The following is a 57,671-nucleotide window of genomic DNA, read 5'->3' on the forward strand; positions in this document are numbered from 1 at the left end:
AATCGCGTCCGCCTATTATGGTGGGTTGCTGCTGCCAACGTGCAAGTGGGGCGGTGGGGCGCTGATGAAACTCATCGCGATTACCTGCCAAGCGTAGCGGTATATCAGCGCCTGGCGACCAAGAAAAGGTGATCAAACACATAGGTGACTCGCTGGTGGTGGCTTAGTGCCTGGGAGGCAAAATGTCGGCTGCTAGCAGCGTGGAATGACAGCGTGGCATGACAGCATGGCAGCGTAGACGTACACTTCACTTTAATATAATCATGCACGGCCATACCATGGCTGCCTACTTATCGAGGCGAAACGAAACACCCATAGCCACCTTGGAAGGCGCAAACTATGCAACGCTATCGGCGAGAGCACTTCTGGAATGCCATTGTCTGGCCCATTTTGTGGCCTTTGTTACTTGTCCAGGCGGCATTGGTGCTGCTATGTGTGCTAGTTGGGCTTGTTATTTGGGGGCTATCCCCGAGTCAAACCTCATGGAGCACAACGCTCTGGCTAACCTTGGCGCTACTCTTAGGTAGTTGTTTAAACGTCGGTGTCTTTCTGATGCTGGTGAAGAGTCGAGCGAAGCAAAAAGATGCGTCATTCATGCAGGAGCTCGCCGAGCTAGAGCGCCATGCTGTTAGTCTTGAAAAAGTGAGTCTCGAAAAAAATAGCCTTGAACATGCGAAATTGATAGACCACAAGCGCTTGGACATGAAGCGCACAAAAATTAAGCCCAGCCTGACAAATGAGGCGCCGATAGAGAACGATGAGGCATCATTACCGTTGGAGCGTTTAGCTAACGTCAACCAGCGTTTGGTAGAGCTAATAAGCTTGGAAGAAGAGACGCAGCGTATGCAGGTAACGGCTGAGCCCGCCAAGCCCGACCAGGCGTTAATCGACGACCTTCACCACCAGCAAAAACAGCTAAAACATCTTCTGGCAGGCCGTGATCGTGCGCGCGAAGAGTCGCGGTTAAAGTCGGGTTATTTAACTGTGCTGCAGCGTGAGGCCGATACCCTTTTTGACTATCTGGGGAATATGTTGCACGCAGGTGATAGTGACTCAGAGGTGACTTATCAAGATATCACTTACGTTCGTGATCGACTGGCCGATATACAAGCGCTACTTACCAATTTTGTACAGCAAAGTGCCAATGAAACGGATGCTTATGAGTACACAATGCCAACCGTCCAGCGCCAGCTTCGCATACTGGTCGTTGATGATGGCCCTGTTAATTTAATGCTGGCGCGTCAAATGCTTGAGACTCAAGGGCTGCGAGTCGAAGGTGTGAGCAGTGGCGAGCAGGCCCTAGAACGCCAGCAGTCCACGTTTTATGACCTCGTGTTTATGGATATATTTATGCCGACCTTAGATGGGCTTGAAACCGCGCGGCGTTGGCGATCCTACGAACGCCTCAGTGGTAAGACGCGCAGTGTATTGATAGCCCTAACCGCTAATGTCGATAGCAGCGGTCAAGACATCTATCAGGCGGCAGGCATGGATGACATGCTACCAAAGCCTTACAGTCCCGAAACGTTAGTCAACATGATTACCAAGTGGGTGCCAGCGGCAAAAGGTGAGGCGAACAGTCAATGACGGCACTAAGCATCTTGGTGGGATATTTAGCACTGGGCGCGGCAGCAGGCACAATGGCAGGGTTATTTGGGGTTGGGGGCGGTTTGATTATCGTCCCTGTGCTTGTTTTCGCCTTCGGCCTACAAGGTGTTGCCCCTGAAATTACCATGCATCTTGCAGTGGGCACGTCGTTAGCCACTATTGTGATAACGGGAGCCTCTTCAGCGTTGGGACACTTCCGCAAAGGGAGTATTCATCGCCCATGGTTTATGGCGCTGTTACCTGGGTTAATGTTGGGGGCTATTGGTGGTGGCCTGATTGCAGACAACCTTTCCGGCACCGTGCTAGGCACGCTATTTGGTATTTTTGTGCTGTTGCTGGCGACGAAAATGGTGCTTGGCCTCACGCCTAAGCCGGGCAGCCTTGCGCCAGGTACTATCGCCATGACCACCGCTGGGGGCGTCGTTGGTGCTATCTCGGCGCTTTTTGGTATAGGTGGCGGTGCGATGACGGTGCCCTGGCTGTCTCGGTGCGGCGCATCGATGACACAAGCAGTGGGAACCTCAGCCGCTTGTGGCTTACCAATAGCAGCGGTGGGTGCGATAACATTCATCGTGGTCGGTTGGGGCAACCCGCTTCTACCGCCATGGGCGACAGGCTTTGTGATGTGGCCAGCCTTTATCGGGATTGTTCTGACCAGTGTGCCATTTGCACGCATTGGCGTGAGGCTGGCGCATGTAATGCCCGCCCATATACTGCGTTACTCTTTTGCAGCGCTGCTGGCCATCGTAGGTTTGCGCTTCATATTGACGTAATTCCATGCTACCAAGCGGCCGCTTTTTTCCTATTCGCCTAGAGACATAGAGACCCTTAATGATTAATTATCCGACGATAGACCCTGTGGCGATCTCGCTTGGTCCGTTACAGGTGCATTGGTATGGCTTGATGTATGTGGTGGGGTTTGTAGCAGCGTGGTGGTTAGGCTGTAGACGAGCACCGCGCATCGGGCTGACAAAAGACGATATTGGCGATTTGCTGTTCTACTGTGCCATCGGTGTTGTGGCGGGCGGACGTCTCGGTTACGCACTATTTTACGGCCTGGGGCAGTGGGCTTCAGATCCGCTGTGGATCTTCCGTGTGTGGGACGGCGGCATGAGTTTTCACGGTGGTTTGCTAGGTGTATTACTTGCCGCATGGCTGTTTGCCCGCCGCAAGAAGTTGGCATTTTTTACCCTGACAGACTTTATCGCGCCATTAGTGCCCATTGGTTTAGGGGCAGGGCGCATTGGCAACTTTATTAATCATGAACTGCCAGGGCGGGTAACGTCGCTGCCTTGGGGAATGCCATTTCCTGGCATGGGGCCAGAGCCTCGCCATCCTTCGGCGCTCTATGAAGCATTTCTTGAAGGTATCGTGCTGTTTGTCATTCTGTGGTGGGTATCCGCCAAGCCTCAAGCGCGTGGCTTTGTGTCAGGGTTATTCCTGCTAGGTTACGGCGTCTTCCGCTTTATGGTTGAGTTTGTGCGAATGCCGGATGCTCACATTGGTTATCTTGCGTTTGGTTGGTTCACCATGGGCATGTTGCTGACGCTGCCGATGATCGTTTTAGGGTTGCTATTCATGGCATGGTCGCGGAATCAACCCATCGATGCCAAGGTTTGATAAAAGGTATGTGATCATCGAGCGTTAAGGGTTTGGTAGCGCGGCGAAAGTGTCAGCGCATCCGCAGGTGGGATAGGCAGTAGAGCCTGGGTAGACCACAAACCTGTAGCAGCCTAGAATACATCTCCACACCGCCTGTTAATTTGGAATTTATGTGACTGTAACAACGCCTACGTCAACGATAACCACGCCGAAAGAAGCGCTGGAACAGCCGTATTTAGACCTAATGCGCACCGTGCTGGAGCAGGGCGTTGATCGACACGATCGCACTGGTGTTGGCACGCGCTCGATATTTGGTCATCAAATGCGCTTCGACCTTTCTCAAGGTTTTCCGTTGCTCACCACTAAAAAGCTGCACCTGCGCTCTATCATCCATGAGCTGCTGTGGTTTTTAAAAGGTGATACCAATATTGGGTATCTGAAAGAGAACGGCGTACGAATTTGGGACGAATGGGCAGATGAAAACGGCGATTTAGGCCCTGTTTACGGCTATCAATGGCGTAGCTGGCCAAACCCGAATGGCGAAAGTGTCGATCAAATCGCCAACGTATTAGAGCAGTTGCGTACGACGCCGCAATCGCGTCGGCTCATCGTGTCAGCCTGGAATCCTGCGCAGGTAGACGAAATGAAGCTGCCGCCTTGCCACTGCCTGTTCCAGTTTTATGTCGCTAATGGGCGTTTATCATGCCAGCTGTACCAGCGCAGCGCGGATATTTTTCTAGGGGTTCCCTTTAACATTGCAAGCTATGCACTGTTGCTCAGCATGGTGGCCCAGGTCACTGGCCTGAAGCCTGGCGAATTTATTCATACGCTAGGCGACGCCCACCTCTACAGTAATCATCTAGAGCAGGCGCAAGAGCAACTGGCTCGCACGCCCAAGGCGCCACCCCGCTTAGTGCTTAACTCCCAAGTAAGCAGCCTGTTTGACTTCACGTTTGATGATATTTCTATCGAAGACTATGAAGCGCACCCCCATATTAAGGCGGAGGTAGCGGTATGAGTCAGCAGGTCGATGCTTACGATTGCTTAGTCCCAGTAGCAATGATTGTTGCTATGGCGAAAAACCGCGTGATAGGTGTAAACGGCAAGCTACCATGGTATTTGCCGGAAGATTTAAAGTTCTTCAAGCGGATGACCCAAGCTAAGCCGCTGGTGATGGGGCGTAAAACCTACACCTCAATAGGTAAGCCATTGCCCAACCGGCTTAATATTGTTGTCACCCGCGATGAAAGCTTTACAGTGGAAGGTGTGCGTGTATGTCACGAGCTGCCAGCGGCGTTAGCCTTAGCAGATCAACAGGCCACCATTGAAGCCGCTGAAGAGATTATGGTGATGGGAGGGGGCGAGATTTATCATCAGGCGCTCCCTTATGCTCAGCGTCTCTATATTACTGAGGTAGATGTTGAGGTAGAAGGCGATGCCTTTTTCCCCGAATTCTCTATGGAAGAGTGGCAAGAAGTTCAGCGTGTAGCGGGCAAGCCAGCAGAAGGGCAGCCCCAATACGACTTTGTTGTCTACGAGCGGGTCGGCGACTGATCAGCGCAAAGGAGGGGACGATGGCCGCAAGTATACTGCAGTTAATAGAAACACTAGAAGCGCACCTGGAGCAGAAAAACGCTGAACTAAAAGCGTTGCGCGAAGAGAATAAAGCGCTCAAGCAGCAGCTTGCTGACCAATCTCGGCATCCTCAATTACCTGCGCAGTCAGTGGAGCCACATTTAGCCCAGCCAACGCCACTCAGTTCCGCAAAGGAAGAAACTGAAAAAAGGCGCGTTGATGGGGCGTCTGTTGGTGAGAAGATCATCGATGAAGTACCCGTTGATGAGGTGCCCGTTGATAAGAAGGAAGCGGATGACGCGACAGTGACGCAAGAGTCTCCTCTGCCGCCATCTCCCCAAGCGCTTCTCAATCAGTGGTACCAGCGCTATCCTAAGGCGTTTTTTACTGGGCATACGAAACCGCTAAAAGTGGGGATTCATCAAGACCTTGCGCAGCGAGAGCCCTGGTCAGGTAAGTTGATCCGCCGCGCGCTGGCCAACTATGTAAACCTGCCTCGTTATGTGAAATCCATGCGCGAGGGAGCAGAGCGGATCGATTTAGAGGGCCATCCAGCTGGAAAAGTCGATAAAGAAGCGGCTCGGCATGCCAATGAACGACGCAAAGATAAGTCCGTTAATGAAGCGTCAAAAGGCCATGTCTCGAAAGACCATGTCTCGAAAGCTCATGTCTCGAAAGCTCATGTCTCTAAAAACCAGGCAGCCAAACAGCCCCAGCGAATGGCCAATAAAAATCCGCCAATAGCGCAGGCAAATGATAGTGAGGTGCCCGCGGCAGGGGGAGCTCAACATGGCAGTAGCGACGTGCCTAGAAAAAACGAACGAATAGCGCCGCTTAGCCTAGAAGATAAATTAAAGGGGCTGCAGGAAAAATTTTCTGGCCGCTGAGACCGATTAGTAGCCATTGGGTTCCTCAAAAAAGCACAAATCGTAAAAAAACACTGTTTTTTTCTATTGCGTTCCCTTGGTTCACAGTATAGAGTTTGACCTGCGAGCATTGGACTATAACAAGGCTTCGTTGAGGACATGTCGCATACCACCGGGAAAAACCGGAGGATGGAAAAAAGAGCATGGCCCGCAAGCCAACTGTCAGCTTCAAAAAAGTCTGGCAGCAACGATCGAAACAGTAAGCTAGTTAAGGAACCTACATCATGAAAAAGACACTTTTAGCGACTGCTATCATTGGCGCCCTAGGTGCCTCTGCTGCCGCTCAAGCAGCTACCGTATATGACCAGGACGGCACCCGTCTTGATATCTACGGCCGTATTGCCATGGGTATCGAAGGTGGCGGTTCAGATCGTAACGATGACGGCGAAAAAATCGACAACAGCGCTGAGTTTGTTGACGTTTTCTCTCGTCTTGGCCTGCGCATGAGCCACGAAGTTAACTCTGACCTGTCTGCTTTCGGTCGTTTAGAGTGGCGCTTCAAGGGTGATGAGCGCGACACCGAGTCTGGCTTCCGCGAAATTCGTCAGAGCTACATCGGTCTGCAAAGCAACCAATACGGTACTGTGCAAGCTGGTAACTTCGACAGCTTCTACAACCAGTTTGTTTCTCTGCCGTTCGATGTTTACATCAATCGTGGTCTGGAATTCGCTGGTCACCCGAAACAGTCTCGTGGCGACTCCATCGGTTACTACACGCCGAACCTGGAAGGCTGGACTGCATTCTTGCAGCTCAAGCACTACAGCGAGCGTGGCGAACTTGAGCCGGTTCGTGATGAAGGCAACGTTGTTGCTGCACAGGGTGGTGTTCAGTACGAGCAAGGCCCGATCACTGTTGGTCTAGGTTTTGTTGACGACGTCGTACGTGGCGGCGGTAACGGCAAACTGATGGGCGGTCTGATCGGTTCTTACCAGATCAATGATCAGTTCTCTGCTCGTTTGGGCTACGAAGGTCGTAAGCACAGTGAAACATATGCTGGCCCGGGTACTAACGGTTACGACAAATGGGGTCTAGGTGCCACTTACACCACTGGTCCTTGGGCATTCAATGCTGACATCTACGACATCAGCGAAGATGGCGATGGCCCGAACCGCACTGCTTGGGCGCTGGGCTCTTACTACAAAGTTTCCAGCAACTTTGATGTTTTCGCAGAAGTTAATCAGCGTGACCAGCAGTCGTTTAGCATTGACGTGTTTGACGATGGTCGCCCAGTTCGTGTAGACCGTTCTGAAAGTGAAGACGTATACTGGCTGACAGGCGCTCGTTACCACTTCTAAGCTTGGCTTATATGCCTCGCTTGAAGGGTAAAGACTCTGCAAGTAAGTAATAAATAGAACCGGCCCCAAGGGGCCGGTTTTTTTATTGGTAGAAAAAAGTCGTAGCTACGTTGAGTTACATAGAGGGGAGTAAAAGGGTATTATGTCTTTCAAAATCATGCCTAATGGACGTTGTTACGTACCTTTGGTGCCCTGAAAGCAGTATCATTAGTGCGTTCAGTTGCTATTTACCCAAAGCTATGTTGCCAAAGCTATGCAAGTTGGTTGCGTAGAGGCGGGTTGTTAACAACTGCATATTTTTATCATTATCTCTAAAATGAAAGTAAGTAGTTGTGTTATAAAGTGCGGTTGTACACGGATTTAAGCTCAATGAGGGGCTGGTTGAAATATGCAGAATAATAAAACTTCTACAGTAGAAGACATAACGCTTGTTGAGTTTGTTGTGCTGTTGATTAAACAGTGGAAAGTGATGCTTGGTTGTATGTTGCTAATGATTTCCATTGCTTTATTGATTGCTTTTTTGAAGCCGGTGAAGTACGACTTTACTACTATGTACAGTGTGGCGTCATATGAAACGGGGGAAGGGGTTAAGCGAGGGTTGGAAACGCCTGAAGAAGTGATCGCCAAGATCAATAATGTTTTTTTAGAGCGGCAGCGGCGTAGCTTGTTATCAGATAATGTTGCAGAGCTGCCATTTGAAGTTAATGTCACCAACCCACGTAATACGTTGTTGTTGAGAGTGACTAGTACGACAGAAGATAAAAATTTACCGCTTGTCGAGCGCTTCCATACAGGCTTGGTTCAGGCGATAGAAGAAGATCAGAGCAACGTAGTGGAGGCGCTGAAAAGGAGCCTTGAATCTCAGTATAACGCATACTCAGAGGCGCTCGCGGCGGCACGAAGCAGTAACAGTGAAAGGGCGAGTGAGTTAGAAGCAGTTTATTTAGAAAAAGTATTTTTAATAGAGCGAAGAATTTCAAGTATTAACGAAGGTGAGGCCTCTCAGTTGTCAGTGAGAAGCATAGAGCCAGTCGGGCTAGGAAAAAGTTTTATAATTGCCGTAGGCTTGATTTTGGCAATTTTATTCGCGCCTATTGCTGCAATTTTACGTATTTTCATGAAGAAAGTGACCATCGCTTATCGGCAAAAACACTAATCGAGAGCAATGTTAAAACGTTAATGCCCGCTGGAGGCATAGATGGATGTAAAGTTAAAGACATGCCTCGATATCATGCTATTGATATTTTTGATTCTGTGGCCTGTAGTAGATACACTTAATGGTTACCTGCATTATCAGCAAATAGGTATATCAAGTGTGTCTGCTCCTTATAAAGCATTAGGCTTTATAGGGGTTGTTCTAATGTTGCTAGTCTATCATCCTAAGTATTTTTTTCAGCTACTAGCTATAATTTCATTAGCTGCTATCTGTGTTGCATATCATTATTTTATTTATAATGGGTCAGCTGAGAGTGTTGTTTGGTTAGTGAGGGCGCTGTTAACACTTGCATTAATTTTTTACCTGGTAAGCGAGAGCTCAAGAGGGAGCTTTTGGAGTAGAAGAAAGTTGGCTGGATTAATGCTTCTTTATTTTGTCGTTATGTCGGCGAATGTAGTTTTGGGTATGTTTGGGATAGGTGAGACACAATACGCGGGTGGGATTGGCGGAAAAGGGTTCATTATTGCTGGTAATGAAATGAGCTACTTAATGCTTGCTTCGGCGAGCATCGTGTTAATTTACCTCGCAGAACATAAGAGTTTCTTGATATTGACAAGTGCATTCTTAGTATTGCTGTTTTTCTTCCTGATGAAAGCCACTAAAGTAGCTATGCTAGGAATTTGCCTAGCTTATCTATACGCCTTGGTATTTGGTGGGTATTTCACGGTAAGGCGTATCCCAGTCATTTATATATGTAGCCTCTTTGGAGCAGTGGCTGCGCTTATGCTTGGATACCAGTTTGTTCAAGCGACAGGTTTGCTCGACCGGATGTTATTTCTCTATCAGCTTCATGGCGGTTTTTGGGGAGCGCTGCTGAGTGGGCGAGTGACTTTCGTACAGGACGCATTTAATCAACTGGTCATCGATTTTGGTTTCTTGGATGTGTTCTTTGGTGTAGGGGTAGGGCAATTGCTTACGATTAGAGGATCGTTGGTAGAAATTGACTTGGTTGATGTGTTTATTGCCTTCGGCATTGTGGGCCCCTTCGTTTTTTATTTTCCTTGGATGCTATTGGTCAAGTGGTCTATGGCATTGATGGCTCACAGTCCTAAAGAGGGACTCAGCTTTATGCTGCTTGCCATTACCTTAATTGGCGTTAGCTTAACTGCTGGGCATGTGGTTAATTCGGGAATCGCATCTAGTGTAACTGCTTTTTTAGTTAGTTATATGTATATGACTAAAGAGATTAGGTCGTCGCGACAGGGAGACGTGGTATGAAGATTCTTATGGTAGCTTCATTTGGCGGCCATTTTATTCAGCTGAAGCGACTTTATGAGCAGCTGAAAAGTGAAGCAGGGAGCAGTCCAGCGACGTTTGAATTCGCAGTAACTGAAAAAAATATTAATGTTGATGGAAAAAAGGCGCTTTATTTTGCGAATGTCCACCGGGAAAGTGGTATTCGGAAAATGTTAAGTACGCTTCTTAAGGTATTTAGATTGCTTCAAGAAACCAGGCCCGATGTGGTGATATCAACAGGAGCCCTGCCTGGCCTTATCGTATGCTTTGCTGCCAAACTTAAAGGCAAAAAAGTCATTTGGCTTGACAGTATGGCCAACTATCAAAAAATGTCATTTTCTGGAAATATTGCAAAATTTTTCTGTGATGTATGTTTAACGCAATGGGAGCACCTGGCGGCTAATGACAACCGCGTTAGCTATTGGGGGAAGGTGTTATGATTTTTATAACGGTAGGGACTCAACTGCCTTTTGATCGGTTACTCGAATACTTTGATGAGTGGCGCAATCAAGTGGGGTACGCAGGAAAGGTGGTTGCTCAAGTTGGTGAAGGTAGCCAATTCAGTAGCCCTACCATAGAGATGTTTGAAACTCTCTCAAGCGAAGAGTACTACCAATGGTTCTGTCAGGCGGACGGTGTTGTTTCTCACGCGGGTATGGGGAGTATTTTATCGTGCCTGGACCATAGAAAACGAGGTGTTTTCTTACCACGTCAGCATGCACTCGGCGAGCATAGGAACGACCACCAGCGAGATACCGCCGAGGCATTTGAGGGTAAGTACCCATCGTTAGTCTTTTGTACTGAAAAAGAAGCCTTCTTCAACGCCCTAACTAGCCTTGTGGATGCTAGTCAGTCACCCGTTGATTCAACCAGCGTCGAAACGAATAACGAGCTGGGTAGCAATATTGCGACATACCTCGGGTTGAAGGGAGCATTATTGTGAGCCGTGTTTTGCTCTGGACAAATATGTACCCTACTGAGTCTGCTCCCTATTACGGTACTTTCGTGCGCGCTACAGAGCAGGCATGGCGAAAGGAATTAGGCGATGAAAATGTAGAATTAGTCGCGATTAAAGAGAAGCCTGCGAGTGCGCTGAGTAAAATCAAGCTGTACGCTAACCTATTAGCTAGGTGCTTTTTTTCACTGTTCAGGCAGCGCTCTGGCACGATATTGGAAGTGCATTACCCAGTCTATTTCTTGCCACTACTGTATTTAGCTGGTTTTTTTAAAGCCAAGCGCTTTTATATTGTGCTTCGGTTTCATGGCACCGACTTAGATCAAATCACACGGTCGAAAATTTTTCGAACGCTCTTCCAGTGTGTACAGAAAAGGGTGGATTTATGCGTCGCCCCCTCGGAGTATTTTCGTTACAAGTTAAGCCAAGAATTGAACTTCCCCATCGAGCATGTGGTGAAGGTTTATCCCGATAGTGTTGGGAAAGATTTTGTGAATAACGAGGCAAAACGTATCACTGACGATGACACGTTTACGATTGGCTGTGTATCACGGCTAGAGCCTAATAAAAATTGCCAAGAACTACTTCATGCGTTTGCACAGTTATCTATACCCAACAAGCGCTTGATCTTTATTGGTGATGGTAGTCAGCGTGCTACCCTAAAAACGCTGGCGAAGCGTTTGAATATTGAGTCGCTGGTCTCATTTAAAGGCGCTGTTCCTCGGCCAGAGCTTCCTGGTGAATTTGCCCAGTTTTCTGTATTTGTATTCCCTTCGCTCAAAGAGAGCTTTGGGCTAGTCGCTGTAGAAGCACTGGCTTGTGGTGTGCCGGTTATCGCAAATGCCAAGCTGCATGCGGCAAACGAGTATCTTGAAGAAGCAAGGAACGGCTACTTTTACCATAATGGAGCAGAAGGGTTGAAAGACGTTATTGAAGCGTTTCATGCATTACCGCAGGGGCAGCGATTGGCACTATCTCAGCAAGCCACATTGGTAAGTGAAAAATTTAATTATGAGCAGGTCTTCAGTCATGGGGTGACTGAAATTATGAGCAGGAAGCTGGCTGGCAAAGCTGAACATGAACGTACAAGTAGCAAAGGATAACAAGAATGGGTAAGCCAAAAACAATGACGTTTTCGGAGCGTTACCCACCGCAGGTGGTCTTTCCGTTTTTTGATGTGTTCGCTATTTTTGCTGGTGGCTGGGCAGCTCACTATTTGCGCTTTGGCTCGCTTCAGCTTCATGAGCGCTATGTGCTGGCGTTACTTTGCCTTGCGTTATTGGTATTAGTCATCAACAGCATGTCGGACAGCTATAAGCGTTGGCGTATCACTCCGGTCTACCAAATGTTAGCCAAGTTAATGTTGGTCTGGCTTGCTGTCGGTATTACTGCAGCCTCGCTTATTTATTTTGCTCATGCCGCAGAGCGCTATTCACGGCTTTGGATCGGGTTCACTCTAGTTCTTTCGTTTTTAATGGCGGGTGGGGCTCGTTTGCTTGTGCAGCTAGGATTGCGGCACGTGCGCTTGCGAGGAGGTGCTCGTCGGCCTGTCTTCCTAGTAGGGCCCAGTCAAAACGTATTGGACGTGGCTCAGGGTATACGTAATGCTGCCTGGGAAGGTCATACTATCGCTGGGGTTGAGCGAATTAAACCACTGCTTAATGATAAATGTATCGAACGTATTGCTCGTCGCATCACAAAATCAAAGGCGCGTGAAGTGTGGATCTGTGTTCCATTGGAGATGGGGGATACAGTGCGAAAGCTTTTTTTCGCACTGAGGAACCATACGGCGGAAGTGCGATTTATCCCAGCGTTTCAAGACATGCACCTACTCAATCATCGCATGAGTGAAGTGGCAGGGCACTGTGCTATTGATCTGAGCGTTTCTCCGATGAGTGGTATGGCGCGGTTTATAAAGCGCTCAGAGGATATCGTCATTGGGTCGCTGATATCGCTGTTAATACTTCCGGTATGCTTAGCCATAGCCTTGGTGATCAAGCTAACTTCGCCAGGGCCAGTGCTTTTTAAGCAGTACCGGGAAGGCTCCAATGGTCGCCACTTTAAAGTCTATAAGTTTCGCTCTATGCATGTGCATGACGAACGCAATGGCATGGTCACGCAAGCGAAGAAAAACGACAGCCGCATCACAAAAGTGGGCGCTTTTTTAAGGCGCACATCCTTGGATGAGCTACCCCAGTTTTATAACGTTCTGCAAGGCAGGATGTCGATTGTAGGGCCGCGTCCTCATGCTCTGGCCCACAATGAGCAGTATAAAGAGCTGGTCGAGTCGTATATGCGACGCCACAAGGTCAAGCCAGGCATCACAGGCTGGGCACAGGTTAACGGTTTGCGTGGTGAAACGGATACGTTGCAGAAAATGCAGCGCCGAGTTGAGCATGACCTTTGGTACATAGATAACTGGTCGCTATGGCTGGATTTGAAAATTATCGTTTTGACTATTTTTAAAGGATTTATCAATAAAAACGCCTATTGAAATGCAGAGATGGAGCATGGATGTGTGGGGTCAGGTTGGCTTGCTCGTCCAAGCACTGCAATAATAGCCGCCTGTATGAAGGCTATTTTGTCTTCTGGCGCGCTTAGTTGTTATTAGGAACCCTGTTTTGATGGTGTCAAAAAACTCGCTTGCAGAGAAGAATGCATACAGTGCGCCACATGAATTAACGAGTGTGGCGGTTTTTATGTTGGCGGCGATCGCATTGGTAGTACCTAGTGGTTACTCCCTTGGGGCCATTGCTCTTCTCTTGGCGGGGGTTGGCCTGCTGATTCGCCGTGGGTTACCGAGTTTAACGACTCACGACCGCTTAATTATTGCCGCTTTAGTAGGTTACAGCCTGGTAGGGATCGCCGAAGCATGGTGGGACTCTCAAGGTAGTAGCGGGCTTGATAAGCCTATTCGCTACCTGTTGGCCGTGCCGGCGTTATGGTGGGTGCTTGCTTACCCGCCACGCCTGGCGTTTTTATGGAGTGGCATTGCTGTTGGTGCTATTTCTGCTGGTGGCTGGGCTGCATGGCAGAAGCTATTTACAGGCATCGCTCGCGCCGAAGGCCACACCCACGTTATTCAGTTTGGCAATTTGAGTATGTTGTTAGGCGTGCTCTGCATGGCTGGCCTGGGATGGGCGGTGGTGCAACGCCAGCGCAATATATGGGTAGCGTTACTGCTTGTTGGAGCTGCAGGGGGCGTATTAGGGTCGCTTTTTTCAGGTAGCCGGGGAGGGTGGGTTGGCTTTCCCATAGTACTGCTAGTGCTATACCGTGCCTACGGCACGGGATTGTCTGGGAAGCTAAAAGCCGCTGTTATTGTGACAGTAGTAGCGGCGGGGATTGTTGTATATACCGTTCCCCAACTGGGTGTTCAAAGCCGTGTTAACCATGCTGTCAGCGATGTGGCTCAATATATCTCCGGAGAAAACCGCGCGACCTCCGTAGGTTCCAGGTTTGAAATGTGGCGCGGTGCCGCATTACTTATTCAAGAAAAACCGCTGACCGGCTGGGGAAGCAATGGTTATGTGGAAGCAATGGGTCAGTTAGGGGATGAGGGCATCATTCATCAAGAAGCTGCTCAGTACGATCACCCTCATAACGAATTCATGGATGCCTCAGCAAAGCGAGGGCTCATTGGCTTGATAGCGCTACTCGCGCTATATCTCATTCCCATGCGTCTATTTGCTAAAAAGTTACAAGATGAGGATTTGTCCGTTCGGGCGCTGGCCACGGCAGGAGTGTTGCTTCCCGTGACATACATTGATTTTGGCCTTTCCCAGGCTTTCTTGACCCATAATAGCGGCGTAATGATGTACGCCTTTTTGCTAGTAACATTTTGGGGAGTTTATGCTAACCAAAGTCAGTCAGTGGTTGATGTAGCTTCCAAGCCTAATCTTTAAGTCGTTGATCCTTCGTTAGAAAAGGCCAGCTTTGTGGAAGCTGGCTTTTTTTATATTTTTTAGTGCTAAAGTGACAAAATTTAATTAATTGAATGTACAAGGTTTGTCAACGTAGAGCGTTGTCGGTTAATCCCTTACAATGATTCCGCTTCATAGCATAGGTTAACCACATTTTAAGCTGCACAGCGTAGGGCAAGGGAATGCGCCCGATTGAATCCCTGGGCGGTAGCGTGCCTTTTTACTGGAAATTACCATGTCAAATACCCCAATTTCTCTAACGCGGCCAGCTCGCATGCTGCTGGTGGCGTTAAGCGTCGCCGTGGTTGGCGGTTGCGCAACCAACTACCCCTCTGGAAGCACACAGCAAGACGCGAGGTATGTGCTCACCAATGACGCTGCCACATTATTAAAAGATGACACTCTCAACGGCTTTTTATCTCAAGCGCCCGCTGGTGGGGTGCTTAACGTTGCCCAAAGCCCCTGGGGAGATAACGTACAGCTAACGGCCGATGCCCCATATCTCGCTGCCAGTGGTCGTGAGTGCCGGCAATTAAGAGTGACAGAGCCAACGGGAAGCACGCGCGCGGCGCTCGCCTGCGAGACACCTAATGGCTGGGTACACCAACGGCTTGTAACCCATACACTTGTTAACTACGCAGTAGAAGGGCGCTAAGCATGAGTATGAAAAAGCTAACAATGCGTGATTCGCTGAAGCGTGTTCTACAAAAGCGTGGCCCACTAAAACGCACCCTCGCTTCGGTGAGTGTTATTGTAGTTGCTTCAGTGGGTACGTTGGTAGGTAGCCAGGCCTGGGCACAGTCGGTCAGTCTCTCAGACAGCATGCTACCCCAACAGAGCGGCCAGCAAAGCAGGCAGCAGCAAGAGCAAGTGGACGACACTCCCCGTGCAGATTGGCGAAGTGGCACCTACGGCCCTGTCTCTACAACTCTGCAAGACCCAGAGTCACTGACCCCATTCGGTGCCAATCTGTTTACAGGCGGTTTTCGTGGTGCCATGGGCGATGGGTTAAATGCTAGTTACCAAGTAAAGCCTGGCGACCAGATTACGGTGCGTGCCTGGGGCGCGTTTGAGTTTGACCGCGTGCTGCCGGTAGATGCTCAGGGCAATATCTTTATTCCTGGTTCTGGCCCCTTAAATGTAGAAGGTCAAAACAGCCAGCAGGTTGATAACAGCGTACGTCGAGCCATTACGTCTGTGTATCCTGAAAACGTGCAGGTTTATACCAATGTGCAGGGGGTTCAGCCGGTCGCTGTTTTTGTTACCGGCTATGTTGAAAATCCAGGCCGCTACGCAGGGACCCCAAACGACTCTGTGCTTTACTTTCTCGATCAGGCTGGCGGCATAGACCAGGACCTAGGCAGTTATCGCCAAATCCGCGTGATGCGCAACGAGCGTACCGTCGCAACCGTCGATCTATATGACTTCCTTATCAAAGGGACAATTGCCCGTCCGCAGTTTCAAGATGGCGACACTGTTGTCGTGGAAGAGCGCGGCCCAGCGATTGCCGTAGGGGGAGATGTTCACCGCGAACACCGCTACGAATTGCTAGGTAACCAACTAAGCGGTGCAGAACTGGTTAACTTGGCGCGTTTAAAAAGTGGTGTTTCACATGTGTTGCTGCGTGGAGATCGTGAACAAGGCCCTGTTGCTCAATACTTTCCAATAGACTTGTTCTATGGTCAAACCATCCGCAGCGGTGACGAAGTTATTTTCAGTGCCGACCAGCGTAGCGAAACCATTGTGGTAGAAGTAGAAGGTAGTTATTACGGGCCTTCACGCTTTGCATTGCCGCGTAATGCACTGTTAAGCGAACTGCTGGACGCTATTGCTGTGCCAGAGAACATGACCGCTGTGGAAAGTATCTCGCTACAGCGTGAAAGTGTGCGTCAACAACAAGCTCAATCCCTGCAAGATAGCTTGCGTCGCCTCGAAACTACCTACCTTGGTGCATCTTCTCGCACGGACGAAGAGGCGCAAATTCGACTTCAAGAAGCCGAGCTAATTGAACGCTTCATTGAGCGCGCCCGCGAACTAGAGCCTAGCGGCCGCTTAGTAGTGGCTTCCAGTAATGGCATTTCCGATATTCGCCTTCAAGATGGCGACGTTATTACCATTCCGGAAATTAGCGATTCTGTACTCATCAGTGGTGAAGTACTGGTGCCACAGGCCGCTGTCTATCGGCCCGGCACAAGTGTGATTGATTACGTGGAAAATGCGGGTGGCTTTACTGAGCGCGCCGACAAAGACCAGATCCTATTGGTTCGCCAAAATGGAGCTGTAGAACACGCGAGTAATTCCCCGTTGCGCCCAGGGGATGAAATTCTCATCATGCCCAAGGCTCCCACACATAACCTGCAGCTAGCAGCCACGCTGACGCAAATACTGTTCCAAATCGCTGTCACCACGCGCGTGGCGCTTGACCTCTAGCGCTGCTAGCCACGGAAGACACGGACGCCACTGACGGCACGGAAAAAACCTAAAGACTTTTGTGTTTCGACCTTGTCCGTGTTTTCAGTGAGTGTCCGTGGCAAATTAAAAGTCGCATAATTTATTTCACTTAAAAAAGTAGCGCTATGGCAAATGTAAAAGGTGCCCCAAAGGGTGCCCGTACGCCTTGGCAAGTCACACGTAGTGTTTGGTATGCCATGTTCATGCGGGAAGCCCTTTCCCGCACGATGGCCGACCGCATGGGCTGGTTCTGGATGATTTTCGAACCAGTGGCATTTATCGGCATTATGGTAGCTATTCGTAGCTTCATACGTGGTGGCCGGTTAGTGGTTAATGCCGAGTTTATTCCCTGGCTAATCGCCGGTTTAATGGGATTTATGCTGGTGCGAGAGGGAATGTTGCGCGGCATGGGGGCGATAGAAGGCAATAGTTCGCTATTTGCCTACCGCCAAGTACAGCCAGTAGACCCCGTGATTGTGCGTGTCTTTCTTGAAGGCGCGCTGCGCAGCCTAGTATTTCTCATCTTCATTGGTGGGGGGCTAATGCTGGGGTTAGATATGTACCCAGACAACGCCGTGCGTGTAATGGGGGCTTGGCTATCACTTTGGAGCCTAGGGCTAGGCTTAGGGCTTTTCACTTCCGTTGCTGCAACCTTAGTACCCGAAATCGGTAAAGTGATCCGTATGTTCTCATTACCGCTGATGATTTTATCCGGTGTCATTATTCCACTGAATAGCTTGCCTCACTGGTTGCTTAAATACCTCATGTTGAATCCCATTCCCCATGGGCTAGAAGTGCTCCGGTTAGGCTTCTTTGAGAACTATCAGGTGGTTCACGGTACCAGCATGCTCTATTTCTGGTTGTTTACTCTCACCACCATAACGCTAGGCCTTCTAATGCACCTGCGCTTTGTTGATCGGTTAAAGGCAAAATAATTCATGCAAGTTTCAATAGCTCGGTTTATCAAAAAGTCCCCCCATTGGGCAGTAGCGCTGGTTGCTATTTTACTGGTCTCCTTTTACTGGTTCGTATGGGCGGAAGAGCGTTATGTGTCCCGTGCCACCGTAGTATTGGAAAGCCCCCAGGTAGCCACGCCGGAATTTAGCCTCTCCTCGCTCATGGGTGGCGGTGGGGGAAATACCGCAGACCTCTTGCTACTTCGCGAGCACTTACTTTCTGTCGATATGCTCCGCCTGCTGGATCAGCAACTAGGTGTTCGCCAGCACTACAGTGAGAACGGTGACTTTTTTGCCAGGTTGCGTGACTCTGAAGCACCGATTGAAGACCTGCATAAATACTTCCTACGTCGAGTAGAAGTGGACCTAGATGAGTACGCCGGTGTACTGAATATTCATGTGCAAGGGTATACGCCTGAATTTGCCCACGATATGGCGTCGTTGCTGCTAGAAGCGGGTGAAGACCATATGAACGAAATGGGGCATCGTTTAGCAGAAGAGCAAGTGCGCTTTCTAGAACAGCAAATGGTGCGCTTAGAAGATCGCTTCAGAGAGACTCGGGCTCGGCTTATTGATTTCCAGAATGAGCATGGCCTGGTATCTCCCACGTCAACGGTAGAGAGCATTAACCAAGTCGTGGCAACCCTGGAGGGTGACCTGGCTCGCATGCAGGCTCAACGTAACGCCTTAGCGAGTTTCCAGAGTGCCCAGTCCGCTGAATTGCGTCAGGCAGAGCGCAGCATTGCAGCGCTTCGCGACCAAATCATCGAGCAGCGTGACCGTCTTGCCCAGACCGCAGGTGACTCACTCAACCGGATTTCTGCTGAATACGAAAACCTCGAGCTTCAGGCTCAGTTTGCCCAAGAAACCTACTCAAGTGCCCTGGCCGCGTTAGAGAATACCCGCTTAGAAGCTGCCCGCCAGCTCAAGCAGGTTAGCGTGCTACAAAGCCCGCTGTTCCCAGAATACCCCACCGAGCCCAACCGTCTTTACAACAGCAGTGTGTTCGCCATTATCACCATCTTTCTGGCCTTTATTTTCAGCATGATCACAATGATCGTGAAAGATCATAGGGATTGAGAAACGCAAGTGTCGTAGTACGGTGTAACGAGGTTGCGAGGAACGAACGAAGCCGAGGCACCCGCAACGGCGGCTAGCGCCACCGAAAAAGGATTTTTCGATGTTAGATATCATCCACCACGGTGGCGTGGCTGGGGTAACGGGCAGCTGTCACCAGCTCATCCTCAACCATGAACACTCACTATTGGTGGACTGCGGTCTCTTTCAAGGCGAAGATGCGCAAGAAGACAGCTTCCAGCAGCTGCAAATTGAATTTGATATCAGCACCGTAAAAGCCCTGATCATTACCCATGTACACATTGACCATGTAGGGCGGTTGCCTTATCTACTGGCGGCAGGGTTTAAAGGCCCCATTATCTGCTCTATACCCTCGGCCATGCTGCTACCATTGGTGATTGAAGATGCCCTGAAAATTGGCTTTACCCGCAACGCTGAACTCATCCAGCGTTTCCAGACTCAGCTCGAATCGCAAATCATCAGTGTGCCCTACGGAAAATGGCACACCGTTGTAAACGAGTCCGAAAAGGGTAAGCAGGGCATCACCACACAAATTAAGCTGAAACGGGCTGGGCATATATTAGGCTCCAGCTATGTGGAAGTTGCTCATCAACATGGTGATGGAGCGAAAGAGCGTGTTGTCTTCAGTGGTGATCTAGGCGCCCCCTACGCGCCACTCCTACCGGCTCCTAAATCCCCCTACGGTTGCGACCAGCTAGTGCTTGAAAGCACCTATGGCGACCGTCAGCACGCAAACCGCCGCAAGCGCCGAGCCGCCCTCAAAACTGCGATAGAGCAAGCGCTTACTAATGGCGGCACAGTGATGGTGCCTGCTTTCAGTATTGGCCGCACCCAAGAGCTGCTTTATGAGCTGGAAAGCATTATTTTTGACGCCAAGCGTAAGGCCAAGAAAAGACGCGGGAATCTGCAGTGGCAAGACATGGAAATTATCGTTGACTCACCGCTCGCGGCCCGCTTTACCAACGTATATCGCCAGCTAAAACCCTACTGGGACAAAGAAGCCCAGCGTCGTCTTCGCAGTGGTCGTCACCCGCTAAGCTTCGAAAATCTCTACACGATAGAAAGCCACGAAGCTCACGAGCAAACCGTACAATACCTGACAAAAACCGGCCGACCAGCCATCGTAATTGCCGCCAGTGGTATGTGCGCGGGTGGGCGCATTGTGAACTATCTCAAAGCCATGCTAGGTGATGAGCGTCACCAAGTACTGTTTGTCGGCTACCAAGGCGTAGGCACTCTAGGCAGAGCGATACAGCAGTGCGGGCCACGGGGTGGCTGGGTAGAAATAGAGAGCCAGCGCATTGATATTAAAGCAGGCGTTACCACGATCAGCGGTTACTCAGCGCATGCCGACCAAAAGAATCTACTGAATTTTGTAAAACGCATGCGCCGCTGGCCCCACACCATACGGCTGGTACACGGCGAACATACCGCCAAAACTGCGCTCAAAAATGAACTGGAAGCGCTGTATCAGCGCAAAAGCAAACCGCTTAATATCAATATGTAATGCGGTGTAACGAGCCAATGGCATTGCTCGCAACCCCAGCACTGTTTCGAGTTACACCACCTGATTTGAAAAATGCGCTAGTCTTAACTATGTATAGCCACTGATTTAACTCAGAAATACACATCACTCGTCATGCTAGCGAAAGAATGGCTGCTAGAAACATAAATGATGGCGAGTTAATCGAATTGATAGAAGCAGGTACGGTGAAGCAGAAAGATGATGTGCGAGTCTGGGTGGCAAAACATTTTGATAATAGGCAAGACAACCTCTTATGTGTTGCAGCCGTCCTAGAAGAAAAAGTTGTAGTGAAAACAGTAATGCATCATTTTGAGTGGGAGTAAAAGTAATGCGTACTACTTACGATGAGGCAGATGATATTTTAGTGCTGCACCTCTCAGAAAAAACGACTGTCAAAGAAGTGTCTCAAGACTGGAATACGCATATTAGCTATGCAGAAGACGGGACAATCACTGAAATCGTTATTTTAGATGCCTCCAAGCAAGGGGCATGGCCTCTTTTAAAAAGTCAAGCTGCCTGAGTAGTCTAACGCCGCACCTATGATTAGCTGCACCCGCAATGGTGCCGCAGCCACCCCGTAAGGCCGGTGGCTGCAAACCAGCACCGCTTCGCGAGCCAGCCCAAAATAAGCAACTCAACATCGATAACCGAGAACGCATGAAAAATATTGCAGTAGCAGGTACGGGTTACGTAGGCCTTTCAAACGCTATGTTGCTGGCGCAAAATAACAGCGTCACAGCAGTAGATATCGTTAAAGAAAAAGTAGACAAACTCAATGCTCGGCAATCGCCTATCGAAGACGTAGAGATCAGCGACTTTCTCAACCGCGATGATCTACAGTTTTCCGCCACTTGCGATGCCGAAAGTGCCTATGCCAATGCCGATATTGTCATAATAGCCACCCCAACAGACTATGACCCCAACACCAACACATTCAATACTAAAAGTGTTGAAGCGGTCATACAGCAAGTCATTAAGGTAAATCCCCATGCGTTAATGGTGATCAAATCTACCGTGCCGGTGGGTTATACCGCGAGCGCCAGTCAACGCTTTAACACCCAAAACTTAATTTTTTCACCGGAATTTCTTCGCGAAGGCAAAGCACTTCACGACAATCTTTATCCTTCACGCATCATTGTTGGCGAACGCTCCGAGCGAGCAGAGCAATTTGCCAATATGCTCAAGCAAGGAGCCATCAAAAAAGATGCCCCCATTCTGCTAACCAATAGCACAGAGGCGGAAGCGATTAAGCTGTTCGCCAACACCTATTTAGCAATGCGGGTTGCCTACTTCAACGAATTAGACACATACGCTGAAAGTCACGGCTTAGACGCTCGGCAAATTATTGAAGGGGTAGGGCTAGACCCACGCATTGGCAAGCATTACAACAACCCAAGCTTTGGCTATGGGGGCTACTGTCTCCCTAAAGACACCAAACAGCTGCTTGCTAACTATCATGATGTGCCGAATAACATGATCCAAGCCATTGTGGATGCTAATCGCACCCGCAAAGACTTTATTGCCAAAGCCGTTTTAAAGCGTAACCCCAAAGTAGTGGGCGTTTACCGGCTGATCATGAAAGCAGGATCAGATAACTTTCGTGCCAGTGCTATGCAAGGCGTTATGAAGCGCATCAAAGCACGCGGTATCGAAGTCATCGTGTATGAGCCGACACTGCACGAAGAGACGTTCTTCAACTCCCGTGTGGTTAATGATCTCGCGGTGTTTAAGAAAGAAGTGGATCTTATTTTAAGCAATCGAATGGCTAGCGAGTTAGAAGACGTTGCAGAAAAAGTCTATACCCGCGATTTGTTCGGCAGTGATTAAGCGACCGAATAGTTTGTTACTCCCTAATGTGAAAGTTAAAATTGTCAGTTTAAGGGCTACATAAACGTGTCAACGCAATTCTTAATTACTGGTGGCGCGGGGTTTATTGGCTCTGCAGTCATTCGTGAGTTAATCCATAATACCGACCACCGTGTCGTGAATGTTGATAAGCTCACTTATGCGGGCAATTTAGAATCGCTAACAAGTGTAGAAGGTAACGAGCGCTACACCTTTGTGCAGGCGGATATTTGTGATGCACCCGCTATGCAGCAACTGTTTGAAAAATACCAGCCTGATGTGGTGATGCACCTAGCGGCTGAAAGCCACGTAGACCGCTCTATCGACGGCCCAGCAGAGTTTATTCAAACCAATGTAGTAGGCACCGCGGTTCTGTTAGAAGCAGCTCGAGCTTACTGGAAAAACCTGCAGCAACAAGATGCCGCCAAAGCAGCAGCGTTTCGCTTTCACCATATTAGCACTGATGAAGTCTATGGCGATCTGGAAGGTACTAGTGAACTTTTCAAAGAAGAAACCCCTTACGCTCCCAGTTCACCCTATTCCGCCAGCAAAGCCAGTTCAGATCACCTGGTTCGCGCATGGCAGCGTACCTACGGCCTGCCCACATTAATCACCAACTGCTCCAATAACTATGGACCATATCACTTCCCGGAAAAGCTGATTCCGCTAATGATCCTCAACGCCCTAGCAGGCAAGCCGCTCCCGGTATACGGCGATGGTCAGCAAATCCGCGACTGGCTCTATGTAGAAGATCACGCCCGTGCCTTGATCAACGTTGCCACCAAAGGCGGTGTCGGCGAAACCTACAACATTGGCGGGCATAACGAGAAAGCCAATCTCACCGTGGTCGAAACGCTGTGCGACCTGCTGCAAGAGTTAGTGCCCCAAGGGGGCTCATACCGCGAGTTAATAACCTTCGTCACTGACCGCCCAGGCCACGATGTACGTTACGCCATCGATGCCAGCAAAATAGAACGCGAGCTGGGCTGGAAACCAGAAGAAACCTTCGAAACCGGCCTACGCAAAACCGTCGAATGGTACCTCGCCAACGAAACCTGGTGGAAACGCGTACAAGACGGCAGCTACCAAGGCCAGCGGTTAGGTAGTATTTCATGAACATCCTAATCACCGGCGGCAATGGCCAGGTAGGCTTTGAACTCCAGCGCCAGTTTGCTCCATTCGGCACTATCCTGGCCCCGACCCGCCAAGAGCTCGACCTAACCAACGCCGAAGCCGTCGATGTGTATCTTGAAAAACACCAGCCTGACCTGATTCTCAATGCCGCTGCCTACACCGCCGTTGATAAAGCTGAGAGTGAGCCAGAACAGGCGAAGCGCTTAAACGCCGAGCTGCCCGCACAGCTGGCTGGTTACGCCGCGAAGAAGGGTATTTCCCTGGTGCACTACTCAACGGATTACGTTTACCCAGGCAACGGCGAAACCCCCTGGCAGGAAGATAGCCCCACCAGCCCACTAAGTGTTTACGGCCAAACCAAGCTCGAAGGGGATCAAGGGATTATCGAAAGCGGTGCCAGCCACCTGATTTTTCGCACTAGCTGGGTCTACGCCGCCCGTGGCAGCAACTTTATGAAAACCATGCTTCGCCTAGGCCGTGAGCGTGACGCACTGAACATCGTTAACGATCAAATCGGCGCGCCCACGACCGCGCGCCTAATCGCTCAAATCACCGCGTTGTCTTTCACGGTTCACGGCTCACGGCTCTCTATTCACATTCCCCAAGGCATTTACCACTTAGCCCCCAGAGGGGAAACCAGCTGGCACGGCTTCGCCAGCGAGATTTTCAGTCAAGCCCGAAAAGCAGGGGAAGCACTAACGATTACGCCTGAAAGCACCGCAGGCATCCCCACGGCAGAGTACCCAACACCCGCCCAGCGCCCGCTGAACTCACGCATGGCGCTGGGTAAGTTAGAAAGCGCACTAGGCATCACCATGCCCACCTGGAAAAGCCAGCTAGCATTAACGCTTAAAGAACATCTCAGTAATTAAAAAAACGTTATTCGCCACGGACGTCACGGACAAAACCATTTATTTGTTATTGGGTTGTTGCTTTTGACCTTGTCCGTGTTGTCAGTGAGTGTCCGTGGCTAAAAATGAAAACCCTTAGCTAAACCGATGAAAGAGCCCACTATGAGCCAAAGCTCACAAAGAAAAGGCATTATCCTGGCCGGTGGCTCGGGTACGCGGTTACACCCCATTACCCGTGGTGTATCCAAGCAGCTACTGCCGATTTACGACAAACCGATGATCTACTACCCGATCTCGGTCCTTATGCTGGCGGGTATCCGCGATATTTTGATTATCTCAACGCCGGAAGATTTGCCCCAGTATCAAAACTTATTGGGCACCGGCGAAGACTTTGGCATTCGCCTAGAGTACGCAGAACAGCCAAGCCCAGATGGCCTGGCTCAAGCGTTTATCATTGGTGAAGAATTTATTGGCGAAAGCCCCGTCTGCTTAGTGTTGGGCGACAACATCTTCCATGGACAGCACTTCTCCGACCAGCTAAAGCGTGCCAGTTCTCATACCTCGGGTGCGACGGTATTTGGCTATTTGGTGAAAGATCCCGAGCGCTTTGGTGTCGTGGAATTTGATGAGCAGGGCAGTGCTATTTCTATCGAAGAGAAGCCAGAAGAGCCAAAATCTGCCTACGCGGTGACCGGGCTGTATTTCTACGATAACGATGTAGTAAACATTGCCAAGCAGGTAACCCCCTCTGAGCGCGGCGAGCTGGAAATCACCAGTGTGAACAACGCCTACCTGCAGCGTGGTGATTTACGTGTAGAACGCCTTGGTCGTGGTTTTGCCTGGTTAGACACCGGCACCCACGATAGCCTGCTAGAAGCCAGCCAATACGTACAAACCATTGAGCACCGCCAAGGTCTAAAAATCGCCTGCCTTGAAGAGATCGCCTGGCAGCAGAAGTGGATCAGCAACGAACGCCTCGCCGAACTCGCCCAACCACTTGCCAAAACCCAATACGGCCAATACCTACAGCGCCTGCTTCAACAGAAGATGCAAAAGTAGAAGCCAAGAGATTTTTGCCACGGAATAAACGAATTTTGCCACGGACGCTCACGGAACCCACGGATAAAAACCCAAAGGTTTTTTGTTTTATGTTTCGCCCTTATCCGTGTTTTTCAGTGAGCATCCGTGGCTAAACAAATTTGGCAATGGCTAAAGGATGTTTAATGCAATACGAAAAGCTTGCCATTCCCGATGTGGTGTTGATGACCCCCCAGGTATTCGGCGATGAGCGCGGTTTCTTTATGGAAACCTTTCGCCAAAGCGAATTCGAAGCCCACTGCGGTCACCACACCTTCGTGCAAGATAATCACAGCAAATCCGTCCACGGTATTCTGCGTGGCCTGCACTACCAGCACCAACAACCCCAGGGCAAGCTAGTGCGGGTAACCCAGGGCGAGGTCTTCGATGTGGCGGTTGATATGCGCGAAAGCTCGCCAACCTTTGGTCAGTGGGTGGGCGTAATGCTCAGCGAACAGAGCAAGCAGATGCTATGGGTGCCCCCTGGCTTCGCCCACGGCTTTTATGTCACCAGTCAAGAAGCTGAGTTTCAGTACAAATGCACCGATTACTACGCCCCTGGTGATGAAGTATCGCTGCGTTGGGATGACCCTAGGCTCAATATCCAATGGCCACTGTCCAGCCATCAGCCGCCACAGCTCTCAAGCAAAGATCAGCAAGGCCTATCATTTATTGATGCACCATGCTTTAGGTAGCACATGATCGAAATACGTAACCTCTACAAGCGCTACCACAACCACCACGGTAGCGACTGGGTATTGAAAAATATCAACCTCACCATACCCCCAAATGTTAGCGTGGGGCTGATAGGGGCGAACGGTGCAGGAAAATCAACGTTACTGCGCTTAATTGCCGGTATGGATAAGCCCGAAAGGGGCGAAGTGATTCGCCACACCAAGGTGTCCTGGCCAGTCGGCCTTTCCGGCGGTATGCAGAAAAACATGACAGCCCGGCAAAACGTCAAGTTCGTTGCTCGGGTTCACGGCAGCTCCAGCGAAGACGTAAAGCGGGTTATCAAATACGTAGAAGACTTCGCCGAAATAGGCAGCGCCTTCGACGAACCCGTCAGAACCTTCTCCTCGGGGATGCGTTCACGTATTTCGTTTGGCCTATCGCTGGCGTTTGATTTTGACGTCTATATTTCCGATGAAGCCACCGCTGTAGGCGATAAAAACTTTAAAGCCAAAGCCAAAGCCGCTTTTCGGGAAAAAACCGGCAAAGCCAGTCTCATCATGGTCTCGCATAGTGAAGGCATACTCAGAGAGCTCTGCCAGGCTGGTATCTTTATCAACAAAGGCGAAGCCACCTGGTTTGATAGCATCGACGATGCCATCGAAGCTTACCACCAAGCGTATGGATTGGTTGAATCAGCGCAGCTGAAACAAACACGAAAAGACGTGCTAGACGCAAGAAATAGCTTCAAAAAAGCCAAAGCTGCGTATAAAGAGGCCAGCGATAGCAACCGCGAGCCAGACAAAGCGCTTGCAGAATTAAAACGCGATATGAATGCGAAACTAAAAGTATTGCGTAAACACAAGGCAGCGCTTAAGTCTCTCCAAGAAGCCAACGACGACGAATAGATTCTTTACAGGTGGCTATTTAACACTATGTTCTCAACACATAAAGAAAGCATCGCGCACGCTGACGACATCGCATCCCTACAAGCCTGGAAAGACTTTACGCTCCGGTTCTGGGAAGAGAGTGCGCCCACCATAAAAGAAGAGCAAAGCCGCCAGCTATTTCACAGCGGGTTCTACAGAAGCCGAGCTACTCTGTACGACCTAGCTGAAAACGACCTTAATGCCTACCTGAGCGATTACCAGTCACTTAGGCTGCAATCAATTAATCAAAAATACCAGACCGTCTTATCAGACCGAGTGTTGTGTAGCCATGTAATGGCTAACTACTTCGATGTTGAAAAGAACATCTGCATCATCTCCAAAAATGGAGCCCAGTGGATAGAATCACCGTGGTGGACCACTGAAAGCTCTGCCCCTAGCATGGTGCAGGTGCACTCTCTGGCACCCGATGACCACACGCAGTACCGCAAGATACAGCTGGCGGAGAACAGAGACTCGCTGGCGTTTCAAAAAACATTGATTAATCAGCTGGTCGAAGAAGCCGAAGAGCAGAGTGAGGCGTTGATTATTTCCACAGCGCCGGTACAGCACAGCTGGCTGACCAAGGTAAGTCCCGAAGGCTACCACCTGCTTCATGTATTATTGGTACGTGAGCCCGATGAAGGGCTACCTGAAATAGCCGCGGCTAGCTTAACGGTGGGCAGTAAGGCAAACCAGTCGAACACTCCGGCACGGGTAGAAGAAGGCGCGCTCAGTGCCAGTATCAATCCTCAAACCGGTCTAATAACAGCATGCCGTGGGCTTAACCAACAGGGTGTGATAGACACTTATTTACAGCACCCAGACACCGCCCAAACCCTTGTAGGTGAGCACTTACCTAATTGGGAAGCGATAAGAAAAGCACTGCTACGCTTCTTTGATGAATCATCATATTTGCACGTTTGCAGTCTAAGCTTTGTCGTTACCGAAACCGGCGTATCGTTTTTTGGAACCAACACCGACGTTATGGCAGCACACCAAATGCACCAACCGCTACTTGAGCACCCCGGTATTGCCAATCACTTGAATAAGGTGAGTGGCTAGTTATGCCAGCGCAGCTCGTGCCAACACAATATATGTCAACGCTATTTAAGACGCTTGAATGGCGCCTAAAAAGGCGGTTGGGCTATCAAGAGGCCAAAATTCGGGCAGAAATAGAACAGAGCGGTTACTTTCATTCAGAGTGGTATCTTGCTAACTACCCAGAGCTACTTAACGAGCCACGGGCTGTGAAAGATCCACTGGGTTATTACCTAGCGAGCGGAATACAGCAAGGACACAACCCAGGGCCAGGGTTTCATACCCAGTGGTATCTGGAAGAGTACGACGACGTACGTAATGCCTCTATAAACCCGCTACTGCACTACCTACGCCATGGCCGTCAAGAAGACCGTAGGCCAACGCCTTTTCTAGGCGGCGTGCAAAGCATAATGCACAAACAAGGAGGCGCAAACCATCGTGTTATTTATAAAACACGTAGAAGCGCAGACTTAAGCCACGTTGGCCGCATAAAACGGCTAGAGCACAGTGAAGGCGTACAAATTTGGCGTGAGTTTAGCCAAACCTTTCGAGCGCAGCAGGGAAGCCTTGCCCAGCAGGAAGCAGAGTACCTACATAACCGCGGCTTTCTGCCTAACCGCAAACGGCTTTATAAGCTTCCAGATACACGGGTAGATGCCTATATCAGCGACCTGCAAGCCAGCCTGCTGGCTCAAACCAATGGGCCAATGCAGCCGTTGCTGGAAAACACAGAGCTCCAATGGCAGCTCTATAACCATCGTGTACCGATGGTTGCCAACCCCACGGTGACTAAGAAAGCGCAGCCCACAGGGCCGGTTCTTAAAGTCATCTTAATGATGGATCCTGCCGGTGCTGGGTTGGTGCCACTCTCGGTGGTGGCTACCAAAAAAGCGACGGCCGCTACCGTGGGCATGGCGTTAAGCATGCAGCTATCACCCAACAGTGGCCGCACCCGAAGCGTAGCGCGGTTTAACAGTAGTGGAACCGTTGTAGGCCCTAGAAAGCCTGTCCCCTGGGAAAAATATCGCTACAAAGCCGCCTGGCAGCAAGCCAGTAAAGACATTATTTTTCCCATTCAAAAAGAGTCGCTTTACTCCTTTGTTCAATTAGATATTGATATTTCGACGCCCACCCCGATGCTGATTCGCCTAGCAGCGACCCCTACAGTAGAAGACTTTCAAGTACACGGCCCGTTAATGCAAAACCAAACAGCCATCGACTTCATGCGTGAGTTTGGAATATGACCCCTGAGACGATCGACAATGCCACCCAGCAGGCCGAAAAGACCCCGACAGGCTGTCAGGAAACGGAAGTGGGCGAGCATAAAGGTGCAGCTGAAAACGAGCTACCGAAAGATCACCACAAACAGTTGATGGAAAGCCTGCAGGAAACCGATCAGCTCGGGCTACTAAAACGCTTCACATTAGATTTTCACGCCGACCCAGACCTGGACACCTTAAGCGAAGAAGAGGCTCGGTTTTTTTATGAACGCGGCTTTCTACCGGAAAAGGCAAGGCTATATGGGCTCAATCGCGACAACATCGATACTTACCTAAGCGATGTTCAGCGGTGGCTTACTCGCCTAGTCAATGGTCCGTATAGCGTTGTTTTTAACAACAAAATACTGTTTGACCAAGTGTTCGGTCAATATTGCAATGTGCCACGCACGGTTGCGGTATGTCGGCAGGGAAGAGTTATCCCCCACACCGACCTATGGCAACAAATAGAAGCTGGCCAGGCGGGCCCACTGATGCTGGTGGCCAAACCCTTGGGAGGGGGAGGCGGTGGAAGTGTTTATTTTATTCGTATAGACAAACGCCATGCCGTGGTAGAAACCAACGATGCCACCAACCCGCGCTTTAGTGTTAAAACTGAAGCGCTAGGGGAAGTGTTCAGTCGCCAGCGGGTACCGTTCATTATTAATGAATATGTACAACAAGGCGAATTTTCCAAACGAATGTACCCACTCACCGTAAATACTGTGCGTGCGTTAGTGGTTCGTGATGCAACAACGGGCGAGCCTTATTTAGTACGCGCTGTATTAAGAGTAGGTAATAGTGAATCTTATCCCATTGACAACTTCTCGTTAGGTGGGCTAAGCATAGAAGTGAACAAAGAAACAGGGGAGTTAGGCCACGCAGTGGCAGCGGCTGGCCGATTTACTGGCCAGCGGTGGGCAACGCACCCAGATACTGGCGAAAAGATCACAGGTGCTTATATTCCTAACTGGCAAGAACATAAAAATAAACTGCTAACCTTGTTCAATAAGCTGCCGTACCTGAAGTACTGTGGCTTCGACTTAATACTTCAAGATGACGATTTTGTAGTGTTAGAGGGAAATAGCTATAGCCAAGTAAGATTATTCCAGATGCATGAACCTCTCCTGATTGATATAGGGTATGTAAGGTTTCTTAAAGAAAAAGGACTTTTAGCTAAGTAATATGCTATGGCTCTGCGTAGACTTTAAGCAAGACTTAGCAAGAATCCAAATAATAGCCAGCGGGGTTAAGAGTGAATATTATGTTAAAGCCGAACGACGTTGTTGAAGATAGTTTATCTGGTGATAAGTTGAATATTGAAGGGTGTGAGCTTTTTGTCTATAAAAAACAAAAGTACTCTAAAGAAAAAAAGCTTCCAACATATTCAGTGGCTATCAACGCATCTGTCGGAAGTAAAAGAGTAAGTGTTGTTCGGCATGGCTATATAATGAGCAAAGTTGGTCGTGTGCCATTACTAAATAAAAATATGTCTGAATGTGCGCTTGAAGACTTTCCAGGTGAGGTTGAGCTGAATAGCCTTAACGTCAAAGATGTAAGGAAAGCGCTGTACTTGTTACGAGATGACGCTTGCTTAAATGCGGTTAATGAGAACAGTGATGAGTTAAAAAGCAGTTCAGAGTTATTGGATAACGAAAATGATGTTGATCATTTGTTGTTAATGGAAAGGGCTAAAGCAAGGCTTAGGCCGTTTAGGCTAGCGATCAACGATCTTATTCGTTTCGTATCGAATGAAACTCGAAACTCTGATTCTGTGGAAGAGTGTTACGTAGATGGAGAGCAGGTTTCAAGGAGGTTCTTTTTATCTGAAGTGTTTAACAGAATTGAAGACTATACAGCTTACCCCCTTCCAGCTAAACCATTTATTTATGGAAAAGAAATAGTAGAGTATTCTGATTTTAAAGAGCTAAAGCTTCTTAAGAAGAATGGCACAAAGGGTTTTCTCTTTTATTATTATGCTCTTGGCTACGGGCTTTCCGCTACAAGATTGAGTAAGTTTAGCCTTATTGCAGAAGATAAGCATCGGAATAATATGCTTTATAGTTGGAGCACATCCCAGCTTTCGAGCATTGTTTCACATGCATTTTGTGTTGATAAGGAAGCAACACGGCAAATTCTAAATGAGCAGAGTTTACCGGTACCTGCAGGACGTGCTTTTGAACCAAAAGATATTACATCTGCATTAGAATATGCAGAGTTAATTGGTTACCCCGTTGTATGTAAACCTCTGAATGGCTCTAAGGGAGAAGGGGTAGTAGTTAATATAAAGAAAAAAGAAGAGCTGTTAGCCGCTATAAAAACTCTAGAGCGTAGTGTTTATAAAGACAGTGATTTCATTGTTGAAAAATATATCAAAGGAAAAGATTACCGTATTGTAGTCGTCGGCAATGAAGTGAAAGGAGCGCTCTGTCGCGAGCTAGCTTCTGTAACAGGTGATGGTGTTCACAGCACAGCAGAGCTAATGCTTGCAAAGCATGCATGGAGAATGAAGAACCCCCACTTTATTGAGCGCTCTGCATTCATCGAAGAAGATAGTGCTTTCGGCAATATCAATGATTTTTCCGTAGACCTTTTACGTGTTCCAGAACTGAATGAGCACGTGGTATTTGGAACAAGCTGTAACCTTTCACAAGGTGCAGATTCCGTAGATGTTTTAGACGAATTACATCCCTCAATTAAAGAAGCTGCAGTAAAAGCGACAGAAGCAATTCCTGGATTACGATATTGCGGGGTTGATATTTTAATTGAAGATCATACAAAAGACATTGCCTCTCAGTCGGCTGCTATTATTGAGTTGAATGCGAAAGCAGCGATTGGTAACTGTGAGTACCCCATGTTTGGCAAGCCGCGTGAGGTTGTTAAATCAATATTTACGACGGTGGCCGAAGACTTTGGTATTGATATTCCAAAGGTATTTAATGAAGGGCACTGCAAAGTGGTTTGTGAAGTAAAAGGCTCTATAGATAAAAAAGAATATGCCCGTTGGGCCTACAGATCGGCTAAACAATTAGGTGTGGATCTTAAAGTAAAAGAGTTAAACAGCCCAAAAGTTCACATAGAGCTAGAAGGCAGTGTGAAGGTGGTGGCTATGATGGCAACAAGGCTAGTCGTTGGGCCTAGGTCTTCAAGGCCATACTCAGTTAAAACCCGCCTGATTGCTTAATTATTATATTCAAGGGATAGAATATGAACACTCAAATAAGTGATGTACGAAGCGAAAATTTTGATGGGTTTAATGTTCTTTGCCAAGCTTTACTTTTTGGTGCGAAAGTCAAAGTTATGCCTGGGCAGCTTTTTTTGATTGAAGGTGAAGATCAAAAAGAAAAGACAGCATTTGTACACAGTGTTGCACTAAGTACACGGTTATCGACTATAACCTTCGTGCTTCAAAAACGATTTCGTAGAGCAATCCATCAAAGGAAGAAAGTGCCAGTTCCTGTAGGTGCTACATTCTCTTACTTTGCGAAGAAAGATCCTATTAAGTACGCTAAAAAAATAGGTTACCCTGTTGTTGTTAAGGAGGTGTTTGGCGAGAATCCTGCATTCGCAGTTTATAATGTTAATAATCCTGAAGAGTTGGTGGAGGCCATAGCGAAAGTTAAAGCACACTTGCCTACTACTGCAGAACATGAGCCGGCATCTTATGCACAAACCATTAATCTTTCATCTGCTGAAATGGATGAGGATGGAACACGCACAAAATCTGATAAAGCTAGGTTTCTAATAGAGAAACAACTCCAAGGAGAACACTACAGATCTTATGTTGTTAATGGGAAGCATGTTTTAACTTTACAAAAAGAGAGTAATGTTAAATATGAGGTTGAACCTCCTGAAAAAGTGAAACACATCGCAGAGCAAGCGGTTAGTGTTATTTCTGGCTTGGCTAATGGTACGGTTGATATTGTTAGTGATATGTCTGGGGGGACTTATGTGGTTGAGCTTTCTGAGAGGTTTATTATTCCAGACGCTTGCCAGAACCGATTATCTGTTTGCGATAAGGTTTTTTCAAATTTGCTTCTTAGCGAAGTGAATATGGCTGGTTTAAAGCTTAGAAGCAAAAAAACAAGAGGTACTTATAATTTTAGTTTTTATGGAATTACAAGTTCTACTGACTTTGTTTCTTCATTAACAGCAACGGCAGCTGAGCTAGGGGCTAAATTATCCGTTTTATCAATTGATGATGTAGCGGGTATGGTTGCTGTCTCACTTAAAAGTGAAGCGATTCTTTCCGCATTGTTTATCGAAAAAGTGTTCTATGGCCATCATATTTCAAGTTTGACGGTTGAACGAAAAAAATCGATTAAGAAAAAGTTTCTATTTGGTTGATAATGAGTAGTCGTGTGAGATAGTGCTTATATTAGCCAAGCTAAACTCTTTTTATTTTTTATAATTTAAGCTGATATTTTATAGGTGAGGTGCTTGGAATGTTATTAGCAAGAGAGTGGCCGGAAAGTTTTTCTGAAAAAGTGGTTTCAAAAGCTTTTGGAAATAAGCTGTGTAGTTATGCTATTTCGCTAGAAGCTTGGAGGCGCGGTCTTAGTGTTACAATTTTAGATTCTGAATATGATAGGTATTTGATAGAAAGCAGGAAGAAGTCTATTGTTTTTAATCGGTCGAAGTGTTCTTTAACGACCAATGAAGCGGTATCTTTTATTAAAGATAAACAAGTAGCCCGTAAGTTGATGCTAACAGCAGGCGTTGAAGTTCCTCCTGGGAAGCTTTTTCCAGCTTCAAGCGGTGACAAAGATGTTATTGATTATGCTGAAGAAATAGGTTATCCCGTTGTAATAAAGCCCCTGAGTGGTTCTCTGGGGAGAGGCGTTTTTACTGCGATACAGAATCAAAAAGATTTGGTCGATATTTTCAAGCATTTAGCCAATGATTTAAAAGTTAAGGAAATTGTAGTTGAAAAGCACGTTGAGGGAGATGATTACAGGGCCTTCGTTGTTGGCGGTAAAGTTGTGGCCGCAGTTAAACGAATTCCTGCAAACGTAGTTGGAGATGGATCTCACTCGATTGAACAACTCATTTCTCTGAAAAATAAGGATAGAAAGAAAAACCCTTTCTTATCTAAGGGGCTTATTAAGAAAGATAAAGAAGTGTTAGCTAAAATTGCAGCCTCTGGCTACACCTTAGATAGTATACTTGAAAACGGCAAGGTTTTGTTTTTAAGAGGGAAAGCAAATGCTTCAGCTGGGGGAGACGTTATAGATGTAACTGATACACTTCCTGAAATAGTTAAAGAATCTGCTGCTAAGGCTATTTCTTCTATTCCGGGGCTGGAATACTGTGGTGTTGATGTACTGTATGACGAAGCAACTAAGCGCCATGCAATTATAGAAATGAATTCTAGGGCGCAAATAGGCGTGAATATGTACCCTACAGAAGGTGTAGGAAGAAACATTCCAAAAGCCATTATTGATTATTATTTTCCTGAAGCACCGATAGTACATGAAAAGTCTAATCCGAAATATATATTTGATTTGGATTTGGCACTTCATCCCATTAAACTTGGTGTGGCTAAATCTGTCAAACTTGCGCCAATAGCTAGACAGAATATCAACAAAAACTCACTAATAAGTAATTTTTATAAGTTTGAAAAGGGGTGCAGTATTAGTCGCATAGCAGAAGCAAGAATTTACAAGCTATCTAAGGAGTTAAAGGTGGATGGCTTCATCAGGAAAGACAAAGATGATACGTTCTCAATGATGGTTTCTGTAAATAAGTCTAAAGAGAAAGAGTTTTTAGCTGGGGTTTGTGAAATACTTCAGACAAAATGTGGTACCTCCAAAAAGTGGGTAGGGTTAGTTACTAAAGGGTTTAGATTCTCCTCCTAATGTTTTTTAAGTATTTGTGGTGGGCTTATGCCCACCATAATTTTTTAATTGAAGTGTTTTCTATATGGGGCTTAAATATTTAGCAAGCCTCTTTTGTATATCTGAGTGATAAAGTTGAAGCTAAAAGCTCCATGTGCTTTCAATCTTTATTTAGTATTTTTTTCTTCGGAAACTGGGAGTGTTTATGATATGTAAAGTTGGAGCGGTAGGAGATATCTTACTTCACGGTAATGTAATACGTTCCTGCAAAAGTGGAGATGATTATGATTTTTCAGCTAAAATGGGTTTAGCTGAGGCACTTTTTAAAAATTTTGATATCTCGATAGTCAATCAAGAAAGTATAGCTGCGGGTTCAAATTATCCCATAAGCTCATATCCAAAATTTAACTCGCCAACTCAAATATTAGACTATCTAGTATATATGGGCGTAGATATAGTTAATGTCGCGAATAATCATATGCTCGATTTTGGGCAAGATGCTTTATCTAGTTACATATCTAATTTGAAACAGAGAAACCTTGAGTATGTTGGTTGCGAAGTCGACGACTCAACAACGTATAAAGTGATTGAAAGCAATGGCATTAAGGTTGCTTTCATATCTTATACAGATGGTTCGAAATTACCTATTAAGACAATTAATGAATTAAATATTAATTATTTTAAAGGTGAAAGTTACGCGATGCGTATGAACCATCGATTGACAAAAATAAAAAGAGATATTAAGGAAGCAAAAGCACATGCCGATGCTGTTATATTATCGCTTCATTTCGGAGAAGAATACCATCGCCTACCAAACTCATTTCAGCGTGAGGTGGTTATAACCCTAGCAGAGACCAGTGTTGATGTTATTATTGGTCATCATCCACATGTTTTACAACCCACAGAATGGATTGAAAACTCCATGGGTAAGCAAGTTTTAGTGGCTTATTCTTTGGGAAATTTCTTTAGTGGTCAAGGTGGCTTATATCGCCAAATCGGAGGATGTTTTTCTTTTGATTTGAGAAAAGTGGATAACGAGTGTGTTGTCGAGAATGAGTCGATAGAGTTTACCTATGTCGATGTTTTTGGAGACCTTAGTTTAAAGAAATTATCCGATTTAGCCGATCAAAATGAGATTTTGCGGACTGGGCGTGGAAGGGTTCACAACGCCAAATCTATACACGACAAGTTGAAATCAAACTTTACTAAATTTAATTCAAGTATAACAGTATATTAGGTGATTATATGGCAAGCGAAAAAGCAGTATATCCAATACATGTTAGCCCAAAAATAGTAAAGCAAGGTTTTGGTTATAAGCTGTGTGGTTTTTTAATCGCTTTAGAAGCATGGAGAAGAGGGCTTACCGTTAAGCTTGAAGATGCATCTTTTAAAAGGTACTCAATTAGCGATAACAATACTGAAGTTAGATTTATTCGTTCGAGGTCATCTTTGACCAAGAATAAAGCTATTGTCATCACTAAGAATAAACAGCTGACTAGAGAGTATCTTCAAGCTGCTGGTGTTCCGACTCCAGCAGGTAAGCTATTTGAAAGTTGTAATCTTAAAGATATCGAAAAATTTGCCTCTGAAATTGGTTTTCCTGTTGTTTTAAAGCCTCTTGATGGATCTTTGGGTAATGGTGTTGTTACCGATATTTCCGGGTCGGAAAGCTTAGCTGAAGCATTTGATTATGTCCATAATAAGCTTGGATTTAAAAAGTTGGTTTTAGAAAAGCAAGTGTGGGGAGATGATTTTAGAGCTTTTGTAATAGCAGGTAGAGTTGCTTCAGTTGTAAAAAGAGTGCCTGCAAATGTGGTTGGAGATGGCAAGTCTACTATTTCAGAACTAATAGATCAGAAAAATGCTGAGCGAAAGCTCAATCCCTTTTTATCGACTGGCTTAATAAAAAAAGATGAAGAGGTTAATAGGTATGTAGAAAAAAATGGTTTTACTATGTCTTCAGTTATTTTGCAAGGCGAAAAGTTAAGGCTAAGAGGTAAAGCAAACGCTTCTGCTGGTGCAGATGTTATAGATGTTACCGATTCAATACCAGAATTTGCAAAGGATGCTGCTGTTCGTGCGGTTTCATGCATTCCAGATCTTGCATATTGCGGTGTTGATGTCATGTATGATGAGGCTACTAATTCATGCCATATTATTGAGTTGAATGCTCAATCCCAAATTGGTGTTAATATTTATCCTAGTGAAGGAGAGGGGAAAGATTTAGCGAGGGCTATCGTTGATACATGCTTCCCTAATTCTCCTTATATAAAGAATAAATTTGACTCTAAGCTCGTATTCGATACTAGTTCCCTAAGTAAGGCTTTCATGTCTCACTCTGTTGAGAAGATCGTTCTCAGGAAGCCTTCTCTTGCTAATCTAAAAAAGATAAAGAGAAGCTACTGTGTGTTTTCGACATCAGATGTTTTGTTAAAAAAGAAAATTTCGGTTTTGCTAAAGGATCACAATGTTGATGGTTTTATAAGCAAAAAAGATAATGATTTTCAACTTATGGTTTCTGGTGATGTTAAAGAAGTGGAATCTTTCTTCGGTAAATTTTTTGATAGTTTGTCCGAGGTTAATTTAATGTTCACCAAGAGGTGGGTTGGGCTGGTTAAGAGTGGTTTCTTTATTAATTTGAGTTAATTTTAAAGCTCAGTGAGTGATGAAAAATTAAATTGTGAAACTCAATCTCAACCGGTCTGACATGAATATTTATTTTAGCTCCAATGCTGGTTTTCATTAACTTAGTTGTCTGCCTTGGGGGCTAGATAGTTCGCGTAATAGGGCCCCCATCAAAATGACTAATGTTATGTTTTAGCTAGTTGTTATATCGTTGCGACGATTTCATCTAGCTGTTGTAATAGCTTTGCTACTATGCAGTTAGTAGTTTGATTAGTACTCACATGGTCATTTTCAATGAGTGAATCCTCTCTTCCCTCCTTTTGTAGATTTCTTCAAGATCCCAAAGGGCTTGCCTGGATGCAGGCTTCTCACCCTGCCCGTAAAGGAACCTTGCCTGCGCCGCCTTCATTTCGCTCTGCGATGGATGTGCTGGTGCGTCGCTACCAGCGGGAAGAGCAGCAGCCCGGGGTTACCAGTTTTGCTGAGCTGGCGGGGAATCGTGGTTGGGTGGCAAGCCAAATGCATGTGCTTGGGGTGCCTACTGCGAAGATCTTAAAAGATGACTTTTCACTACAACAACTGCGCGATGTGTTGGAAGGCGTCGATGCGTGTGTGATCAAGCCAAAAGAAGCCCATAGTTCCCGTGGGGTGCTTTCGTTAAAACGGGTGGATGAGATCACCTTCGAATGCTTGCAATTGCGCTGCCGCTTGCGTTTGGTGGATATTCTTGAGCGGCTTTATCAGGAAATGCGCGACCACCAGTTCCCTAACCACTGGCAGTTGGAAGAGCTATTGCTACCCCCTGCGGGGTTGCTTCGCCCGGTTGATGATTTTAAGTTTTATGCGTTCCGTGGCCGTGTGGGTTTAATCCTACAGGTAGCCCGTCAGCCAGAAGGGCAGTATTATCGTTGGTACGACCGTGATTGGCACCCTGTTGAAACAGGTAAGTATGCTGAGGCGATCGATTCGGCCTTGCTCCCCCCGCGCGATCCCCAAGCGCTGTTACGGGTAGCGGAGCAGGTTTCAGCGGTGTTGCCTACTCCGTTTTGCCGAGTGGATTTGTATGAAGCACGCCAGGGGCCGGTGTTGGGAGAGCTCACGCCGGTACCCGGTACTTACCACGCCTTTGGTGAACAAGCAGATCTTTACCTGGGTGCAATGTTTGAACTAGACAATGGGGCAGCTGGTTTTTAGGCTAGAAGACACACTAATAAAGAGTGTTTTGAATGACAAACTCCGTTGTATTGCCCTGCTATAATCCTGAAGTGTTACTTAATGTTTATTCTGACGAGTTTAGTGATTTAGCTCGTAATGCCCATGAAGCCCATTTACTTGGGCCATGGCTAATTGCCAGAGCAGCTGAAAGTGAAGGAGCTGATATTACCTGGTTTAGCCGCGCTATCTTTCTGGCAACATTGAACGATGTGCAGGTACTTTTCTGGGATGTGCGTGCCAATGAAGCTGCGGTAGGGGCCAAAATTGCCACCCACAAGCTGTTTACCCATCGCTTTTTAGATAGAGCCAATGTGCCCAAACCACGCTATAGCGTAGTTTACAGTGCACAAGGCGCTGTGAAGTTCGCTGCCAAGGTAGGTGGTGCCGTAGTGGTTAAGCCGATTAAAGGCACCCGCGGGCGTGGAGTAGCGATAGGGCTTGAGAGCAAAGAGGATATTACAAAAGCTTACGAACAAGCTAAATCATCCATCGGTGTGTTGGTAGAAGAACAGGTTAAAGGTACCGAGTACCGTTTTTTTGTATTGGGTGATGAGGTGCTTTCCGTGCTGGGTAAAACCCCCGCACATGTGCTGGGTGATGGCTCCTTGTCGGTGAGTGAGTTGGTCGATGCTAAAAATGAGCTTCGCGCCCTAAACCCTCGTTTAATGACCAGCCTAATCCCCAAAGACGATGTCGTTGAGCAAAACTTAGCCAAGCAAGGGTTGGCTTGGGATAGCATTCCGGCTGAAGGGCAGGAAGTAGTACTTCGTCATGAAGCGAATATTTCGTTAGGGGCTGATTCATTTGATGCTACTGACAGTGTTCCTGACATAGCGAAAAAAGCGGCTATAGAGGCCGTTGCGGCCATTCCCGGTTTGGATTGGGCGGGGGTCGACGTCATTGTAGATACATCCACTGAGTCTGCACCGGCGGCGTACATTATTGAGGTGAATACTGGCCCTGGCATTGGTGGCCATCACTTCCCTATGCGGGGTGCGCCTAGGGATTTAGCTACGCCGCTTTGGCGGCGTGCTTATGAAAAGCAGAAGGCACTCGGGGGGCAGTTTTCTATTGCGCCTATTCATGCGTCGTTGCCTGAGCTCTGCCAGCGCCTTGTTTCGATTGAAGGCAAAGTGCAAGGGGTGGGGTTCCGTAAATGGTTACGCCGTGAAGCCGCGGCGCTTAATGTGCAGGGGTGGGTGCGTAATCGTAAGGATGGCACAGTGCAGGCCGTGTTGAAGGGAGACCGCGCAAAAGTGGAGCAACTGCTAGGTAAGTTGCACTTTGGCCCTAAGGCGGCCTCGGTGGCAAAGGTTTCCATCGCTCAGCATAGCCGTGAACTTACACATCCCGGTTTTATAGTAATGAAAACACGCTAGTCCATGCTGCAATAGAACCTCTGACTATTTACGATGCACACGCATCCATGAACCAGAGGTTCCTTTGGCATCTTGGTCGGTGTGATGCTCATTTACCCCGAGAGTCGTTGATTAATAGTGGCCATTATTTCTTATTTAAAAGCGCTTTTACCCTTTACTAGTGCCAAAGAGCGCAACGATATGCGTTTACTAGAACAGCATGGCGAGTTCGAACGGCGCTATTATCAATCGCAACTGTCGGCTTGGCAGCGGTGGCTGTGGGTAAGGCCACAGCTGCATTTCCTGCGCTTGGGGTGGCGAAAAGGGTTAACGCCTAGCCCACGGTTTGATACCCGGTGGTATACCAGCCGCTACGCGGATATTGAGCGGGCCAAGGTTAACCCGCTACTGCACTTTTTGCGTCATGGTATTCACGAAGGGCGCCTACCTTCCCCAGAGGGGCACATCAGCGATTTCCCTCTGTTCCAGGAGCAAGCGGTTTGGTTGCATCACCAAGCTTGGCATGGCCACGCCGGTGTGGCGATTCCTAAATTGCAGACGTTAGCTGCTCAGGGGCAATCAGCAGCGCTTTGGTATTTGGCTGGTTGGTACTATGGCCAGTCGCGTTATGAGCAGGCGCTTCACTATTTACAAACGTTAGCCGAAGGGGATGCTGGGCGGTACCAGCCAGCGGTACCTCATGCGCTGTTGAAATGTTATGTACGCTTGGATGAGCAGACAGGCCTAGCAGCACTGCGCAAGAAGCACTCCTTTGCTACCAAAGGGTTGGATAAAGCGATGCTGCAGCTAGCGTCGGTTGATCTGCCTTTAGAGCAGCGCTTAGCGCCCCTAAACCAGTGGTTAGCCAAACGTAAGCTGGTACCCCTGTTGCCGGTGGAATCGAGAAGAGGGCTAGGGCAGTTAAAAACACGCCGCGTGCGTACCAAGGTGCGTCGGCGTATGCCGCTGGTCTCGGTGGTGGTGCCTGCCTATAACGCTGAAAATACGATTACGGTGGCGTTGAAGTCGCTGCTGGCACAGAGCTGGCCCAATATTGAAATTATTGTGGTAGATGATGCCAGTACCGATGGCACGGCTAAGCGGGTAGAAAAGCGGGCGCGGTTAGAACCTAAACTTACGTTGATTCGGCATGAGAAAAACCAAGGGGCTTACAGCGCTAGAAATACCGGTGTAAAAGCTGCCAGGGGCGCATTTGTTACCGTGCATGACAGTGATGACTGGTCGCACCCGCAAAAGATTGAGCGCCAAGTGTTGGCGCTCATTCAGCGTGCCAATGCGATGGCCACCCAGTCGTTTTGGGTGCGGGTAGATGAGCACTTACGGCCGTTAGGGCCATGGCATTTGTGTACCGATTGGTTGGAGCCTAACCCTGCGTCTGTCATGGTTCGTCGAGAGGTATTTGACACCTTGGGGTTGTGGGATGAAGTCGCGGTAGCGGCGGATAATGAGTTTGTTGAGCGGTTGCAGAAGCATTATGGCGTTGATGCATTATTTAAAGTGGCTGCCGATGTGCCCTTGGCATTTTCGTTAGTGCAGGCTGCTTCATTAACCCAGCGCAAAGCAACCCATGTGCGCACCATTCACTGCGGTGTGAGGCACTTATATCATCAAGCAGCAGCGTGGTGGCGTAAGCGCCAAGTGGTGCCGGTGATGTCTAACCAGGGGCAGCGGCGGCTTTTCCCGACGCCTCTTGGTAACCACCCACGGCCCTGCATGGATTATGACATTGCTATCGTGGCGGATGTGTCAGCACGTAACCCTAAGCTTTTGCAGTTACTGACTACATTGTTACGGCTGCGCCAAGAAGGCTACTGCGTTGTGGTTTGCCCTTGGAGTAGGCCAGAAGATTTTAATACCCGCTGGCTGGCGGATGATATGTGGGAGCTGTGCCACGAAGAAGGCATTGCCGTTGCTCATGGCGGTATCACGTTGCGCTGCGGTGAAGTGCGTGTTCAATCGCTTGGGCCTGCGGTTAGCTGGCCAGATAGCGTGCCGCAGCTTACCATGCGAGAAAGTGTGCGTGATCTTACTGGTAAGCCGATTCCGGCCGCTCAAACAGAATCGCTGAAGGCGTATTTGGTGGGCGGTGGCCGAGTGGTGTTATGACGGCATGGCAGGCGGTTAGAAGCTTGACGTGGGCGCAGCATAAGAAGGGGTGGCGACAGCATGGCTGGCGCTACCCTTTTTTGTGTTGGGCAGTAGCCCGCTTGTTTAACGAACAGTGGTATTTGCAGCATTACCCCGATGTGGCGGCTGGCGGGGGGAATGCCTTTGCCCACTGCTTGTTATATGGCCTTGTTGAAGGTCGCGAGCTTTCGCCGCGCATCAGTATCAGCGGTTATGGGGTTCGTTATATCGGGAATCAGGCATGGGAGTCTTCCCAGGCCGTTATCCATTACTGGTGGTGGGGCCGTTGGCGTGGGCTAAGCCCATTGCCCTGTTTTGCAGGTCGCGGCGTGCAAGCAGCTTCCAAGGGACAGCTTTGTTTAGCGGTGTTTGCCCATAGTGTGAGCCCACGTTTATATGGCGCGGAACGTAGTTTGTTGGATGCGTTGCGTACCCTGGAAGCACTAGGCGTTGCGACGGTGGTGGTGGTACCCAATGCTAGCAACCCAAGCTACCTAGACGCGTTGCGGCAGATCAGCCGTTCGGTTTGCGTTATGCCGTATGGTTGGTGGCGAGAGGGGGAAGCTGACCACCCTGACACGCTGGCCGCTATGCAGTCGCTGCTCGAAGCGGCGGGTGTAAACGGGGTTTATATGAATACGCTAACGCTGCAAGCACCTTCGGTGGTGGCTAAGCGGTTAGGCTTGCCAGTGCTAACCCACGTTCGTGAGCTACCTGCACATGATCCTGGTCTTTGCGATGCGTTAAACAGTTCGGCAGAAGGGGTGGTGGCTCATGCGGTTGCCCATTCCGATCTGTTAATTGTGAATTCTCAGTGTACGGCTGGGGCGTTTGAACAGCCGGGCGTTCCAGTCAGGGTTGTGCCAAACATGATAGAACTATCTGTTTGGAAGACGGTTCCTGAGTGCCAACCGGATATGCATCGGCCACTACGGGTTGGGTTGCTGGGAAGCCTGATCTACAAAAAAGGGTTGGAAGATTTTGTGGCACTTGCTGATGTCTTGGCACGTAAGGGCGTTGCAGTGGAGTGCTGTTTGTATGGGGCAAATACCCCAGAGTTAGATGCCTTGCTTGATCAGCAGCGTGACGTGGATAAGGCATCAGGTAATAAGAGTAATGTGTTCCATAAAGGTTATGTGCACGACCCAAAAGAGGCGCTGGCGAATCTTGATGTTGTGGTGAACCTCTCCCGATTCCAGGAGTCTTTTGGCCGTACTGTATTAGAGGCAATGGCTGCTGCAAGGCCGGTGGTGGCCTATGAGTGGGGGGCGCTACCTGAACTGGTCGCGCATGGAAAGACTGGGTTTTTAGCCCCCCTGGGTGATGTGCATCGGGTGGCCCAGTGGATTGAAGTCTTGGCCCATGACCCCGCGTTGCTTGCTTCTATGGGGCGTGCTGGCCGCCAACATGCTAACGATTTATTTGGTGCCAAGGCGCATCAAGCAGCCATGGCTCAGGCATTACGCGCTCTTTTTATTAACGGCGCCGTTTCCCGCCCCTGAATGACTTGCCATGGCGGTTGGTGATTAACAACTGGCGGTGCCCAGCGCGACCAGCTGAGGCGTTGAAAAAGATCAATATGGCCTTTTATGAAAATATTTAGTGAATACGATTACATTGATGAAAGCAGCGGTGATAAGAAGAGTGGCGACAAGGAGTTTGTCTCAATATCTGCTCTGCGCCTGCCTGATCTAAACGGCAAGTGTTATCTTGATATTGAAGGGGGGGGGCTGTTTTGTGGGTTTGCAATCCATGAACAGGCCAGCCGCGTTCATGGGGTGCTGGGGTCCCACAAGCAGCTCACTCTCGCGTCGAATTGTTTTCAAAACGCTCATTTCTACTCCTCTTTGACGGCGCTTGCTCAGCACCAGCCTGATGTTAGCTATGATGTCATCACGCTGAGCGCCACCCTGGATAGCCCTGCGTTTGAGGTAGATACGCTGATCCCTGATTTAATGAACAAGCTATCACCCCAGGGCGTGTTAGTGATAGACATCACGTTATCCGATGAACCCGGTGATCAGTGGGTCGACCAGCAGCATGGGCAGATGACCTTTAAGCTGCCTACGCGTAAGAAGCTGTCGGTGCTATTAGATGGCTATGCTTGGAAGGTGATTGGTAAGGTTGAGGGCTTTGAACAAGAGGGGCTTCGGCGCCATATTGTCCATGTCAGGAAAATGCGCCCCTATGTGTATTTACTGGTGGATGAGCCCGGCACAGGTAAGTCGACCCTGCTGCGTAAACTGTTCAGACGCGCCAAAATCTGGCGGGTGTCTGGGGATAAAACCTATCAGCGCATTTTTAACGATAAGTATACGGTTTCTGAGCCGCTTACTCATTGTGTTAAAGCGAACTTCACCACGGAGACCATTGGGCAGTTAACCGAAGCGGTGTTTGAGAGCGACCTGTATCCTGAAATGGTTGATCTGTGGTCCACCGTTAGTAAAGGTAAGAGCTTTGTGTTGGATTCTTATATTCCTGTTGCGTACAGGGATAAGGTTTCCCAATGCTTTAGCGCAAGAGGCTATTACCCCGTGTTAATCTCGTTCCCTGAAGCGGAGCTGATTATGCCAGCCTCATTATCTACCCGTAGGGTAGGCAGTTTTGAGCGTTTTATTAATCAAAATAAGTCTACTGAAGGGTATGGTTTTGTGGAGCGTATCGCTTCTTTTATGAAGAAAATATCAAGAAAAGTGATGCTTTTTGTGAATAGCCGAGGACGTCTGTGAGTAATTATGCGTGTGCAAAACGAGTCTTGGCGTCCTTTTCAAAAAGCCTCCATTTTTATCCATCTCCGGCGTTTACCTGGGACCCGCATTACCACCGCTGGAATTCGTTATCTGAGCATGCGGAGTTTCTGAGCGAAAAAAGTGTCTGGCTGCCCGGCTGGTACATGATTGAACTGCTGGTAGACCGCTCGGTGACGACGGTGGCGGCGAGCTTTCGCTTTGAAGCAGATAAGCGCACGTTCAATATTGATATGCCGTTGCGCGTTGGCAAGCTGAGTAAGCGGCTGGTGTATGTGCCCTGGGGTGTAAAGCGCGTGGCGTTCAGGCCAATGAATGCGGAAGGGCATTTTTCATTGCCGCATTTTCGTCTTGTGTGGGTAACGCCCTCGTTTGCCCGTGATCGTTTACTGCAGCGCTTGATCAATATTCATCAGGACTATCGCGATATCACCCAACAAGAAGCGTCTGCCATTGTCCGCGAGCGTGCTCGTGAGCGAGGTGAGTCGTGGCGTAGAACGGTTATTCGCGAGTACGAATCCACCTATATTAGCTTGTGTTCGCGGCGAAACTATCGGCTTTGGGTACGTAAGTTTGAAGAGACACCGGACCCTGCGAAGATGAGGGCGGACATTCAGGCGCGTCAGCTAGAACTACTAGGTATTTACTACTTTTATATACCTGTAGCGGATTTCCATACTGTCGATGCGCTTGATACCACGCTTTCAAGCCTGCAAAACCAATCGCTGGATAATTGGAAAGCGGTTTTGCTGCCTGCAGAAGCGTGTGCGGCGGAGGTGCGGCAGCATATTGAAGCGCTTGTTGTGCAAGATCCGCGTATCACGGTATCAGAATCACCGTTGGAGCCTGCCCAAACGGCGCTTTCTTCATCGGCGTGGGTGTCACTCTTGTGCCCAGGCGATCGGCTTTCAGTCCATGCGCTTTACTCGTTGGCGGGCAGTGCGGGGGCTGACTTAATTTACAGCGATGAGGATGAAACCGACGCGGATGGTATGCGTCACTCGCCGCTTTTCAAGCCGCAATGGAACCCGGATTTGCTTCTTTCTCAGCCGTATATTGGCGGCGCTGTATGGGTTCGCGGAGATAAGCTACCCGCGCTAATGCCTGCCGGTGGCTTGCCTTGCGCCACCTCTGTAGGTAACTGGCAGGCTAAGCTGGCGCTGAATGCCTTGGCGGCTGGTTTTGAAACTGGTGCTGTCAACATTAAGCATATAAGCCGGATACTGTTTCACCGGGCATCTCCGTTTACGCTGTCACCGGCTGACGATTACGTTTCGCTGGTGCGTTTAAGCCTCCAAGAAATGCATTGTTCTGCTCAGGTGGTACCTGGGCGCGTGGCTAACTCTGCGCGGGTCAAGTGGCCCGTCCCTTCGCCGCAACCTCTTGTCAGTTTGTTGGTGCCTACCCGTGATGGTGTCGAAATACTTAAGCCATGCGTGGATGCTATTTTGGAGCGAACCGACTACAAGCATTTTGAATTACTGATTCTGGATAACCAGTCAAGCTGCACTAAAACCCTGGCTTACATGGAAGAAGTAGAGCAACGTGATTCGCGGGTGAAGGTGCTTCGTTGGAATCATGCGTTTAATTATTCTGCGATTAATAATTTTGGTGCCAAGCATTCAAATGGCGACATCATTGGCCTGATTAATAATGATGTTGAACCTATTGATGGTGAATGGTTAACAGAAATGGTTAGCCAGGCATCCCGCCCGGAAGTGGGGTGTGTGGGCGCAAAGCTGTATTACCCCAACGGAACCATTCAGCATGGCGGCGTGGTATTGGGCGTAGGTGGTGTGGCTGGGCATGCACATCGCTTTTTCCAACACAATGAAGAAGGCTATGCGGGTCGCTTGCAGCTTGTTCAAAACCTGACGGCCGTAACGGCTGCGTGCTTGTTAGTCCGTCGTGAGGTGTTTGAAAAAGTGGGGGGGCTGAACGAACCTGATTTAGCTGTCGCTTACAACGATGTTGATTTGTGCTTAAAGGTTTACGAGCTGGGGCTGCGTAATCTATGGACGCCTTATGCAGAGCTCTACCATCACGAATCTATTTCGCGCGGTGCCGATGATACCCCTAAAAAACGTGCCCGTGCTTTGAAAGAAGCACGCTATATGCGAGAGCAGTGGGGGCCGTTATTAGATAAAGACCCCGCCTACAACCCTAACTTGACCTTAGCGCATGAGGATTTCTCATTGAGGTGATGCACCGCCATACCATTAAGTCGATCAATATCATGGCGGGTTCGTTGCTGCCGTTATCCTGTGATGCTAGGGAATATATACTTATAAAATATGGAGTTAGGAAGTGAAGGAGCATTGGATTGAGCACTCTTGAGCGGAAAAGACCGCGAAAACGCCAGCACCGATGGTTAATGCTGCGGGACCGAGCTTTCCCAACAGAAGACATCTATTTTTTAGTCTCTGCAGTACCTGAATTAAAGAAGTTAGGCATCGAAGTTGACGAAATACAGACACGTAAGCACTGGTTTCCATGGCGATATGCCAGGCCGTTGCCTGCTATGTATGAAGAGGCGAACATATTAGTTTGTCGATCACTTCCCACCGTATGGCTTCAATGGCTTGTGCGCAATAAACATAAGCTGGGACGTATTGTTTACTTGATCGACGATAATGTGAAGGCAGCTGTGCATGATAAGACGTTGCCGGATTCTTATCGCCGCCGCATGAAACATGTTGCACAGTTTCAGCCCGCCATATTGGCGCTAACCGATGAAGTGGTTGCTTCGAGTCAGCAGCTTGCGGATACGCTAAAGACTCAGCATTCGAAGGTGTCGGTGTTGACACCACCTTTGCTGGCGCCTTTACCTGGTTTTCAGCATTTTGAAATGCCACCATCGAGTAAGAAGCCCTGGCAAATAGGGTTTTATGGCACAAGAGCCCATGTGACGGATCTAGAAAATATAGCGCCGGCGATGGTAAAGCTGCATCATCAACGCAAAGATGTCGCCTTTGAAATTATGCTAGGGCAATACACGCCCAAGTCGCTAAGTTCTCTGTCGCGTTGTGCGACGCCTGCACCGCTGCCCTGGAATGCTTTCCGCGAATACCAGTGCCAGCGGCGGATCCATATTGGTTTGGCACCGCTGTGGCCAACCGAGTTTAATGCTGGGAAATCGTACATTAAGTTCCTGGATATTGCGGCCATGGGCGGGGTGGGCATTTATAGTAATCGCTACCCGTACAATGAAATCGTCGAGCACGGTGTCGATGGCATGCTAGCGGAAGATGACCCCAACGATTGGCGACAGTGCATGCAAACCTTGCTGGATAACCCAGCTCAAACGCTTGCCATGGCAAAAAACGCTGCCCAAAAAGCCGCCGATATTGGTCACCACCAGCACGCATTTGAGTTCTGGCATGCACGAACGAGCTAGCGCTCCTCTTAGATAAAAACCGGCTCCATGAGAGCCGGTTTTTTTTGGCTCATTTATGGCGAAGAGAAGGGGATACGGCATTGTCAGGTTACCGCATTCAGGAATGACGGCTTTGAGGCTGATTCAGGAATGACAGTGCGGTGCCGCGTTAAATAAAGCGCAACCTGAAGGATAAAGCGATTTGTGGTGGTTCGCTGGTTCAGATAATTTAGGGCACGACAGCGAGACACTTTTTTCTTCACAAATATTGCCAACTCTGCCATGGTTATCCCTATTGGCATACGATGTATTCGTGAAGTGCTAATGATCACAGACAAGAATCATGGCTCCGTATGCGCAGTGCCAAGAATCAATAAGCTGGCGTAGTCCAGCAACGCTAATAAAAACAGCAATTCACGCCTAAAAAGCTCACCTCGAAAAAGCTAGTGCCGCTAGGGTGCTCAGCTGATCATGTATTAGTTCACTGCCAAGCAGAATGAACGTGATTAGAGGTGTGAGAAATGACGAATCAACACAACTGCCAAGAATTGGTGATCCTCGATTGTACCTTCCGTGATGGCGGCTACTATAACAATTGGGACTACTCCACTGAGCTGGCAAATCGCTACTTACAGGTCATGTCTGACTCTGGCATAGACTATGTAGAACTTGGCTTTCGTGCCCTGGAATCAAGCTCTTTTGAAGGTCCGTATGCCTACACACCGGATTCATGGATTAAGCGCCTCGATGTGCCGCGTAATCTAAAGATCGGTGTGATGTGTAATGCGAAAGATCTTCTAAAGTATGGAAATCCAAAGGAAACAGTTGCTCAACTGTTTTGTAAAGCCGAAGACTCCCCCGTTACCTTGGTTCGCGTTGCAGCTCACTTCAACGAAGTTGATAACTGCGGCGACATCATGGAAGAGCTCCATAAGCTAGGCTATGTCACTGGTTTCAACTTAATGCAATCCAGTGGGCGCAGCCGCGAAGAGCTAATCAAAAAAGCCGAAATTGCAGCGGCTTGGCCAATCGACTCTCTTTATTTTGCCGACTCCCTTGGCAATATGTTGCCCGACGATATTTCTTTTATCGTGAGCGCGCTACGTGAAGCATGGAAAGGACCCATGGGCTTTCATGCACACGACAATATGGGCATGGGGTTAGTCAATGCACTGGCCGCTATTAAAGAAGGGGTAACGTGGATTGATGGTACGGTGACAGGTATGGGGCGTGGTGCTGGCAACGTCCGCATGGAGTACCTGCTACTAGAGCTATCGAAGCAAGGAATGCGCGAAACAGAACTCGATGCATTAATGAGCTTGGTCATTGAAGAGTTTGAGCCGGTGCAGCGCTCGTGTGGTTGGGGCCCAAGCATTTATTACCATCTTTCGGCTACTTACGGTGTTCATCCCACCTATGTTCAAGAAATGCTCTCCGATGAGCGGTACAAACCTGTCGCGATTGTGAAAGCACTTAAGCGCTTAGGTGCCGCAGGGGCTAGCGGCTTCTCACGAGATCGTTTAAAAGATGTAACGGAAAGCGAGCCGTTGGTGAGCGTGGGTACGTGGAATGCTACCGGCTGGCTGAAAGATCGCGATGTATTATTGGTAGGGCCAGGCGAAGAAGTTAAAAATCACTTGGAAGCACTTGAATATTTCATTGAAAAGAAAAACCCTTATGTTATTTGCATCAATATCAACCCTTGGATTCCCAATCATTTAATCAACGCTTGGGCGGCGTGTAACCCTGATCGTTTGATGTTAGACAAAGAGTTTTATGCGAAAAATCAGGGGCTACTGCTAGCGCCAAATGCACTGCTTCAATATGTCGATAAAGACATTTGGAATCACTGGACAATTCAAGACTACGGCGTCAGCGTCGAAAGTGGCGAATTTAAGGTGATGGTTGAGAATGCCACCATTCCCCATGCACTATCAGCCATTTATGCCATAGCCGCAGTCAATGCTGGTGGTGCCTCTAATCTTTACCTTGCTGGCTTCGACGGCTATACAAGTGAAGACCCACGCCATAAACAGATGGAAAATGCGCTAGGCTTATATAATGAACAGCCTGGAGTCCTGCCGCTAACCTCCATTACCCCCACGAGTCTCACTATTGCTACCGTTTCACCGTTCTCAGAATCAGTGTATCTGAATAAGGAAAATGAGACCTTTGCCCAAAGGATGTCTGCCTAAAAGCTAGGCACACATTAAGTGCGCATGCAGGTCATTGCATGCGCCATTTATTTAATTTGGAGCATATGATTGATATGAACACCCTTATTCTGATACCTGCACGCTTTGCTTCTACACGCTACCCAGGTAAGCCGCTGGTCGATATTGCAGGCAAAAGCTTGCTAAAGCGGGTCTGGGAGCGTTGCGTTCCCGTATTGGGAAAAGAAAAAGTCTTTGTGGCAACCGATGATCAACGAATTGTAGATCACTGCGAAGAGCATGGAATGCAGTGGGTAATGACACCGGATACTTGTCTTACAGGTACTGATCGCCTCGCGGCGGCTGCAGAAAAGCTAGCAGCAGATCTCTATATTAATGTTCAGGGTGATGAACCGATGATTCAGCCTGATGACATCAAGAAGGTGATCGATCTTGCAGAGCAAACGCCCGGCGAAGTATTAAATGCCTACTGCGCTATTGAAACTGAGGTGGACTACAACAGTAGAACTGTACCTAAGGTAGTGTTTCGGCCCGATGGGCGCCTTCTGTATATGAGCCGTGCCCCCATTCCTGGTACCAAAAAAGCTGATTTTGTACGTGCTAATAAGCAAGTTTGTATTTATGCATTTCCTCCCCAAGCACTTCGTGACTACTCAGCAAAAGCGGAAAAAACACCCTTGGAGGAGTTAGAAGACATCGAAATTCTGCGTTTTCTAGAGCTTGGATATGATGTCCGTATGGTGCCAGTGTCTGGTAGCTCCATTGCCGTCGACACGCCCGAAGATGTAGAGCGTGTGCTTAAGGCGCTAGAAGCTTAAATCATTGAACGCAATAAGCCCAGTGGATGGCAAGATGACCAAATACAAGCTAAACACACCGATTAAATCATTTAACACTTATGTGTTTGACTGCGACGGCGTCTTATTAGACTCGAATCGTGTCAAAACGGATGCATTTTATAATGCAGTACTTCCCTATGGGGAGTCAGTGGCACAAGCCTTTGTTGATTATCATAAAGCGAATGGTGGTGTTTCTAGGCAGAAAAAATTCGAGTACTTCTTCCTGAATATTCTGAAACATGCTGTATTGCCTCAGGAAAAATACCAAACCGCGCTTGATGAATACAGTAAGTTGACAGCCGAAGGGCTGATTCGTTGCGAGGTGTTACCTGGCGTACGGAAGTTTTTAACAAGCCTTCCATCGCAGGCTAAGAAGTTTGTCGTGTCTGGTGGCGCACAAGATGAAGTGCGCTGGGTGCTTGAAGCCAAAGGGCTAGCAACGTTCTTCGATGGTATCTACGGCAACCCCATTGATAAGTTGGCCTTGGTTAAAAATTTAGAGTTAAAAGATTCTGATTACCCAGGCGTATTTTTTGGTGATGCTCGCTATGACCATGAAGTAGCTACCAAATTTGATTTGGACTTTATTTTCCTGTCAGCAGTTAGTGATTTTGGCGAGTGGAAAGAGTATGTAGAAAAAAATAACCTTCAAGCGTTTAATGATTTCTTCTCGGTGATAGCCGCTTCACAAGCGTTGCCGATGGAAAATGATACCGCTGAGGTTGAATCTACTCCTGGTGTTGTTAGCAAAAAGAGAAAAGCGTATTTTTTTGGTTTTCCTTTTTCAAAAGAAAGAAAGTCTACTTTTACAGGTGGGCATACTATTGGTCCTGGTGTTGTAAATAAACTTGTAGAAGAAACTAATTCAACAGCTATTTTATTTACGTCATCTGCTAGCCATTATGTTAGCTGGGACTCAGTGAATAGCGTAAACCAAAGGGTTGCATTTTGGGATACAGCTGCTGATAGTATCGTAGGTGTTTCTGACACGGAAATGCAAAAATACTATTCATTTCTTCCTACTGTTCAAGAAATGATTGAAAGGAATCAGTTGGCAAGAAAGAAAATTTTCTTTGATCCTAAATATCAAATAAGTAGTAGTGTGAGAAAAATTGCAATTAATAAGATTGCTTTTTGGGTTGAGCAAGTGAAAAACGATAATGTTGCTTTTTATATTAATTCTAACGTTCCTCACTTAGCGGATGATTATGCTTGTTATTGCGTCTGTAGGGCTAATAACATACCAACAGCATTTCCATATCGCATGCCTATTGTTCCTGGTGTCTCTGCTCGGCTTTATATACCTGAATCACTATATAATCATGATGACGTTTATGCTCGAAACGGACAGTTAATAAGCTACAATCGACAAGAGCGTTACGGTGATGAACTTCCGGCTGACTTAAATTTAATTTATCAAGAAGTAGTCCTTGGGGATTTTACACTTGGCACTTTGTCAAAAGAGGTTTTGTCAAGAAATGGGGGGCAGCCTCCTAAACAGTATACACCGCCAGAAAAATCTAAAACATTATTCAGAAATGTAAAAGAAAATATAATAAATAAGAGGTCATGGTTCGATTTTTTTTATGCGAAACAAGCATATTCCACTATGATTTGTAATAAGAAAGAGTACGACAAGCTTTGTATTAGCGAGATACCCAAGTCTCCGTTTGTCTATTATGCGCTGCATATGCAGCCAGAAGCCAGCTCATCACCGCTTGGCAGTTTTTTTGCTGATCAGCTTCGTGCTATCAGGTTTATTTCGGATAATTTACCAAAAGGCTGGAAGTTATTAGTTAAGGAGCATCCGCACCAGAAGTTAGAAGAGAGACCAGTGAATTTCTATAGCGATATTATGAAATCCACTAATGTCAATTTGATAAGCATGAAATATTCATCAGACCAGTTGCAAGAAAAATCAAATGCGATTGCTACACTGACCGGTACAGCTGCATTTGAAGCTTGGCTAAAGAAAAAGCCTGCTTTGGTTTTAGGTAATATTATATATCAAAGTGCTCCGGGGATTTATAAAATAAGATCAAAGGGTGATATTGAATATGCATTTTCCCAATTAAAGTCAGGAGTGCTTCATAAGGAGAGTGATATTTGGCATTATCTTTCTTTTTTAGGGTTGGCGTCATTTTTTGGGCATTTAGACGCTTATATTGATCCTAGTATACCTGTGTATGATTTAGATTTAGACGAAAATGAGAAAGAAATAGGGCATCGTCTCTCTACAGCCATTAATGTACAGGCAAACAAGTTAGAAGGGGTGGATCTGTGAATAATATTAGTGATCAAGCTTTTTCAAACCCACCTGATGCAGTCTTTATTTGTAATTCACCTCTACATGTTTATAACGCTCTTCAAGCGGCACATCATTGGGGGCTAGATACTGCCAATTGTGTGCTTGTATTCAAAATAATTACGGATAAAATACAGCTTGATGCGACTTTGGAAACTTTAGTCAAGTGGAAAGAGGTGGTAAGAATAGATCCATTTCCGGTTCCGCCACGATTAAAGGCAAAGGGAAATAAAAAAAGGTATTTGCAGTATAAGTTTTTCAGAGAATGGCAGCGCAAGCTGGATTTTGCGAAAGGGGTGCAGTTTGTCTTTCTTTGTCACAATCGGCAAGTAGATAATAGGGTAATAGCTAGCTATTTAAATGCCAGAGAATTAATTTGGTTAGAAGATGGCACACTTTCCTATTTCTTATGGCAAGAGGAAAGAGTATTCACTCCAGAGGTACGGGCACGCCGATCCAAATCAGCTGCTACAAAAAATGCAGCTGCCGCCAAAAAAATGACGGCTGCAAAGGCAGCCAAAAAATCAGTGACTTCTACCCCAGTCACTGCTGAAAAGCCGACTTCTAAAACCAGTGCCTCTAAATCTTCTTCCGCTAAAAAAGGAATTAATAAAAATTCATCTTCTAAAGCCATGTCAAGAAAGTCACCAAACGCAAAAAAAGTAGGTGTGCGAAAGGGGGCTGGCGTTAGGTCTATTTCAGAAAAGCCAAATAATGTAACAGCTAGTTCGAGGTCATCAAAAAAACCTTTAAATAAAAATGTTAATAAGAAATGATGTTTCTTACTAAAAATTTGGTGATGCTATGAAGCTTGGTGTGAATAAATTATATCGTAGAGCCTATAATTATTTATGGCACAAAAAAGTGCTAAGAAATTATGTGGATTTACCTAAAAGTCAAAGCATATTTACTGTTTACGACTTATTCCCAGTCAATGGTGTAAAAGTTGTCCATAACAGCCAGCCACTGTTAAAAGAAGCACTGCTATCAAAACCATCTGATAGCAATTTGGTTCATTTTTTAGGGGCTCCTTTTGTGGAGCGTGATCGACTGAAAGAGTATTTATACCTCAATTGGCTAAAGGGTATTCGTCAGCAATTTTCGCAAGAGGCTAATTTTATATATTTACTTCACCCCAGAGAAAGTGATAGTTTTGGTCTTAAAATAAAGAAAGAATTAGATATTGAGGTGAAACGGTTTGGCTTGCCTTACGAACTAGAGTTGATGCGTATGGAAGTGAAGCCTGTGGTCATTGCAAGCTGGTTTTGCACAGCTTTAGATAACTTATCAGAAGCAAGTGTAGATCATGTTAAATTGCTTAGCTTTAAGCTTCCTCCTTTCAATAAATTGAGATTGAAGCCTAATCAAAAACCAATTTTTGATGCGGCAGAAGATTTTTATCGCCGTCATAGCGGGCCTGATAGTGCAGTTGAGGTGCGTGAGATACCATCGTTACCTCAGTCGGGTACTCCCGTTGTTATTGAAGACCCACAAAAAGAGCTTGCAAGCTTAGTTAAGGTGGGAGGGCCTATCTTGCGTGTGGTGCGATTACACCCTGTTGAGCGTGAAGGCGATACGTCTCCTTTTGTAATGCTTAACCCAAGAGAAACTATTGCGATGGGGTTAAAGCGTTTGCTTGGAGAATATTATGGTATCTCGCCCAATCTAAGCCAACTGCCAGATGGCATTTTATCTTTCTTGGATGTCACCGACGACGTGCTGCAGCTGCGCCAAAATTCGGCAGGTAAAACACTAAAGCGAACAGCGCTAACGTTCAATGTTGCTGTTTACGGTGAAAAATTAACCAAATTTCTTTCAGCAGATAATACATTTGTCTATCCAGGTGTACGTGTTCCTGAGGCTGACTCTGTCTATGCGAAGATGGTGGTTTCGGAAGTCGAGGCGGTAGATGAAGAGCCAAAGCCAACACTTGCTGACCTATGTTCTGCGATACCCCAGTGCGAACAGGTTTTAATGCCTAGGTCTCAATTGTTAGGTAATGCATTGAATTACCTAGATATGCATACGCTTTGCTATACTAGGCCTCAGCCTTTTGTATCCTCGATTAAGATAAGTTTAGTCATTGAGGATGAGGCAGGTAGAGTGCTGATGGCTGAAAGGCGTTCTTTCCCTTCACGCGGTCAGTTTGACTTGCCTTCGGTACGGGTTGCGCCTGGCCACACCTTAGATACTGCGTTCGGTCAGTTGACGAGAGATCTACTTGGCTCTGAAGTATTGCGTTTTCAGGCTCAGCCTATTGTAGGCTTCGAGCAGCTTCTAGCTGATCAGGAGCAAAATCGCAAAGATGAATATGTTCTGAATTTTATCTACAAAATTGATGTTCCTAACAAACATTTCATCTCAATGAAAGCAACAGCGGAGCTTGCTAAACATACGTGGTGGGAGGTCGCTACGGTTAGAAATACACCTGTTGTAAGCGCTAACGCAATAATGGCTCTGGGTTTTTATACGGGGCGAGTAAATAAACGTCAAACTGTAGAGTCATAATTGATGTTAGCAGAACACTATGCGGCGATTGCTGTTAATAAATTAAAGGAGGGTAAGCGAAAGCTTGCCCGTTCTTACCTGAGATTAGCTTGTAACCAAGCAGCTGTGTCGGATTATATATATTTACTTCATTTAGAAGCAGAAGTTTGGGATGGGAAGTGGGCTGTTGCGCTCAGTCATATCAATAGGGTACAGCCAGGTAAGTTAGCGGCTAGTGATCAATTTCGATATTACTGGGTATGTGCTCGTTTATTTAGTGCGCTGGGAAAAAAACGTCTGTCTTTAACTTATTTTAATATGGCAATGGAGATGCTGGATTCTGTTCAGTGGAAATATATGATGCGAGACTTACGTCTTGCATTGCCGCTTGCAGGACGTGTTACTAAGCAGTTGTTTTTCCCTGGAGGGTTTGCAAACAATGGCTGTATGCTTCATGTTGTTAGCAAGAAGCCTGAATTCATTACTAAGTTTTTCAAAGATAGTGATAACTATACACGTGAAGCTTTTTTTTATGGGTATTGTGCTGCTTATTTAGACTCTGAATTTATTTTAACGCCCGTTTATTTTTCTGATGTTAATAGCCCATTTATGGCGATTTGCCTACCATATGTAAATCGAAATGAGAACCTCCTTGAGCCTATAGAATCTATACCGAAAGCTGATGTCATAGAGTTAATAGGTCGTTTGGCTAATGTCGATCTTGATGTTGGTGATTTAAATACATTACGCGTTCCTGCTCTTCCTATTTCATTAAGTAGAAATATGGTAAATTTGCGAAATGTTCTGCTCAATACTTGTAGTGCTAAATCTTACAAGTACCTTCGCTTGATGCTCGTTTATTCTTTGAGAAGAATTAAAAATCTGCGTAATATTTCGGTTGCATCAAAGCAGTATGCGTTGGACATAGGTTTTTTCTTTTTAAAGAATAGCCCTTTGAAGAAAAGCAGTGCCATTAGTGCGCTGGATCATGGTTTATGTCATAGCGACCTTAAGGCGGATAATATAATTTTATCAAATGATAATCGTTTTTTTATTATAGATTGGGGAAATCTTTCTTTTGGTCCTTTAGGATATGATATTGCTGTTTTTGTTTCTGAATCTAATTTGTCTTACTGTGAAGCCAGAAGTCTATTGCATGATGCTTTCCCTTTTTCTGGAGAGAATAAATTTTTTACATGGTGGGCTTGTTATTTTCACTGCTTACGCAATTTAGAAAAGCAACAAGAAATGCGTTTTGGTGAGGCGCTTTTGTTTTTGAGGAATAATATTATGTCTATTAACAGTAGTTTTTCTGAGCGTGGGTCGTGGATAAAGTGATTTATAAAATTGTCTTTTTCCCGATTCAGATTTTTATTTTTTGTGTGTCATATT

At 47.3% G+C, this 57,671-nt stretch carries 50 protein-coding genes (2 of these 50 cut by a window edge); 49 read left to right on the forward strand and 1 reads right to left on the reverse strand.

The features are described 5' to 3' along the window. Positions 1–142 carry the 5' end (the start) of an NRDE family protein gene (locus tag HZS79_RS00240; protein ID WP_179926755.1) on the reverse strand. 620 nt of this gene lie to the left of the window's left edge, so 142 of the gene's 762 nt are visible here — the first part of the coding sequence; its start codon is at positions 140–142; its stop codon lies off the left edge, out of view. A gap of 197 nt (positions 143–339) precedes the next feature. On the opposite strand from HZS79_RS00240, the gene HZS79_RS00245 reads away from it, so the two are divergent. The 49 genes from HZS79_RS00245 to HZS79_RS16930 all read left to right on the forward strand — a co-directional run. Further along, entirely contained in the window at positions 340–1,587 is a 1,248-nt protein-coding gene (locus HZS79_RS00245; RefSeq protein ID WP_179926756.1) for a response regulator, read from the forward strand. Continuing rightward, positions 1,584–2,381 (forward strand): sulfite exporter TauE/SafE family protein, encoded by a 798-nt coding sequence (locus HZS79_RS00250; protein ID WP_179926757.1) that lies wholly within the window; start codon positions 1,584–1,586, stop codon positions 2,379–2,381. The genes HZS79_RS00245 and HZS79_RS00250 overlap by 4 nt, the downstream gene beginning before the upstream one ends. Before the next feature lie 58 nt (positions 2,382–2,439). Then, positions 2,440–3,228 (forward strand): prolipoprotein diacylglyceryl transferase, encoded by a 789-nt coding sequence (gene lgt, locus HZS79_RS00255; protein WP_162218303.1) that lies wholly within the window; start codon positions 2,440–2,442, stop codon positions 3,226–3,228. A 226-nt stretch (positions 3,229–3,454) separates the two neighbouring features. Next, entirely contained in the window at positions 3,455–4,228 is a 774-nt protein-coding gene (locus HZS79_RS00260; RefSeq protein WP_246311390.1) for a thymidylate synthase, read from the forward strand. Further along, positions 4,225–4,764 carry a dihydrofolate reductase gene (locus HZS79_RS00265; RefSeq protein ID WP_179926758.1) on the forward strand — a complete coding sequence of 180 codons (540 nt, stop codon included), beginning with the start codon at positions 4,225–4,227 and terminating at the stop codon, positions 4,762–4,764. Before HZS79_RS00260 ends, HZS79_RS00265 begins: the two co-directional genes overlap by 4 nt. A 20-nt stretch (positions 4,765–4,784) precedes the next feature. Continuing rightward, a complete protein-coding gene (locus HZS79_RS00270) occupies positions 4,785–5,672 on the forward strand; it encodes a ProQ/FINO family protein (RefSeq protein WP_179926759.1) in 888 nt (295 codons plus the stop codon). A 263-nt stretch (positions 5,673–5,935) separates the two neighbouring features. After that, on the forward strand, positions 5,936–7,006 hold the full coding sequence (locus HZS79_RS00275; RefSeq protein WP_179926760.1) for a porin: 1,071 nt from the start codon (positions 5,936–5,938) through the stop codon (positions 7,004–7,006). 388 nt (positions 7,007–7,394) lie between these two features. Then, on the forward strand, positions 7,395–8,162 hold the full coding sequence (locus HZS79_RS00280) for a Wzz/FepE/Etk N-terminal domain-containing protein (protein WP_179926761.1): 768 nt from the start codon (positions 7,395–7,397) through the stop codon (positions 8,160–8,162). A 42-nt stretch (positions 8,163–8,204) separates the two neighbouring features. Next, positions 8,205–9,440: an O-antigen ligase family protein gene (locus HZS79_RS00285; protein WP_179926762.1), complete on the forward strand. Its 1,236-nt coding sequence runs from the start codon at positions 8,205–8,207 to the stop codon at positions 9,438–9,440. Continuing rightward, a complete protein-coding gene (locus HZS79_RS00290) occupies positions 9,437–9,898 on the forward strand; it encodes a glycosyltransferase family protein (RefSeq protein WP_162218297.1) in 462 nt (153 codons plus the stop codon). The genes HZS79_RS00285 and HZS79_RS00290 overlap by 4 nt, the downstream gene beginning before the upstream one ends. After that, positions 9,895–10,401, forward strand: a complete 507-nt coding sequence (locus HZS79_RS00295) for a glycosyltransferase (protein WP_179926763.1) — start codon at positions 9,895–9,897, stop codon at positions 10,399–10,401. The genes HZS79_RS00290 and HZS79_RS00295 overlap by 4 nt, the downstream gene beginning before the upstream one ends. Beyond that, positions 10,398–11,516, forward strand: a complete 1,119-nt coding sequence (locus HZS79_RS00300) for a glycosyltransferase (RefSeq protein WP_179926764.1) — start codon at positions 10,398–10,400, stop codon at positions 11,514–11,516. The genes HZS79_RS00295 and HZS79_RS00300 overlap by 4 nt, the downstream gene beginning before the upstream one ends. 5 nt (positions 11,517–11,521) lie before the next feature. Beyond that, on the forward strand, positions 11,522–12,907 hold the full coding sequence (locus tag HZS79_RS00305) for an undecaprenyl-phosphate glucose phosphotransferase (protein ID WP_162218294.1): 1,386 nt from the start codon (positions 11,522–11,524) through the stop codon (positions 12,905–12,907). 205 nt (positions 12,908–13,112) lie between these two features. Beyond that, complete coding sequence (locus tag HZS79_RS00310; protein WP_238401414.1) at positions 13,113–14,318, forward strand: O-antigen ligase family protein; 1,206 nt, start codon at positions 13,113–13,115, stop codon at positions 14,316–14,318. A 253-nt stretch (positions 14,319–14,571) separates the two neighbouring features. Further along, positions 14,572–14,991 (forward strand): RT0821/Lpp0805 family surface protein, encoded by a 420-nt coding sequence (locus tag HZS79_RS00315; protein ID WP_162218293.1) that lies wholly within the window; start codon positions 14,572–14,574, stop codon positions 14,989–14,991. A gap of 8 nt (positions 14,992–14,999) precedes the next feature. Beyond that, entirely contained in the window at positions 15,000–16,766 is a 1,767-nt protein-coding gene (locus HZS79_RS00320) for a polysaccharide biosynthesis/export family protein (protein WP_238401420.1), read from the forward strand. A 146-nt stretch (positions 16,767–16,912) separates the two neighbouring features. Further along, positions 16,913–17,722: an ABC transporter permease gene (locus HZS79_RS00325; RefSeq protein WP_179926765.1), complete on the forward strand. Its 810-nt coding sequence runs from the start codon at positions 16,913–16,915 to the stop codon at positions 17,720–17,722. Positions 17,723–17,725: 3 nt separating this feature from the next. Next, positions 17,726–18,823 carry a KpsE/RkpR family capsule polysaccharide export protein gene (locus HZS79_RS00330; RefSeq protein WP_179926766.1) on the forward strand — a complete coding sequence of 366 codons (1,098 nt, stop codon included), beginning with the start codon at positions 17,726–17,728 and terminating at the stop codon, positions 18,821–18,823. A gap of 100 nt (positions 18,824–18,923) precedes the next feature. Then, positions 18,924–20,348: an MBL fold metallo-hydrolase gene (locus HZS79_RS00335; protein WP_162218290.1), complete on the forward strand. Its 1,425-nt coding sequence runs from the start codon at positions 18,924–18,926 to the stop codon at positions 20,346–20,348. A gap of 122 nt (positions 20,349–20,470) precedes the next feature. After that, positions 20,471–20,689 carry a DUF4258 domain-containing protein gene (locus HZS79_RS00340; RefSeq protein WP_340159009.1) on the forward strand — a complete coding sequence of 73 codons (219 nt, stop codon included), beginning with the start codon at positions 20,471–20,473 and terminating at the stop codon, positions 20,687–20,689. A gap of 5 nt (positions 20,690–20,694) precedes the next feature. Further along, positions 20,695–20,886, forward strand: a complete 192-nt coding sequence (locus HZS79_RS00345) for a DUF2283 domain-containing protein (RefSeq protein ID WP_162218288.1) — start codon at positions 20,695–20,697, stop codon at positions 20,884–20,886. Between the two features lie 137 nt (positions 20,887–21,023). Continuing rightward, the gene (locus HZS79_RS00350) at positions 21,024–22,193 is read left to right on the forward strand and encodes a nucleotide sugar dehydrogenase (RefSeq protein WP_162218287.1); all 1,170 of its coding nucleotides are present in this window, start codon (positions 21,024–21,026) and stop codon (positions 22,191–22,193) included. 60 nt (positions 22,194–22,253) lie between these two features. Further along, the gene (gene rfbB / locus HZS79_RS00355) at positions 22,254–23,327 is read left to right on the forward strand and encodes a dTDP-glucose 4,6-dehydratase (protein WP_371829559.1); all 1,074 of its coding nucleotides are present in this window, start codon (positions 22,254–22,256) and stop codon (positions 23,325–23,327) included. Next, positions 23,324–24,217, forward strand: coding sequence for a dTDP-4-dehydrorhamnose reductase (gene rfbD, locus HZS79_RS00360; RefSeq protein WP_162218284.1), 894 nt, complete (start codon positions 23,324–23,326; stop codon positions 24,215–24,217). Before rfbB ends, rfbD begins: the two co-directional genes overlap by 4 nt. A 141-nt stretch (positions 24,218–24,358) precedes the next feature. After that, positions 24,359–25,255 (forward strand): glucose-1-phosphate thymidylyltransferase RfbA, encoded by an 897-nt coding sequence (gene rfbA / locus HZS79_RS00365; protein WP_179926768.1) that lies wholly within the window; start codon positions 24,359–24,361, stop codon positions 25,253–25,255. A 164-nt stretch (positions 25,256–25,419) separates the two neighbouring features. Beyond that, positions 25,420–25,968: a dTDP-4-dehydrorhamnose 3,5-epimerase gene (gene rfbC / locus HZS79_RS00370; RefSeq protein ID WP_179926769.1), complete on the forward strand. Its 549-nt coding sequence runs from the start codon at positions 25,420–25,422 to the stop codon at positions 25,966–25,968. 3 nt (positions 25,969–25,971) lie between these two features. After that, the gene (locus HZS79_RS00375; RefSeq protein ID WP_162218281.1) at positions 25,972–26,853 is read left to right on the forward strand and encodes an ABC transporter ATP-binding protein; all 882 of its coding nucleotides are present in this window, start codon (positions 25,972–25,974) and stop codon (positions 26,851–26,853) included. 27 nt (positions 26,854–26,880) lie between these two features. Further along, positions 26,881–27,936 (forward strand): sugar-transfer associated ATP-grasp domain-containing protein, encoded by a 1,056-nt coding sequence (locus HZS79_RS00380; protein WP_179926770.1) that lies wholly within the window; start codon positions 26,881–26,883, stop codon positions 27,934–27,936. A gap of 2 nt (positions 27,937–27,938) precedes the next feature. Continuing rightward, positions 27,939–29,156, forward strand: coding sequence for a hypothetical protein (locus HZS79_RS00385; RefSeq protein WP_179926771.1), 1,218 nt, complete (start codon positions 27,939–27,941; stop codon positions 29,154–29,156). Continuing rightward, positions 29,153–30,352: a sugar-transfer associated ATP-grasp domain-containing protein gene (locus HZS79_RS00390; RefSeq protein WP_179926772.1), complete on the forward strand. Its 1,200-nt coding sequence runs from the start codon at positions 29,153–29,155 to the stop codon at positions 30,350–30,352. The genes HZS79_RS00385 and HZS79_RS00390 overlap by 4 nt, the downstream gene beginning before the upstream one ends. Positions 30,353–30,432: 80 nt before the next feature. After that, positions 30,433–32,352 (forward strand): ATP-grasp domain-containing protein, encoded by a 1,920-nt coding sequence (locus HZS79_RS00395; RefSeq protein WP_179926773.1) that lies wholly within the window; start codon positions 30,433–30,435, stop codon positions 32,350–32,352. 23 nt (positions 32,353–32,375) lie between these two features. Next, complete coding sequence (locus HZS79_RS00400; protein ID WP_179926774.1) at positions 32,376–33,515, forward strand: ATP-grasp domain-containing protein; 1,140 nt, start codon at positions 32,376–32,378, stop codon at positions 33,513–33,515. Between the two features lie 98 nt (positions 33,516–33,613). After that, positions 33,614–35,026 (forward strand): ATP-binding protein, encoded by a 1,413-nt coding sequence (locus tag HZS79_RS00405; protein ID WP_179926775.1) that lies wholly within the window; start codon positions 33,614–33,616, stop codon positions 35,024–35,026. Positions 35,027–35,210: 184 nt separating this feature from the next. After that, positions 35,211–36,242, forward strand: a complete 1,032-nt coding sequence (locus HZS79_RS00410) for a CapA family protein (RefSeq protein ID WP_179926776.1) — start codon at positions 35,211–35,213, stop codon at positions 36,240–36,242. Positions 36,243–36,250: 8 nt separating this feature from the next. After that, the gene (locus HZS79_RS00415; protein ID WP_179926777.1) at positions 36,251–37,651 is read left to right on the forward strand and encodes a hypothetical protein; all 1,401 of its coding nucleotides are present in this window, start codon (positions 36,251–36,253) and stop codon (positions 37,649–37,651) included. Positions 37,652–37,924: 273 nt separating this feature from the next. Further along, entirely contained in the window at positions 37,925–38,824 is a 900-nt protein-coding gene (locus tag HZS79_RS00420; protein WP_179926778.1) for an ATP-grasp fold amidoligase family protein, read from the forward strand. Between the two features lie 32 nt (positions 38,825–38,856). Continuing rightward, entirely contained in the window at positions 38,857–40,224 is a 1,368-nt protein-coding gene (locus HZS79_RS00425; RefSeq protein ID WP_179926779.1) for an acylphosphatase, read from the forward strand. Positions 40,225–40,404: 180 nt separating this feature from the next. Next, positions 40,405–42,330 carry a glycosyltransferase family 2 protein gene (locus HZS79_RS00430; RefSeq protein ID WP_179926780.1) on the forward strand — a complete coding sequence of 642 codons (1,926 nt, stop codon included), beginning with the start codon at positions 40,405–40,407 and terminating at the stop codon, positions 42,328–42,330. Continuing rightward, the gene (locus tag HZS79_RS00435; protein WP_179926781.1) at positions 42,327–43,853 is read left to right on the forward strand and encodes a glycosyltransferase family 4 protein; all 1,527 of its coding nucleotides are present in this window, start codon (positions 42,327–42,329) and stop codon (positions 43,851–43,853) included. Before HZS79_RS00430 ends, HZS79_RS00435 begins: the two co-directional genes overlap by 4 nt. A gap of 87 nt (positions 43,854–43,940) precedes the next feature. Next, complete coding sequence (locus HZS79_RS00440) at positions 43,941–45,080, forward strand: ATP-binding protein (RefSeq protein WP_179926782.1); 1,140 nt, start codon at positions 43,941–43,943, stop codon at positions 45,078–45,080. Next, a complete protein-coding gene (locus HZS79_RS16925) occupies positions 45,077–47,302 on the forward strand; it encodes a glycosyltransferase (RefSeq protein WP_179926783.1) in 2,226 nt (741 codons plus the stop codon). Before HZS79_RS00440 ends, HZS79_RS16925 begins: the two co-directional genes overlap by 4 nt. A 119-nt stretch (positions 47,303–47,421) precedes the next feature. After that, entirely contained in the window at positions 47,422–48,495 is a 1,074-nt protein-coding gene (locus HZS79_RS00450) for a glycosyltransferase (protein WP_246311380.1), read from the forward strand. A 500-nt stretch (positions 48,496–48,995) separates the two neighbouring features. Next, positions 48,996–50,669: an aldolase catalytic domain-containing protein gene (locus tag HZS79_RS00455; protein ID WP_179926784.1), complete on the forward strand. Its 1,674-nt coding sequence runs from the start codon at positions 48,996–48,998 to the stop codon at positions 50,667–50,669. A gap of 74 nt (positions 50,670–50,743) precedes the next feature. Continuing rightward, positions 50,744–51,466, forward strand: coding sequence for a 3-deoxy-manno-octulosonate cytidylyltransferase (locus HZS79_RS00460; protein WP_179926785.1), 723 nt, complete (start codon positions 50,744–50,746; stop codon positions 51,464–51,466). A 34-nt stretch (positions 51,467–51,500) separates the two neighbouring features. After that, the gene (locus tag HZS79_RS00465) at positions 51,501–53,771 is read left to right on the forward strand and encodes an HAD family hydrolase (RefSeq protein ID WP_179926786.1); all 2,271 of its coding nucleotides are present in this window, start codon (positions 51,501–51,503) and stop codon (positions 53,769–53,771) included. Continuing rightward, the gene (locus tag HZS79_RS00470) at positions 53,768–54,568 is read left to right on the forward strand and encodes a hypothetical protein (protein ID WP_179926787.1); all 801 of its coding nucleotides are present in this window, start codon (positions 53,768–53,770) and stop codon (positions 54,566–54,568) included. Before HZS79_RS00465 ends, HZS79_RS00470 begins: the two co-directional genes overlap by 4 nt. A gap of 28 nt (positions 54,569–54,596) precedes the next feature. Further along, complete coding sequence (locus HZS79_RS00475) at positions 54,597–56,300, forward strand: NUDIX hydrolase (protein ID WP_179926788.1); 1,704 nt, start codon at positions 54,597–54,599, stop codon at positions 56,298–56,300. Between the two features lie 3 nt (positions 56,301–56,303). After that, positions 56,304–57,617, forward strand: coding sequence for a phosphotransferase family protein (locus tag HZS79_RS00480; protein WP_179926789.1), 1,314 nt, complete (start codon positions 56,304–56,306; stop codon positions 57,615–57,617). Then, positions 57,605–57,671, forward strand: the start of a protein-coding gene (locus HZS79_RS16930; RefSeq protein ID WP_179926790.1) for a glycosyltransferase family 29 protein. 1,163 nt of this gene lie beyond the right edge of the window; the window shows 67 of its 1,230 coding nt (coding positions 1–67); it begins with the start codon at positions 57,605–57,607; its stop codon lies beyond the right edge, outside the window. The genes HZS79_RS00480 and HZS79_RS16930 overlap by 13 nt, the downstream gene beginning before the upstream one ends.

The organism is Vreelandella zhaodongensis (assembly GCF_013415115.1).
GTDB classification, from domain to species: Bacteria; Pseudomonadota; Gammaproteobacteria; order Pseudomonadales; family Halomonadaceae; genus Vreelandella; species Vreelandella zhaodongensis.

Excerpts from the sequence above, each read along its gene's own strand:
- HZS79_RS00320 (WP_238401420.1), top strand. The coding sequence starts at position 15,000 with ATGAAAAAGCTAACAATGCGTGATTCGCTGAAGCGTGTTCTACAAAAG.
- HZS79_RS00460 (WP_179926785.1), top strand. The coding sequence starts at position 50,744 with ATGAACACCCTTATTCTGATACCTGCACGCTTTGCTTCTACACGCTAC.
- HZS79_RS00435 (WP_179926781.1), top strand. The coding sequence starts at position 42,327 with ATGACGGCATGGCAGGCGGTTAGAAGCTTGACGTGGGCGCAGCATAAG.
- HZS79_RS00405 (WP_179926775.1), top strand. The coding sequence starts at position 33,614 with ATGTTATTAGCAAGAGAGTGGCCGGAAAGTTTTTCTGAAAAAGTGGTT.
- HZS79_RS00330 (WP_179926766.1), top strand. The coding sequence starts at position 17,726 with ATGCAAGTTTCAATAGCTCGGTTTATCAAAAAGTCCCCCCATTGGGCA.
- HZS79_RS00400 (WP_179926774.1), top strand. The coding sequence starts at position 32,376 with ATGAACACTCAAATAAGTGATGTACGAAGCGAAAATTTTGATGGGTTT.
- HZS79_RS00475 (WP_179926788.1), top strand. The coding sequence starts at position 54,597 with ATGAAGCTTGGTGTGAATAAATTATATCGTAGAGCCTATAATTATTTA.
- rfbD (WP_162218284.1), top strand. The coding sequence starts at position 23,324 with ATGAACATCCTAATCACCGGCGGCAATGGCCAGGTAGGCTTTGAACTC.
- HZS79_RS00415 (WP_179926777.1), top strand. The coding sequence starts at position 36,251 with ATGGCAAGCGAAAAAGCAGTATATCCAATACATGTTAGCCCAAAAATA.
- HZS79_RS00390 (WP_179926772.1), top strand. The coding sequence starts at position 29,153 with ATGACCCCTGAGACGATCGACAATGCCACCCAGCAGGCCGAAAAGACC.
- HZS79_RS00315 (WP_162218293.1), top strand. The coding sequence starts at position 14,572 with ATGTCAAATACCCCAATTTCTCTAACGCGGCCAGCTCGCATGCTGCTG.
- HZS79_RS00245 (WP_179926756.1), top strand. The coding sequence starts at position 340 with ATGCAACGCTATCGGCGAGAGCACTTCTGGAATGCCATTGTCTGGCCC.
- HZS79_RS00335 (WP_162218290.1), top strand. The coding sequence starts at position 18,924 with ATGTTAGATATCATCCACCACGGTGGCGTGGCTGGGGTAACGGGCAGC.
- rfbA (WP_179926768.1), top strand. The coding sequence starts at position 24,359 with ATGAGCCAAAGCTCACAAAGAAAAGGCATTATCCTGGCCGGTGGCTCG.
- HZS79_RS00425 (WP_179926779.1), top strand. The coding sequence starts at position 38,857 with ATGACAAACTCCGTTGTATTGCCCTGCTATAATCCTGAAGTGTTACTT.
- rfbC (WP_179926769.1), top strand. The coding sequence starts at position 25,420 with ATGCAATACGAAAAGCTTGCCATTCCCGATGTGGTGTTGATGACCCCC.
- HZS79_RS00325 (WP_179926765.1), top strand. The coding sequence starts at position 16,913 with ATGGCAAATGTAAAAGGTGCCCCAAAGGGTGCCCGTACGCCTTGGCAA.
- HZS79_RS00280 (WP_179926761.1), top strand. The coding sequence starts at position 7,395 with ATGCAGAATAATAAAACTTCTACAGTAGAAGACATAACGCTTGTTGAG.
- HZS79_RS00375 (WP_162218281.1), top strand. The coding sequence starts at position 25,972 with ATGATCGAAATACGTAACCTCTACAAGCGCTACCACAACCACCACGGT.
- HZS79_RS00480 (WP_179926789.1), top strand. The coding sequence starts at position 56,304 with ATGTTAGCAGAACACTATGCGGCGATTGCTGTTAATAAATTAAAGGAG.
- HZS79_RS00275 (WP_179926760.1), top strand. The coding sequence starts at position 5,936 with ATGAAAAAGACACTTTTAGCGACTGCTATCATTGGCGCCCTAGGTGCC.
- HZS79_RS00285 (WP_179926762.1), top strand. The coding sequence starts at position 8,205 with ATGGATGTAAAGTTAAAGACATGCCTCGATATCATGCTATTGATATTT.
- HZS79_RS00385 (WP_179926771.1), top strand. The coding sequence starts at position 27,939 with ATGCCAGCGCAGCTCGTGCCAACACAATATATGTCAACGCTATTTAAG.
- HZS79_RS00345 (WP_162218288.1), top strand. The coding sequence starts at position 20,695 with ATGCGTACTACTTACGATGAGGCAGATGATATTTTAGTGCTGCACCTC.
- HZS79_RS00455 (WP_179926784.1), top strand. The coding sequence starts at position 48,996 with ATGACGAATCAACACAACTGCCAAGAATTGGTGATCCTCGATTGTACC.
- HZS79_RS00270 (WP_179926759.1), top strand. The coding sequence starts at position 4,785 with ATGGCCGCAAGTATACTGCAGTTAATAGAAACACTAGAAGCGCACCTG.
- HZS79_RS00265 (WP_179926758.1), top strand. The coding sequence starts at position 4,225 with ATGAGTCAGCAGGTCGATGCTTACGATTGCTTAGTCCCAGTAGCAATG.
- HZS79_RS00465 (WP_179926786.1), top strand. The coding sequence starts at position 51,501 with ATGACCAAATACAAGCTAAACACACCGATTAAATCATTTAACACTTAT.
- HZS79_RS00410 (WP_179926776.1), top strand. The coding sequence starts at position 35,211 with ATGATATGTAAAGTTGGAGCGGTAGGAGATATCTTACTTCACGGTAAT.
- HZS79_RS00305 (WP_162218294.1), top strand. The coding sequence starts at position 11,522 with ATGGGTAAGCCAAAAACAATGACGTTTTCGGAGCGTTACCCACCGCAG.
- HZS79_RS00290 (WP_162218297.1), top strand. The coding sequence starts at position 9,437 with ATGAAGATTCTTATGGTAGCTTCATTTGGCGGCCATTTTATTCAGCTG.
- HZS79_RS00295 (WP_179926763.1), top strand. The coding sequence starts at position 9,895 with ATGATTTTTATAACGGTAGGGACTCAACTGCCTTTTGATCGGTTACTC.
- HZS79_RS00380 (WP_179926770.1), top strand. The coding sequence starts at position 26,881 with ATGTTCTCAACACATAAAGAAAGCATCGCGCACGCTGACGACATCGCA.
- HZS79_RS00250 (WP_179926757.1), top strand. The coding sequence starts at position 1,584 with ATGACGGCACTAAGCATCTTGGTGGGATATTTAGCACTGGGCGCGGCA.
- HZS79_RS00260 (WP_246311390.1), top strand. The coding sequence starts at position 3,455 with ATGCGCACCGTGCTGGAGCAGGGCGTTGATCGACACGATCGCACTGGT.
- HZS79_RS00420 (WP_179926778.1), top strand. The coding sequence starts at position 37,925 with ATGAGTGAATCCTCTCTTCCCTCCTTTTGTAGATTTCTTCAAGATCCC.
- HZS79_RS00395 (WP_179926773.1), top strand. The coding sequence starts at position 30,433 with ATGTTAAAGCCGAACGACGTTGTTGAAGATAGTTTATCTGGTGATAAG.
- HZS79_RS00310 (WP_238401414.1), top strand. The coding sequence starts at position 13,113 with ATGTTGGCGGCGATCGCATTGGTAGTACCTAGTGGTTACTCCCTTGGG.
- HZS79_RS00430 (WP_179926780.1), top strand. The coding sequence starts at position 40,405 with ATGCGTTTACTAGAACAGCATGGCGAGTTCGAACGGCGCTATTATCAA.
- HZS79_RS00350 (WP_162218287.1), top strand. The coding sequence starts at position 21,024 with ATGAAAAATATTGCAGTAGCAGGTACGGGTTACGTAGGCCTTTCAAAC.
- HZS79_RS00440 (WP_179926782.1), top strand. The coding sequence starts at position 43,941 with ATGAAAATATTTAGTGAATACGATTACATTGATGAAAGCAGCGGTGAT.
- lgt (WP_162218303.1), top strand. The coding sequence starts at position 2,440 with ATGATTAATTATCCGACGATAGACCCTGTGGCGATCTCGCTTGGTCCG.